Raw genomic sequence first — 57,671 nt, forward strand, 5'->3', positions numbered from 1 at the left:
GCGGCTTGTCGACAATCGGAAGCATCTCTTTCGGGCTAGCCTTCGTGGCAGGGAGGAACCGGGTGCCAAGACCTGCTACCGGAAAAACCGCCTTTGTAACTTTTAGCATGTGATTACCCTGAATCCTCTGAATTAGCGATCGATCCTTGGCCGCCTCTTGGGGCGGACACGGAGCGTGATCAGACCGGCAAGCGCGCCAGCTGGGCTTTCAGCTTGCCCACCGTCGCTTCGAACTCTGCCAGTCTTTTCTGCTCCTGCTCAACGACTGCCGGCGGTGCCTTTGCAACGAAACTTTCATTCTGCAATTTGCCGTTGCACTTGATGATTTCCGTGCTCAACCGTGCAATCTCCTTCGACAACCGCTCGCGCTCGACTGCCACATCGATCTCCACCTTCAGCACGAGCTTATCATTTCCTACGATAGCAATTGGCGCGCCATCTGCCTGCGCATCCAGGCTCGCCTCGTCGGCAATGATCTGCACTTCGGACAAACGGGCCAAGGCCTGTGCGTACGGAGCAAAAGTGCGCAGGCGCTCCGCGTTGCCGGTAGCGAGCAACGGCACCTTGACCGCCGGCGACAGATTCATTTCGCCGCGCAGATTCCGGCACGCATCGATCACTGCTTTCAGGTCGGCTGCCCACTGCTCCGCGTCTTCATCGATTTTTGACGGTTCGGCAACGGGGTAAGGCTGCACCATGATGGACGCTTCGCCCTCGGCTTTGCCCTCGGGATAACGTCCGGCCAACGGGGCCACTTTTTGCCACAGCGCCTCGGTGATGAACGGAATCACCGGATGCGCCAGGCGCAGCACCGTCTCGAGCACGCGCAGCAGCGTGCGGCGTGTTGCGCGCTGCTGGTTCGGCTGACCCGTCTGGATCTGAACTTTGGCGAGTTCGAGATACCAATCACAGTATTCGTCCCATACGAACTTGTATAGGGCGTTGGCCACATTGTCAAAACGATAGTCGGCGAAACCCTTGGCGATTTCCACTTCCACGCGTTGCAGACGCGAGACGATCCAGCGGTCGGCCGACGAGAAATTCAAGTGTCCGTCCGGCCCGCATTCGCCACATTGTTCCGGCTTGCCGAAGCCGCAATCGTGGCCTTCGCAGTTCATCAGCACGAAACGGGTGGCATTCCACAGCTTGTTGCAGAAGTTGCGATAGCCTTCGCAGCGCGCCAGATCGAAGTTGACGTTGCGCCCGAGCGTGGCCATCGACGCCATCGTGAAGCGCAGCGCGTCGGTGCCGAAGGCCGGGATGCCGTCGGGGAATTCCTTACGGGTTTTCTTTTCGATCGATGCGGCCTGTTTCGGGTTCATCAGGCCGGTGGTGCGCTTGGCGACCAGCGCGTCGAGGTCGATGCCGTCGACGATATCGATCGGATCGAGCGTATTGCCCTTGCTCTTCGACATCTTCTGGCCTTCGGCGTCGCGCACGAGACCGTGCACGTACACCGTGTCGAACGGCACCTGGCCGGTGAAGTGCGTGGTCATCATGACCATGCGCGCGACCCAGAAGAAGATGATGTCGAAGCCGGTAACCAGCACCGACGACGGCAGGAAATGCTTCAGTTCCTGCGTTTCGTTCGGCCAACCGAGCGACGAGAACGGCACCAGAGCAGACGAGAACCACGTGTCGAGCACGTCTTCGTCGCGCTTGAGCGCGCCCGCGTAGCCGGCCGCCGCGGCCTTGGCGCGCGCGTCTTCTTCGGTCTTCGCCACGAAGATTTCGCCGTTTTCGCCGTACCACGCCGGGATCTGATGACCCCACCAGAGCTGGCGCGAGATGCACCAGTCCTGAATGTTCTCGAGCCACTGGTAGTACGTAGTGGTCCAGTTTTCCGGCACGAACTTGATTTCGCCGCTGCGAACCACGTCCAGCGCCGTTTCGGCGATCGATTTGCCCGGATTGAAGGTGCCTTCCGGCGCCGGCTTGCTCATGGCGACGAACCATTGGTCTGTCAGCATCGGCTCGATCACGACGCCGGTACGGTCGCCGCGCGGCACCATCAGCTTGTGCGGCTTGACCGATTCGAGCACGCCCAGCGCTTCGAGGTCGGCCACCACCTGCTTGCGGGCTTCGAAGCGGTCGAGGCCGCGGTATTTTTCCGGCGCGTTCTCGTTGATCTTCGCGTCGAGCGTGAGGATTTCGATCATCGGCAGCTTGTGGCGCAGGCCGACCTGATAGTCGTTGAAATCGTGCGCGGGCGTGACTTTGACGACGCCGGTGCCGAATTCGCGATCGACGTAATCGTCGGCGATGATCGGCACTTCGCGGCCCGACAGCGGCAGCGTGATCGTCCTGCCGATCAGGTGCGCGTAGCGCTCGTCTTCCGGGTGGACCATCACGGCGGTGTCGCCGAGCATGGTTTCCGGTCGCGTGGTGGCGACCGTCAGATGGCCCGAGCCGTCCGTGAGCGGGTACTGGATGTGCCAGAGCGAGCCGTTTTCTTCTTCGCTGACCACTTCCAGGTCGGAGACGGCGGTCAGCAGCACCGGGTCCCAGTTCACGAGGCGCTTGCCGCGATAGATCAGGCCCTGTTCATACAGGCGTACGAAGACGTCGCGCACGGCGGCCGACATCTTGTCGTCCATCGTGAAGTATTCGCGCGACCAGTCGATCGAGGCGCCGAGGCGCCGCACCTGGTTCGTGATGGTCGAGCCAGATTCCTGTTTCCATTCCCACACGCGTTCGACGAACTTTTCGCGGCCGAGATCGTGGCGCGAGACGCCTTGCGCGTCCAGTTGCCGCTCGACGACGATCTGCGTGGCGATGCCCGCGTGGTCGGTGCCCGGCACCCACAGGGTGTTTTCACCGAGCATGCGGTGATAGCGGGTGAGGCCGTCCATGATCGTCTGGTTGAAGGCATGGCCCATGTGCAGGGTGCCCGTGACGTTCGGCGGCGGCAGCTGGATCGAGAAATCTTTCCGGTTTTCCTCGATGGAGGGCGTCGCGTAGGCGCGCTTTTCCCATTCGGGGCCCCAGTGGGCTTCGATGGTGTGGGGCTCGAAGCTTTTGGCAAGCGTGGAGGTGGTATCGCTCGGGGTCTCGCTCATTGTGTCGGTTCGGCTGGTGAATGCTAGGAATGGTCGATTATAAGCGGCGCCTGGCGGTGGGGGATTTTTGGGGGATGGGAGCCGGAGTTTTTTCAAGCGCCGTGGGGTCCCACACGCATTTCGGGACGACAGCTGGCACGAACTGCCGCGCCGCCAATTCGTGCTGGTGGCATTCGGCGCAGGTTCCCTCGCCAAATTGAGACGCGTCTGATCGTGTTGCGTTAGTCCATCTGCGATCGTTGTCGCATCCTCAATTGATGCGAGAGAGCCATGAAGACGTTTGCAATTCTGACGGTGGTGGTGGCGTGCCTGAGCGGCTGCGCCGCACCCACGTACACCTATGACCAGATCCATTCACGCGGCTGGACACGCGAGAGCATTGACCAGCGGTTTCCGGCCGGGACGCCCGAGGCAAAGGTATTGGACATACTCGGGGGTCCGTTCGCGGCGAAATCGGCCGGAGATCTTTCCCGATGGGATTACGTCGGCGGCGTATCGGGTCAACAGCATGTTGTGTTTATTTTCCGCAACGGCTTGCTTGCCGGGAAGCGGTTCGAGAATTTCTGACACGCTGCTATTGCAGCCGAAAAAGTTCATTACCGCCTGCGAGCCGGCGGCAAAAATCCTTAACAGTTGGAAAAATAGTCGAATATCCGAAAAATCTGTCACTTGCGAAGCATGCCACGTCGAGAACCCAAAATTACAAAATCACAGCCTCCCCGCTCTCCAACGACTGCCTCATCGCCAACCCGATCCGCGTCGCCTCGAGAGCATCGGCAAGCGTGGCCCCCGCACTTGCACCAGCATGCGCATCACCACCTCCGCGCACCGCCGCCACAAACGCCCGCGCCTCATACAAAAACGCCTCTTCAAACCGCTCAAAAAAATTCGCCGTACATTCGTTCCGAATCCCCGAGGCATCGTAAATCTCAACCCGATTCGCCCGCGGATTACGGCCAATAGCGAGCGCTCCGGCCGTGCCGATCACTTCGCTATGCGTGTCATTCCCATGCGCCTGCGTCCGCGACGCGTAAAACATGGCCAGCTTGCCGTCCTCGAACTCGCAGATCGCCACACCGTTATCGACATCGCCGAATTCACGCAGCCCTTCATGCATCGCGGCAACACCCGCGGCGAACACGCGTTTGGCGCGCGGCCGACCCAGCAGCCACCGCGCCACATCGATATCGTGCACGGTGCAATCGAGAAAAATCCCACCGGAGGTCGCCGCAAAGCGCACGAAAAACCCATCGCTATCGTTCTGATCCGCCGTCTGCGATCGCACAAGAAACGGTCGGCCGATCTTGCCCGCTTCGATCTTGCCGAACGCGTCCTTATAACTCGGATCGAAGCGCCGCATGAAGCCAATGGTGGCCTGCAAATGCGGATAGCGCGCGGCCTCGGCCAGCACCCTCTCACACTCCGCGAGATCCAGCGACAAAGGTTTCTCGCAAAACACATGCTTGCCGGCCTGCAATGCGTCGACGATCTGCTGCGCGTGCAATGAAGACGGCGTGACAAGCCAGACCGCATCCACCTCGCGATCAGCCAGCAGCTCCGCGTAATCCTCGTACAACCGCGGCGCGGGCAACGCTTCACGCGCCCACGCCCGCTCCTCCTCCACCGGACTGCAGGCCGCCACGAGCGACGCGCCCGGCACGCGATACGCCAGATTCTCCGCGTGCCGTTTGCCGAGACGCCCGAGGCCGACTACGCCCACACGAACCCGCGCCGCGGCGGCCGTCATCACGAGGCCTCGCCTAGTTTGACCGCGCGGCCCTCCCGCCACGACCGCGTCGCGGCGTCGGCGAGTTCGAGCGCTTTCAACCCGTCGTCGACGGTGGTGCGCACCGGCTTGCCATGTGTCACCGCATCGAAAAAATGCGCGATTTCATGCGCGTAAGCCGCGCGGTAACGTTCCAGGAAAAACGCCTCCGGCACGTCGCTCGACACTTCGGTTTTCGAATACGCCGTGACTTCCGTGGGCCGCACATTACCCGCCTGCAGCATGCCGGTGCTGCCCAGCACTTCAAAGCGCTGGTCGTAGCCATACGCGGCGCGGCGCGCTGTATTGATCTGGCACAGGCGGCCCCGCTTCGTGCGGATCGTCACCGCGGTCGAATCGATATCGCCTGCCTCCGCGATCGCGGGGTCGCTCAGACAACTGCCGGTAGCGTGCAGCGTGTCGGCCTCGTCGTCGAGAATCCAGCGAAAAATGTCGAAGTCGTGAATCAGCATGTCCTTGAAAATGCCGCCGGAATGCTTGATGTACTCCACTGGCGGCGCCCCCGGATCGCGGCTCGTCACCACCAGCATTTCCGGCGTGCCGATCTCACCGGCATCGAGCCGCGCTTTCAATGCCGAGAACGTCGGATCGAAGCGGCGCTGAAAACCGATCATGCACACCACGCCCGCACGCTCCACCGCATCCGCACAAGCCCGCGCACGCTCCAGCGTCAGATCGACCGGCTTCTCGCAGAACACGTGCTTCTTCTGCGCGGCGGATTGCATGATCAGCTCCGCATGCGTGTCCGTGCTCGAACAGATCACCGTCGCGCCGATCGAGGCATCGCCCATCGCGCCGTCGATATCCGCGACCTGCGCGCCGTGCTCCGCAGCGAGCGCCGCAGCGGCCTCGCGATTCACGTCGACCACATACTTGAGCCGCACGCCCGGCTGCCGCGCGAGATTCGCCGCATGAATCTTGCCGATGCGCCCCGCGCCGAAAACCGCCACGTCGATCGTCTTTGCCGCCTGATTTGCCCCATCAGTCATCGTATCCTCCAGTGTCTTTGGATTCTTCAACATTCAATTCGAGCTTGTACGCGAGCGCGATGAACAACGCCTGGCACAAACAGATCGTGCTGGTCAGCGAGCGGAACGCGAACGCGCTGCCCTCTTTCACATACAGTTGCGTGCTGGCATAACGCGCGAGCGGAGATAGTTGGCTATCCGTAATAACCAGCGTTTTGGCCTGGTGATGATGCGCGACCCGCAAGCAGTACTGCGTCTCTTTGCCGTAGGGCGCGAAGCTGATGGCGATCACCACGTCGCCCTTTTTCACACTACGAATCTGTTCGCGGTACATGCCGCCGAAACCGGACACCAGGTGCACGCGCTTGGGCGTGTGCTGTAGCGCGTAGACGATATAGCTCGCCACCGGAAACGAGCGCCGCACGCCGATCACGTAAATGTTGTCGGCCTGCTGCAGCATCTTCACCGCGGCGTCGAACTCCTTGTCGTCGAGCCCCGCTTCGAGTTCTTCCAGACCGCCGCGCGAAGCCGCGATGAATTCGCGCGCCACCGAGCCGCCGGACAGCGCGCCCGGCTTCTCGTCGATCAGCTTGCGAATGCGCTGCTGATAACTCGGCGACGAACTGCCCTGCCCTGTGTATGCCTGCCGAAAAACCGCCTGCAGATCAGAGAAGCCGGAAAAGCCGAAGCGCTGCGCAAAACGCACCACGGCGGACGGATGCACGCCGCAACTCGCGGCGATGTCGCTGGTGCGATCCACCATCACGCTGGAGCGGTGCTGCTCGATATAGGTCGCGACATTTTTCAACTGACGCGGCAACGCGTCGTAGTTTTCCGCGATGCGCTGCATCAATTCTTCGACGCTGGGCAATTCCTCGGTGCTCTCTTCCGCCATAGCTCTCTCTCGCGTGCTTTATTGCAGTGCCGCAGACGCTCCGAACGCCCGTCGCACGGCCTCCTGACGCTGCCGATTATAGGCAGGCGCCATGTCAAATGGAACGTATTTTCTATTTTTATTTGTAATGAAATTTTCATTGCAACGCCTTGGAAGATCGCCTAATCTTGGTCGTGAGCGATGGTGCTTTGGTGGAAACACCCGGGTTGGCCAGACGCTCCCTTCAAAAACGACATACCGAGAAAGGTGGAGACAATGAGACTTTGCAAGGGCAAGGCTACGCTCAGGATTCTGGTGACGGCATTGACGTTGGCGACGGGATTCGGCGCGGCCTCGGCCGCCCGCGCGGCAGACGCTCACTTCGTGCTGATCAGCCACGCGCCGGATTCGGATTCGTGGTGGAACACCATCAAGAACGCCATCAAACAGGCCGACGAGGACTTCAACGTCGAGACCGACTACCGCAACCCGCCGAACGGCGACATCGCCGACATGGCGCGTCTGGTCGAACAGGCCGCCGCGCGCAACTACGACGGCGTGATCGTCACCATCGCCGATTTCGACGTGCTGAAAAGCTCGATCAACAAGGTGACCGCGAAGAAGATTCCGCTCGTCACGATCAATTCCGGCACGGAGGAACAGAGCGCGCAGCTCGGCGCGATCATGCATGTGGGTCAACCCGAATATGTCGCGGGCAGAGCGGCCGGCGAGAAAGCCAAGGCCGCGGGCGTGAAGTCGTTCCTGTGCGTGAACCACATCGCCACCAATACGGTGTCATTCGACCGTTGCCGTGGTTTCGCCGAAGCGCTCGGCGTCGACTACAAGAGTTCGACGATCGACTCCGGCCAGGATCCGACCGAAATTCAGTCGAAGGTCAGCGCGTATCTGCGCAACCACCCGAACACCGGCGCGATCCTGACACTCGGACCGACCCCGGCTTCGGCCACGCTGAAAGCGGTCACGCAAATGGGTCTCGCGGGCAAGATCTACTTCTGCACGTTCGACTTCTCCGACGACATCGCCAAGGCAATCCAGAACGGCACGATCCAGTTCGCCATTGACCAGCAACCGTACCTGCAAGGCTATATCCCCGTGGCCGTGCTGGCGATCGTGAAGAAAGAGCACACCACCGATCCCGCGAAGATCCGCCAGATTCTCGAGGCGAATCCGAAGTTCAAGGAACGGCTGGCCACTTACGGCCTCGCGCCGTCCTATGGGCCGAAGAACATTCGCTCGGGCCCGGGTTTCATCACCAAGGAAAACCTCGACAAGGTTATCAAGTACGCAGGTCAGTACCGCTGATTCTTTACTCTAGCTAGTCACGCGCACGGCGGGCACCGCTTCGATTCCGGGCGGGCCGCCCGCCGCCACCGCGCATTTCACCGGCTGTCGTTCTCGCAACGCATCCTCGCGCGCGAGCCGGACACAGCCGGGCTCCAAGGAGACATCATGGGTGTAGCCGGCAAACACTTCCCACCGCACGTCAAGACGAATTCCGGCGAGGCAGCGCCCGCGCTGCCCGATTCGGATGAACGGCTGCGCAAGGAATCCCGATTCGGCCATGTGCTGAACCGCCCCGAATTCGCCGCGATTTCCGGCGCGGTGCTGGTGTTTCTCGTTTTCGCGCTGACGGCCGGCAACTCCGGCATGTTCAATCTCGACGGCGTGATGAACTGGTCGCAGGTATCGGCGTATCTCGGCATTCTCGCCGTGGGCGCGTGTCTGCTGATGATCGCCGGCGAGTTCGATCTGTCTATCGGCTCGATGATCGGTTTCGCCGGCATGATGGTCGCGATTCCCTCGGTCTATTTTCACTGGCCGATTTCTCTCGCGATTCTCTTTGCGTTCGCCGGCTCCATGCTGCTCGGCGCGCTGAACGGCTATCTGGTGATGCGTACGCGCCTGCCCTCGTTCATCGTCACGCTCGCGTTTCTGTTCATCTTGCGCGGCCTCACGCTCGCGCTCTCGATCATGTTCGCGGACCGCACGATCGTCTCCGGCGTCGGCGACCTCGCGCAGCAGGACTGGCTCGCGAATACGCTGTTTCACGGCGTCGCGCTGAACGGTCTCTTCACGATGCTCGCGCGTCACGGCATCGGCACCATGCTCGATAACGGGCACGCGCTCGTGCCGGGCATTCCCAAGGTGATTCTGTGGTGGCTCGGACTCGCCGCGATCTGCGCATTCGTGCTGGCGAAAACGCGGGCCGGCAACTGGATTCTCGCCGTCGGTGGCGATGCCAACGCGGCCAAGAACGTCGGCGTGCCGGTGCGTCGCGTGAAGATTTCGCTGTTCGTGCTGACCGCGTTCTGCTCGTGCCTGTTCGCGGTGCTGCAAGTGTGCGACATCGGCTCGGCCGCGGCCGACCGCGGCCTGCAAAAGGAATTCGAAGCGATCATCGCCGCGGTGATCGGCGGCACCTTGCTGACGGGTGGTTACGGTTCGGTGATCGGCGCGTGTTTCGGCGCGTTGATCTTCGGCGTCGTGCAGATCGGCATTACCTACACGAACGTCAGTTCCGACTGGTTCCGCGTGTTCCTCGGCGTGATGCTGCTGATCGCCGTGCTGTTCAATCACTATGTGCGCCGCCGCGTCGCGCAATCGTAACGAGGAGACGACCATGTCCGATACGAATACCGCAGGGAACGGCGTGAACGGCTCGAACACCAACGCGAGCGCCCCGCAAGAAGACGTCATCCTCGCTCTCGAGAACGTCAACAAATACTTCGGCAAGGTAATTGCGCTAAGTGGCGTGACCTTGCGTCTGAGACGCGGCGAAGTGCATTGCCTGCTCGGCGACAACGGCGCGGGCAAGTCGACGCTGATCAAGACCCTTGCCGGCGTGCATCAACCCTCTTCCGGTCAGTATCTGGTGGACCGCAAACCGGTGCTGTTCGAGTCGCCGAAAGACGCGCTCGATCTCGGCATCGCCACCGTGTATCAGGATCTTGCACTGGTGCCGCTGCTCTCCGTGGCGCGCAACTTCTTCATGGGACGCGAGCCGCAAAAGAAGCTGTTCGGCTTCCTGAGCGTGATGGACCTCGAAACCAGCGCCACCACCGCGCGCGACAAGCTCGCCGAAATGGGCATCAACGTGCGCGACGCGCATCAGCCGATCGGCACCATGTCCGGCGGCGAGAAGCAATGTCTGGCGATTGCGCGGGCGATTCACTTCGGCGCACGCGTGCTGATTCTCGACGAACCGACTGCCGCGCTCGGCGTCAAGCAGAGCTTCAACGTGCTGAAGCTGATTCACAAGGCGCGCGCCAAAGGCATCTCGGTGATCTTCATCACGCACAACGTGCACCACGCGTATCCGATCGGCGATTCGTTCACGGTGCTCAATCGCGGCAAATCGCTTGGCACCTTCACCAAGGAAACCATCAGCAAGGACGAGGTGCTCGACATGATGGCCGGCGGCGCCGAGATGCAGAAGATGATCGGCGAACTCGAAGGCGCGACGATCTGATTCATTCGCGCGGCGGCCGGGCGTCGATGCGCCGCCGCCGCGCCCAGCTATTCAGGAAACTTCATGAATCACTCCAGCACATCCAGCGGGACCACGTCCGCTTCGGCGCCCGCCGGCAGCCGATTCGCACCGGGCCGCAGCCGCGACATCGTCTGCCTCGGCCGCCTCGCCGTCGATCTGTACGCGCAGCAGGTCGGCGCGCGGCTCGAAGACGTGTCGAGCTTCGCGAAGTATCTCGGCGGGTCGTCGGCGAATATCGCGTTCGGCTGCGCGCGGCTCGGCCTCGCGTCGTCGATGCTGGCGCGCGTCGGCAACGATCACATGGGCCGCTTTCTCACCGAGACGCTCACTAAAGAGGGCTGCGACGTCAGCCACGTGCGCATCGATCAGGAACGCCTCACCGCCCTCGTGCTGCTAGGCCTGAAAGACCGCGATACTTTTCCGCTGATCTTCTATCGCGAGAACTGCGCGGATATGGCGGTCGATGAAGCGGATTTCGACGAGGCCTTCATTGCGTCGTCGAAAGCGCTGCTGATCACCGGCACGCACTTTTCCACTGAACAGGTAAACCGCACGAGCCGCCGCGCGCTGGATTACGCGCGCCGCAACCAGGTGCGCACCGTGCTCGATATCGACTATCGACCGGTGCTGTGGGGTCTCACTGGCAAAGCGGACGGCGAAACGCGCTTCGTCGCGAGCGAAGGCGTCACCGCGCATTTGCAGCGCATTCTGCCGCTGTTCGATCTGGTGATCGGCACGGAAGAGGAATTCCGCATTGCCGGCGGCAAGACCGAACTGGTCGACGCGCTCGCCATGGTGCGCACCGTCACGCCGGCCACGCTGGTGCTCAAGCGCGGACCGCTGGGCTGCCAGATCATCGACGGCCAGGTGCCCGCCTCGCTCGACGACGTGCCGATTCACGGCGGCGTGGAAGTCGAAGTGCTGAACGTGCTCGGCGCGGGCGATGCGTTCGCCTCGGGCTTTCTCTCAGGATGGCTGCGCGATCAACCGCTCGAAGCGTGCGCGCGCGCCGCGAACGCGAGCGGCGCGCTGGTCGTCTCGCGTCACGGCTGCGCGCCGGCCATGCCGACGCCCGCCGAACTCGACTACTTCCTGCGCGAAGCGAAAGCCGATCCGCAGCGCATGCGCCGCCCGGATCGCGACGCGACGCTCGCGCGTTTGCATCGTGTCTCGCCGGCCCGCAAACAATGGGACGAAGTACTCGGCTTTGCCTTCGACCATCGCAACCAGTTCTTCGAACTCGCACAGCAAACCGGTGCCGACGAAGCGCGCATCGCGCGTCTGAAGGGCTTGTTTGTCGAAGCCGTCGCGCAGACTGAAAGCGCGTTGGGTTTGCAGAACCGCATCGGCGTGCTGATCGACGACCGGTACGGCCAGGACGCGCTGAACGCGGCCACCGGGCGCGGCTGGTGGATTGGCCGGCCGGTTGAACTGCCGGGCTCCGTGCCGCTCGTGTTCGATCATGGCCGTTCGATCGGCACCACGCTGATCCCGTGGCCGCAGGAGCATATCGTCAAGTGCCTCGTGCAGTTCCATCCGGACGAACCCATCGAGCAACGCCTCGAACAGGAAGCGCAACTGCGCGCGCTCTACGACGCGACACAAGCGAGCGGCCATGAATTGCTGCTTGAAGTGATTCCGCCGAAACACGCGCATCTGCCGCAGGCGCCGGACACCGTGTATCGCGCGTTGAAGCGCCTGTACAACATCGGCATCTATCCCGAGTGGTGGAAACTCGAACCGATGGACGCCGCGCAATGGCGCAACGTCGACGCGCTGATCGCCGAGCGCGACCCTTATTGCCGGGGCGTGGTGCTGCTCGGTTTGTCGGCGGCCGTCGAGCAACTGGACGAAGGCTTCCGCGCGGCGGCGCAATCGGCGACGTGCCGCGGCTTCACGGTCGGGCGCACGATCTTCCACGAGCCAAGTCATGCATGGCTCGCCGGAGAAATCGGCGACGACGAGTTGATCGCCCGCGTGCGCCGCACCTTCGAAACACTGATCGCTTCGTGGCGTGCAACCCGTGGCGCGAGCGCCGCGCCAGCCGGCGCGCCGAACCATGTCCATCAGGAGCAAGCCGCATGAATCAGCGCGTATTGCATCACGACGCCGCGTCTGCCAACGACGCCAGCCACGCTCGCACGGGCACGGGCGGCACGGTGCGCCTGACGACCGCGCAGGCGCTGGTGCGCTATCTCGCCGCGCAACGCGTCGCGACCGAGGACGGCGAGAGCACCGAGCCGCTATTCGGCGGCGTGTTCGCGATCTTCGGCCACGGCAACGTCGCTGGGATGGGCGAGGCGCTCTATCAGCATCGCGAAGAGTTGCCCACCCTGCGCGCCCACAACGAACAGGCGATGGCGCACAGTGCTATCGCCTATGCAAAGGCGCATTTTCGCCGCCGCATGATGGCCGTCACGACGTCGATCGGACCGGGCGCCACCAACCTCGTGACCGCAGCGGCGCTCGCTCATGTGAACCGGTTGCCGGTGCTGCTGTTGCCCGGCGACATCTTCGTCTCGCGCGCGCCCGATCCCGTGTTGCAGCAGCTCGAAGACTTCCATGACGGCGGCGTCTCCGCCAACGACGCGCTCAAACCGGTGTCGCGTTACTTCGACCGCATCATGCATCCGGCGCAATTGCTCAATGCGCTGCCGCGCGCCGTGCGCGTGCTGACCGATGCCGCGTTGTGCGGTCCCGTCACGCTCGCGTTGCCGCAAGACGTGCAGGCGCAGGCCTGGGACTTCCCCGTCGACTTCTTCAAGCCGCGCGTCGTCACATTTCATTCGCCCGCGCCGCGCGTGGACGACATCGAGGCCGCTATCGCGCGTCTGCGCCATGCGAAGCGGCCGTTGATCGTCGCGGGCGGCGGCGTGCTCTACGGCCGCGCCACCGATGCGCTGCACCGTTTCTCGACCACGCACGGTATTCCGGTTGCGGAAACGCAGGCCGGCAAAGGCGCGCTTGCCTGGAACGATCCGTTGAACACGGGCGCGCTCGGCGTGACCGGCTCGCCCGCCGCGAACGCGCTCGCGCACGACGCCGACTGCGTGCTGGCCATCGGCACCCGCCTGCAGGACTTCACGACCGGCTCGAACACCTTGTTCACGCAAGCGGACGTGATCGCGATCAACGCCAATGCCTTCGACGGTCTCAAGCATCGCGCGCTGGTGGTCGAAGCCGACGCGCGTCTCGCGCTCGACGCGCTCGCCGAACCCCTGCAAGGCTGGCACGCGGACCGCACGTGGACTGCGCGCGCGCACAAACTCGCGGCGAGCTGGCGCGACACGGTGAGCACGCTCACGCATGCGCCACAACGCGACACCGTGCTGCCATACGAGGGCGATGTGATCGGCGCCGTGCAGCGTTCAAGCACCGGTTCGCCTGCGAACGACATCGTCGTCTGCGCGGCCGGCACGCTGCCCGCCGAATTGCACAAGCTGTGGCGCGCCGGCAAACCGGGCGCGTACCACGTCGAGTACGGCTATTCGTGCATGGGCTACGAGATTGCCGGCGGACTCGGCGTGAAGCTCGCGCGGCCCGCGCGTGAAGTAATCGTGATGGTCGGCGACGGCAGCTATCTGATGATGAACAGTGAGATCGCCACCTCGGTGATGATCGGCGCGAAGCTGATCGTCGTGGTGCTCGACAATCGCGGCTATGGCTGCATCAACCGCTTGCAGCAGGCGTGCGGCGGTGCGCCGTTCAACAACCTGCTTGAAAACTGCGTGCAAGGGCCGCTCGGCGCGCCGAAGATCGATTTCGCCGCGCATGCGCGTGCCCTCGGCGCGCAGGCCGAACATGTCGCGAATATCGCGGAACTCGAGACTGCTCTGGAACGCGCTCGCGCAGCAGATCGCACTTACGTCATCAGCATCGATACCGATGCCGCCCGCACCACCGACGACGGCGGCTGGTGGTGGGAAGTCGCGGTGCCGGAAGTGTCGTCGCGCCCCGCTGTGCGCGACGCGCGTGCAAAATACGAAACGCAACTCGCGGCACGCGCCGAACCGACTGGTTCCGCACAAAACATCGCCCCCACCGACAACGAATGAGGACGCCCGCATGACTGCTTTCGACGTACGTATCGGCATCAATCCGTTATCGTGGATGAACGACGATCTGCCTTCGCTCGGCGGCGAGACGCCGCTCGAGGTGGCGCTGACGGAAGGCCGCGAGATCGGCTATCAAGGCTTCGAACTCGGCAACAAGTTTCCGCGCGAACCCCAGGCATTGAAGACGCTGCTCGCGCAATACGATCTCGCGCTGGTCTCCGGCTGGTATTCCGGACGCCTCGCGCGACGCAGCGTGGAAGAGGAAATCGCTTCAGTCGGCCCGCATCTCGAGTTGCTCGCGCAAAACGGCGCGACGGCGATGGTGTACGGCGAGGTTGCCGATTCGATTCAGGGCGCGTCGCAGCCGCTGTATCAACGCCCGCGTTTTTTCAGCGACGCGCAATGGGCCGAGTATGCGGCACGCGTCGACGAATTCGCGCGTTATACGTTAAGCCGCGGCGTGCGGCTCGCCTATCATCATCATATGGGCGCTTATGTCGAGACACCCACCGACGTGGATCAACTGATGGCGCGCACCAGCGACGCCGTCGGCCTGCTGTTCGACGCGGGACACATCACGTTTGCCGGCGGCGATCCGCTCGCCGTGCTCGACAAACATATCGGGCGCGTTTGCCACGTGCATTGCAAGGACGTGCGCCCCGCCGTGATGAAGCTCGCGCGCAATCGCAACTGGAGTTTTCTCGACGCGGTCATCGCCGGCGCCTTCACGGTGCCGGGCGACGGCGCGGTAAATTTCCCCGCGATCATCGAGCGCTTGAAGCGGCACGGTTATTGCGGCTGGCTGGTGGTGGAAGCCGAACAGGATCCGGTCGTGGCGCCGTCGTTCGAGTATGCGCAGAAAGGCTACAAGACATTACGCGTGCTGGTCGATGCGCCGCTCGGCGCCGCCGGCGGCACTGAGCAGGAGGCAGCATGAGTTTATTGGTGAAGGCGCAGCGCGAAGGCCAGACAATCGCGCGAGTAACACCGGAGTCGGCGTGCTGGCGGTACGTCGGGTTTGCCGCTTACCGGCTGGGCGCGAGCGAAGTCGTGCACGTATTCGAACCGTCGCGCGAAGTGTGCATTGTCGTGCTCACGGGTGCAGTCGATATCGAAACCGCGGACACTCAATGGAGTTCGCTGGGCTCGCGCGACAGCGTGTTCGAAGACGCCGCGCCGTATGCGGTGTATCTGCCGCCGAACGTGCGGGCGACGGTTCGCGCTTGCCGCGACGCCGAAATCGGCGTGGCGAGCGCACCGGCCAAAGGCGAATTCCCGGCGAGGTTGATCGAACCCGGTTCGATGAAGCGCTCGACACGCGGCAAAGGGCTGAATACGCGATATGTATGCGATATTCTTCCGCAGACCGAGCCCGCGGAGTCTCTGTTGGTGGTGGAAGTCAGGACGCCTGGCGGACACGCTTCGAGCTACCCGCCGCACAAGCACGACACGGACAACGTCCCGCACGAGAGTTCGCTCGAGGAGACCTACTATCACCGGCTCGATCCGCCGCAAGGGTTCGCGTTTCAACGCGTATACACCGATATGCGCGACATCGACGAGTCGATGGCCGTCGAGAATCACGACGTCGTGATGGTGCCACGTGGCTATCATCCGGTGATCGTGCCGTACGGGTACGACTCGTATTATCTGAACGTGATGGCGGGTGGACAGCGGGTCTGGCATTTCCGCAATGATCCGGCGCACGAGTGGATCATCAATAAGGACGCTTGATGTTGCGACCCGCGCGGCGCTTTCGAAAACGCCGCGCAGGCTTCGCAAAAACTCAGGCTACTTTCTGACGGCCAGATCGACATCCAGGCCGCCGTCCTCGCCCATCTTTACCGTTCCCTTCGACACGTCCTTGCGATAACCGTACAAATCGAACTTCATCACGCCGGGGTTCGAAGTGTCCTTGATGAACGTGCGCGTATTGGTCACCAGCGAGTTGAACATCTTGACGTCCCCGGACTCGATCCAGACGAAGCTCTTGCCCGCGCCCGCAGGCGGCTTCGCTGCAGCGACGTTGCCGTCGCGCTTGAACTTCAGCACGAGACCCTCGTCAGTGACCGCCGCGCTCGCGAGACGCCCTTGCAAAACCGGCGGCGGAAACACCGTGTACTGATCGAACACCAGCTCATTGCCCTTGAGCGCCACGCCCTTGCGCGTGAACGGCGTGAGCGAAGCGAGCGGAATATCTAGCGCGCGTAACAGCCCGGCCTGCGGCACACCCAGCACTTTCACCGACGTCGGTTCATACACGAGATGCCGCTCATCTTTGGCGACGATCGTGCCGCTCATCGTGGTCGGCAGCCACAAGCCGGGAAAGTGATTCCACAACTTGATGCCGCCCGTGACTTCCAACTTGCCGTCCACCGGCTTCAATTGCAGGTCGTTGAGCGAGCGCGGCTCGTAGTCGAGCAGATAGTCGTTGAAGAGCGCCGCCATCGCGGACCAGGGCTCCACGACTTCGCCGCCGATGATGCGGATATCGTACTGCTCAGGATCGTCCAGATCGACCGGTTGCCCCGGTTTTTTCGGCACCATCTGCGCGTCCAGCGAGCGCACGTGAAAACCGATGCGCCCCGCCACGTAGAAGTCGACGTTCTCGACGTGAATCAACGGCGCGGGTCCGGACGAGCGACGCTCGTCGCTTAGCGCCGAACGCGGTGTCGCCATGCTTTGCCCGGAAAACGCCGCGCGCGTGCCGACCGGAATCGCGCGCGCCACCGAGGCGGTTCGCACTGTCTGCGGCACGTGTTGCCACACGAGACGCGCCTGCGCGAGCGAGGCCTGCTGCGCGTGAATGAAGCTGTCGTTAAAGCGCGCACTCGCGCTGCCTGTTTGTATCGGCGTGTCTTTGTCCGCGCCGGCTAGCGTCGTATATGACGGCAGATGAACGTCCAGCGCGCCCGCTTCATCGAAGGTGAAATAGCCGGCCGCCATCTGCTCGCGGTAGTGATACAGGTCCAGCACGAACGGCGCTTTGCCGTCGATCGGCGTGAGCGCCATGTCGATGTTCATCGGCATCGAACGCATGAATTTGACGTCGCCGCCCTGCACCAGCATGCCGCGCGCGGGCATCGTCGCGGGCCAGACGATGTTCGGCACAGTACGGTCGTCGAGTCTGAAGCGTACGCCAGCGGCGCTCGTCTCGATCTGCGTGATCGTCATCTTCAATGCAGGCGGCGGTGTCAGCCTGGCCACCTGCATCACAACGTCGTCGCCGTCCAGACGCGCGATCGGCGTGTCCACTTTCAGCAGGTCGGCCATCTTCACGTGCGCCGCCTGCATCAGCTTGTCGGCGCCGACGCCGGCCACTTCGACATGGTCCGCATGAAAGACGAGTTCGTCGGCGTTGCGCATCGACAGCGATCCAATGAGCACGATCGGCACCCACGTCTCGCGATGCATCTCGCCGGTAATGCGCAGGTTGCCACCGTCCTGCGGCACGACGCGCATATTGCGCAGCGGCGAGCCCTGATACTGGAACAGGTAACGGTTGAAGATTGCCGTGAGCTTCGCACTGTCGAGCGTGACCTCGCCGCGGTGGACGTTGATCGTCACGCTGGTCGGGTCGTCGAACACGATCGGCTGGCCGCGACGCGCCGGACTCAATGTCGCCGCCATGTCGTGAATCATGAAGCCGATCTCGCCAGTCACGCGGAAGTCGACGTCGCGCGCGAACATCAGCGAACCGTCGATGCCGGAATCTCGCAGCGTCAGCGGACGGACGCGCTTTTCGGCCATGCCGCTCGCCGACGGCACGCGCGCGGCGACGCTTTGCTCCGCGGCGAGTTGTTTGGCCTTGGCGAGTTCGAGTGTGGGACGCGTCGACGAAGCGGGTTGCGCGGCGAGCGCGGCGTCCGACGATGTGGCGGCGTTCGCGCGACTGTCGGTGGCGCTGGCCTTGTTGCCCTCCGCGGTGGCTGTCGTGTTCGCGGGGTTTGACGGCGTGGACGATGCATCGCCGGTTGTCGAACTCGCGTCGGCGCAGGCGCACATCAGCAGTGCGGCCGTCAACAGCGCAGCGCCCGCGCAGATCGGCGAATGCCAGGCGTGCTTCAGCTTCCGATCTTGCAGCGAGTGCGTTTTCGCTTTGTTTGCCGACGCCTCACACAATGCGCGCCTCTGTCTCATGATGTCTCCTCCTGAAGCCGCGGCGCGTCTTTCGCGCGCCCGGCACGACATGGTTCGTCGCGCATACGATGGCTTTAAACAGCAAGCCGTCGTCACGCGCCTTTTACCCGATTGTCTTTATTTGTCAGCGCGCTGCCGACAAGATTTCTGGAGGACGCTCACCAAACGATCAAGCGTTTGAATCGCTGCCGCGAGTGAGTGGAAAGCCGCGTGCACGGGGCGTGAGCGGCGTGTCGACAAATGGGATTCAAACGCCATGATTGGGGCGATTTGGGCGCAGTGCACGGAACACGCGATTCGTCCCACGCGTGAGAGATTCACCAAACAGCAAATCGATCACCAAGCCGCCATGTCGCACCGCAATAGAACGCCGTGGTTCGCTCAACCAACGCCGAGCCATTCCCGCATCACGTCGGTCCGCTGCAAGAACGACGCGAGCGCACCATCGAACACGATTTCGCCGTGCCCCATCACGGCAACGCGGCTGGCGATGTCCTGCGCAATCACGAGACGCTGCTCGATCAGCAGCATGGCCACGCCGCGATCGCGCAGCGTCCGCAAGCATCGGGCGACCTGCTCCATCACCAGACTCGCGAGCCCCTCGCCGGGTTCGTCGATGACGAGCAGATCGGGGTCGCCGAGCAGCGCGCGGGCGAGCGTCAGCATCTGCTGCTCGCCGCCCGACAGCGCGCCCGCACGCATGCGCTTTCGTTCGCGCAGCACGGGAAAAAGCGCGTAGGCGTCGTCGATGGTGAAGCGCGGCGCGCGGCCGCGGTCCTGAGGCGCGACACCGAGTTGCAGATTCTCGTGCACGCTCAGCGTAGGAAAAACGTCACGATGTTCAGGCACGTAGCCGAGCCCGAGACGCGCGATCTCAAAGGTCCGCAGACCGCCGAGCGCGCGGCCCGCGAAACGCAACTCGCCTTCGCTGCGCACGAGGCCCATGATCGCGCGCGCGAGCGTCGAGCGGCCCGAACCGTTACGGCCGACCAGCGCCAGCACTTCGCCGGGCTCGATGCTCAGCGTGACGCCGTGCAACGCCTGGCTCGCGCCGTACCACGCGTTCAGCGCGCGAATCTCGAGCAAGGCGCTCATGAGCCGAACCCTTCGCCGAGGTACGCAGCACGCACCGCCGCGTTTGCGCGGATCGCCGCCGGCGTGCCGCTCGCGATGATGCGACCTTGCACGAGCACCGAAATGCGATCGGCGATCGCGAAGACCGCGTCCATGTCGTGCTCGACCATCAGCAGCGTGCGGCCCGCCGTGGTCTCGCGAATCAGTTCGATGGCGCGCGCCGCTTCCGCGCGATTCATGCCGGCCGTCGGCTCGTCGAGCAGCAAGGTATGCGCGCCACCCGCGAGCGCGATGCCGAGATCGAGCGCGCGCTGCTCGGCATAGCTGAGCGTACCGGCCTCAACGTGACGGCGCTCGCTCAAGCCGACTGCTTCGAGCACTTGTGAGGCGCGCGCGTCGACCGTGCGCGAGCCGCTGAAACGCTGCCACCAGCGCGTGCGGTCACGCTCCGCCAGCATTGCCGCGCAGCGCAGGTTGTCGAACACGCTGAGGCGCATGAACACGCTGGTGCTCTGGAAGCTGCGCGCCAGCCCACGACGCGTGATCGCGGCCGGCGCGAGGCGCGTGATCTCGGCACCGAACAGGTCGATGCGCCCCGCGTTCGGCCGCGCGCCACCGGCGATCAGATTGAAGAGCGTCGACTTGCCCGCGCCGTTCGGACCGATCAGCGCGTGACGCTCGCCCGGTTGAATCGCAAGATCGACGCCGCGCAGAATCTGCGTGGAGCCGAAGCGTTTTTCGATGCCGTAGAGCGCGAGCGCGGGGATCATTGCGAGGCTCCGGCGGTGTGCGTCGTGTTCGAGCGCATGGCTGTGAGAAGCGCTTGCGCGCGAATTGCGAAATGCGCGGACAGTCCTCCCAGCGCGGCCAACACAAAGACTGTGGCGCCTAAGTAAAGCGGAGACGCATTGATCCACGACGGCATACCGGGGACGTTGAAAACCTCGCCATCCTCCGCGCCGAATTGCGCCGCGTAGGCCCATTGCACGGCGAGCACGGTGGCCACGGTCCAGAGCAATGCGGCAGCCGTGCCCCACAAATATACCGCGCGGCATCGGCGCCAGCCGTGCGCGGCCACACGCGCCACAAAACGCTGCATGAAGCCCGCCAATCCATCCGGTGAAATCACCACGACCACGATGAAGAACAGCCCCAGATAAAACAGCCACGCCCGCGTCACGCTAGCCACCACAACGCTGAAAAACGTCAGCACGACCGCACCCGCGACCGGCCCGAAAAACGCCGTCGTCCCGCCGATCACCGTGGCGATCAGCACCGCGCCCGAGCGCATCATGCCGACGCTTTCGGTTGATACCAGTTCCACATTGATCAGCGCCAACGTCCCCGCGATACCCGCGAAAAACGCCGACATCACCACTACGCCATAGCGAATGCGACGCGGGTAACAACCGATCGCTGCGGCCCGCACCGGGTTGTCGCGCACGGCGTTGGCAAGGCGCATGAAAGGCGTACGCGAAAGCGCGAACATCGCCGCGCACGCGAGCAGGCACCACCCGGCGATCAGCGCATAAGCCTCGCGCGCCGGGCCGAAGGTCCAGCTTGCCAGCAACGGTCCGCTCGCGCGATCGATCGCCACGCCCGCCTCGCCGCCGAACCAGTCAGGCAGCGTCCACGCGGCGGCCGCCACGAGTTCGCCGAGACCGAGCGTGATCATCGCGAAGGCCGTGCCGGCGCGCCGCGTCGAGATGAAACCGAACAGCACGCCGCACAGCGCGCCGCCGATCCCGCCGACCAGCGGCAGCATCACGAGCGGCACGCCGATCCGGTTGAACACCTGCGCGGCCACCAGCGCGCCGAGGCCGGAGTAAGCGGCATGACCGAACGACAGCAGCCCCGTCTCGCCGAGGAGCAGGTTGTATGAAAGCGCGAACACGATCATCGTCGCGGTCTGCGCGAGATAGGCGAGCAACCAGCTTTGCGGCCAGATGAACGGCGGCACGGTGAGCAACAGGATGAGCGCAAGCCACGGCGCAAGCATGCGCCACAGCGCGCGCGGCGCGGTCACGGACCGCGCTGACGATTCGGTGGCCTCACGCATGATCGTCGCGCCGCCCGAAAAGCCCGCGCGGGCGCAGCGCCAGCATCGCCACCAGCAGCAGATAGGGAATCAGCGGCGCGAGTTGCGCGAGCGTCAGCGCGTCCCATTCGGCGGGGAGCGTGGCGTCGAAGATCGACAGCACGTCGCCCAGCGACACGTTGCTCGCCACCGCCAGCGTCTGCACGCAACCGACCAGCAGCGACGCCGCCAGCGCTCCAGTCAGCGAACCCAGCCCGCCGATCACGACCACCACGAACACGATCGAGCCGAGCGACTCCGCCATCCCCGGTTCGATCACGAAGAGCGGCGCGCCGATCACGCCGGCCAGCGCGGCGAGCGCCGTGCCGGCCGCGAACACACCGGTGAACACGCGCGGCACGTTGTGGCCGAGCGCTTCGACGGCGCTCGCATGCGTAAGCGCGGCGCGCACGATCAAACCCGCCTTCGACACGCGCAACACCGCGAACAACACGGCCAGCATGGCGAGCGACACCGCCATCATGAACGCGCGGTAGCGCGCGAAGGCCGCGCCATAGACGGTGAAGAGCGGCCCGTCGAGCACGGCGGGCACAGTCGCGGACAGCGGGCTCAAGCCCCAACCGAGCTTGACCAGTTCGCCGAGCAGATACGCGGCGCCGAACGTCAGCAGCAACTCGGCAAGATGGCCGTGCCCACGCACGCGCCTCAACAGCCACCGCTCCAGGGCCGCACCGATCAGTCCGACGACAAGTGGCGCCACGACCAGCGCGCTCCAGAATCCCGCGCGCGCCGCCACCGAAAACCCGATGTAAGCACCGAGCATGTAGAAGCTCGCGTGCGCGAAATTCAGCACGCCGAGCATGCTGAAAATCAGCGTCAGGCCCGCCGACAGCATGAACAGCAGCAGGCCGTAACTGACGCCGTTCAGCAGGTTGATGACGAACGACTGCACGCGCCTAGTCCGGCTGTTCCGCGACGCTCAGCGGGTCGAGCGCCGCGCGCAATTCGGCGGGCAAATTCACCGGGCGCCTTGTGACACGATTCACATACACATGCACGAAGTGTCCTTGCGCGGCGGGTTGATCGTCGCCTTCCTTGAAGAGACCGACCTGATAGCGCACGCTCGACGTGCCGAGCCGTATGACGCGCAGGCCCGCGTCGATCCGGTCGGGAAACACCAGCGGCGCGAAGTAGTTGCAATGCGTCTCGACCACGAGGCCGATCGTCTCGCCCTGCTCGAAATCGAGCACGCCGGTGCGGATCAGATACTCGTTCACCACGGTGTCGAAGTAGCTGTAGTAGACGACGTTGTTCACGTGACCGTAGACGTCGTTATCCATCCAGCGGGTGGGGATCGTCAGGAAATGCCGGTAGGCGCTGCGTGGGGCGGATGCGGGTTTGTTCATGCTGGCGTGGTTGTCTCGGGCGTTATCGTGAACGTTGTGCGGCCGTTGGTTTCGTCGAAGCGACTCGGTCAGCATGCGGCGCGAGCGCCTTCGCTAGCGGCGCATGGTCAGACAGGAAATATAAGCTATGCGGTGCTCCTCACTGAGCGGGAGTCCATCGCACGGCTCAGCGACATGTTTGTCGGCCGGCTCACTGCCCCGGTCTTTCGACAAACTCGAACGGCAGGCCACGCCGCCGCATCCATTCGCCGAGCGCCTGGCCGGTGCCCGCGCGCCATGGCCGCAACTTGGCCGGCTCGACCAGCCGGTACTCCAGCAATTCCGGCGACAACGCAATCGTGCCGTACGCCTTCACGTGATACGCGATGATCAGTTCGTTCTTGCGGATGAATTCGTACACGCCGACCAACTCGACCGTCTCCGCGTGCAACGAGGTTTCCTCGAGCACTTCACGGGCAATGCCCTCTTCCGGCGTCTCGCCGTTTTCGAGGAAGCCCGTGATCAGAGCGAACATGCCCTCCGCCCAAGCGGCATTGCGCGCCAGCAGAATCTTGCCTTCGTACTCGACGATCGCCGCCACCACCGGCAGCGGGTTGTTCCAGTGGACGTAACCGCACGTCGGATCCGCGCAGGTCTGGCGGATGCGGCCGCCTTCATGTTCGGCGTCGGCGCGCTCGGTCAAAAGCGTGGCGCAGCGTGGGCAAAATCGGTATTCGGTCATGGCGAAGGGGACGTCCCGTTTGTCTTGTGTGATGGCTTGCAGCTTGTGGGTGTGACGCTCGGTTTGCGGTTGCCGTTCTGCTCGGGGCACGCAATGGTGCTCGGACTCGCGCTCTGGCCGGTGTGTGAGATCGTGCTCAGGTTCATGCTCCGGCCGGTGTGCGGGTTGGCGCTCGGGTTAGCGCGCGATCTCGACGCGATCACGGCCCGGCGCTTCAGCGCCCTGGGTCGAACACGGCCTCACGCCGCGCACAACTCGCGCACCTCGGCGGCGAACCGCTCAACCGTTTCCGGCTGCGTGTCCCACGCGCACATCAGCCGGCATCCGCCCGCGCCGATGAATTCGTAAAACTTCCAGCCGCGCGCGCGCATGGCTTTGGCGGCTGGCGCGGGCAATTGCGCAAAGACCGCGTTCGATTCCCCGGGAAACATGATGCTCACGCCCGGAATTTCCTGCAACCGCGTTTGCAGCAGCTGCGCCATCGCGTTCGCGTGACGCGCGTTGCGCAACCACACGTCGTTATCGAGCAAACCGAGCCACGGCGCGGAAATGAAGCGCATCTTCGAGGCCAGTTGGCCGGCCTGCTTCAGGCGGTAGGCGAAATCGTCGGCGAGCGCGCGATCGAAGAACACAACCGCTTCACCGACCGGCAAGCCGTTCTTGGTGCCGCCGAAGCACAGCACGTCGACACCCGCGCGCCACGTGATCTCCGACGGATGCACGTCCAGCGCGGCGACCGCATTGGCGAAACGCGCGCCGTCCATATGGACTTTCAGATGACGTCGTTTGGCGATCGCCGCGATCGCCCGCACTTCCTCGACGCTGTAGACCGTGCCGACTTCGGTCGATTGGGTCAGCGTGACGACTTTCGGCTTCGGATAGTGGATATCGGCGCGGCGCGTGACCACCGCCTCGATTGCATCCGGCGTGAGCTTGCCGCCGATGCCCGGCGCCGTCAGCAGCTTCGAGCCGTTCGAGAAGAATTCCGGTCCGCCGCATTCATCGGTTTCGATGTGCGCGAGTTCGTGGCAGATCACCGAGTGATACGACTGGCACAGCGACGCGAGCGCCAGCGAATTGGCCGCCGTGCCGTTGAACACGAAGAACACTTCACAGTCGGTCTGGAACAGTTCGCGTAGACGGTCGCACACCTGGTTGGTCCAGGAATCGTCGCCGTAGGCCGGCTCGTGGCCGCTGTTGTTGGCGGCGATCAGCGCGTCGAGCGCCTCGGGACAGATGCCGGCGTAGTTGTCGGACGCGAAATGTTGCATGGCTGGCGGCGCGTCCGGGGATGGGCGCGCTGGGATGACGGGAAAGCGCTCATTTTAGTGCGGTCGCCGGTTATTTGTTTTTCGGGCCGCGACACCTTTGTCGATGCGCGCTCAGTTGCAGCCGCAATCGGGCATGCGGCCCCGGCCACGCGGCATGCGCGCGACGACGATCAGCCCGGCCGCGCCCAGCAGCAACGCGCCCGCGGCCAGCCACAACGCCGGCGAAAACGAGCCGGTCTGCTCGGCGATCGGCGCGGCAACGAGTGGGCCGACGATCTGACCGACGCCATAGGCCGCCGTCGCGTAGCCCATCAGACCGGCCGCGTCGTCGCCACGCAGACGCCGGGCCTCGCGCATCGCGAACAGGGTGATCGCGGTGAACGGCAAGCCGATCAGGATGCTGCCGAATGAGAAGCCGCCCGCCGTCGGCCAGACGATGCCGAGGGCGATGCCACACGCCTGCAGGACATAGCAGCCGGCGAGCAGCGTGCGGTTGTCCCAATGCACCGGCAAACGCGCCGCCACCAGTGCGCCGACGATCAGCGCCGCGCCGAACATCGGCCAGAACAGGTCGGGCCATGATGAGCCGGGCAATGCGTGACGTGCGATGACGGGCAGGAACGTCGCGGTGATGATGTAGCCGAAGCCGGGGACGCCGTAGAGAAGGATGAGCCAGAGGGCGTCGGCGTGGTGGGGGGCGAAATGGTGGCCGGCGCGGGTCGAGGTGGGTTGGCTGGCGGGGTGTTGGATTGGTGCGGCTTGGGTTGCTGCGCTTTGGGTTGCTGCGCTTTGGGTTGCTGCGCTTTGGTTTGCTGCGCCCCGAGTTTCAGCGCCTTGGAATTCAGCGCCGAAGGTTCCGGCGCCTTGAGCCACTGCGTGTTGAGTTCCAACACCTTGGAATTGAGCGCCACAGGTTCCAACGCCGTCGGTTCCCGCGCGTTGAGCTGCGGCGCGTTCCGTCGCGCCGAACTGGTCGGCGACACGTTGGCTCGTCAGGCCAACACTCGTCTGATCACCGCTGCCAGAACCGACCATGCGCGCGCGCCGACTTTTTTCTCCACTGCCGGACGCCGCACCAAACACCGGCCAAACCACTACCGCCAGAATCGCGGCAATTAGCCCGAACCCAAGCCACCCCACGGTGGCCCCATACCCACCCGCCACGCTGACCAGCAGGCCCGTGCCGACGATGCCCACGCCGGGTCCCGTGTAAATCACCCCACCCCACCCATGCGCACCGAGCTCGGCGAGCCGCCGCAAGCCCCACTGGGACGCGAATACGAACGTCCAGGCGCTAACCGCACCCGCGATGAACCGTACCGCCGCCCATATCCAGAACAGGCTCGTCACGCCCATCATCAGCGTCAGCAGCACCGTCGCGGCGAGCCCCGCGCGCACCATGCGTGCCGGCTCGATCCGCAGCGCCGCGCACGTGACCGCGCCGACGAAATACCCCGCGTAATTGAACGACGCCAGCCAGCCGCCATGCTGAATATTGAGCTGCGGCTGACCGAACGCGCTGCCGTGAAGCATCAGCGGCAACAGCGGCGTGAATGCAAACCGCCCGATACCCAGGGCAACGGCCAGCGTCACCATGCAGGCAAGCGCCGCGCGGCGGGCAGCGTGGCGTCCAGCGAAGCTGCCGTGCGCGGTGGAGGCGAGGTCGTTCATAAGCTGGCGGCAATACGTGCAGTCAAGGAATCAGATGGCTTATATCCATAGTAGCTTGACCTTTCAATCACGAAAAATGAATAATTCGGATATCACCCATCGCCTAGAGAGAATCATGGATCTGGCCGCTTTGACCATTTTTCGCGCCGTCGTGCGGGAAAACGGCGTGACGCGCGCCGCTGCCAAGCTCAACCGCGTGCAATCGAACGTCACCACGCGCATCAAGCAGCTTGAAGAACAACTGGGCACCGACCTCTTCATCCGCGACGGCCGCCGTCTCGTGCTGACACCCGCCGGCGAGACGCTGTTGCCCTACGCCGAACGCCTGCTCGCGCTCGCCGACGAGGCGCGGCACGCGGTGCGCGAGGACCGTCCGAGCGGGCGGCTGCGTTTGGGCACGATGGAAAGCGTCGCCGCAACGCGTCTTCCCGCACTGCTCGCGCGTTATCACCAGCAGTGGCCCGCCGTCGCGCTGGAACTCGAGATCGGCACGACCGGCAAGCTGATCGAGCGAGTGCGTGAATTCGAAGTGGATGCCGCGTTGGTGGCGACGCCGTTGGACCGGGCTGCGCTCGGCGAATTATTCGAGTCGGTGCCGGTGTTCAGGGAAGAACTGGTGATGCTGACGCCGCGCGGGCATCGGCCGATTCGCGACGTTCGGGACATTGCGCTGTCGACGCTGATCGCGTTCGAGCGTGGCTGTGCTTACCGGTCTTATATCGAGAAGTGGTATCTGGAGCACGGCGTGAGGCCAGCGCGCGTGCTGGAGCTGGGCTCCTACCACGCGATCGTGGCTTGCGTGGCCGCTGGCGCGGGGGTGGCGGTGGCGCCACGTTCGGTGCTGAATTTGCAGACCGATGCCAGCAATATCGCGGTGCACGAGCTGCCCGATATCGGAGTGATCGAGACGCTGCTCGTGTGGCGACGCGGGCATTTTTCGTCCGCGCTGAATGCGTTGAAGCAGGCGCTGGTGATGCGGCAGGATGCCGTGGTTTCGCCCGAGGCCGCGACGGCTGCGGAAGGGGCGTCCTGATTTTTTGACTGCACGGGCGCGGTGTGGCGCGGCTCCACGCCAATCCCCGAACCCTCGTGCCAGATCCTCAAAAAAACTTAGGCCACGCGACACGCCCAACCTCCCGGCGCCCCGCGTGGCCCAATCACATCAGAATCAAAGCTGGCCTTCGACCCAACCCTTGACGCCAGCCAGTGCCGCCGGCAGATTCGCCGGCTCGGTGCCGCCAGCCTGCGCCATGTCCGGACGGCCGCCGCCCTTGCCGCCGACTTGCTGCGCCACGAAATTGACCAGCTCGCCCGCCTTGACCTTCTTGCTGGCGTCCGCCGTGACGCCGGCGATCAGGCTCACCTTGCCGCCTTCGACCGACGCCAGCACGATTGCCGCGCTCTTCAGCTTGTCCTTCAGCTTGTCGACGGTTTCGCGCAGCGTCTTGACGTCCGCGCCTTCGAGCGTGGCTGCCAGCACATGCACGCCGCCGACTTCGATAGCCTGACCGGCCAGCTCGTCGCCTTGGCTCGACGCCATCTTCGACTTCAGCGCGCTCAGTTCCTTCTCCAGCGACTTCACCTGATCCTGCACCTGCGTGATCCGCTGCGTCAGTTCCGACGGTTGCGCCTTCAACACAGCCGCGGCCGCATTGATGCGCGCGTCGAGGTCCTGCACGAAGCGCACGGCGTTGTCGCCCGTAATCGCTTCCACACGACGGATGCCCGCCGCCACGCCGCCTTCCATGACGATCTTGAAGAAGCCGATGTCGCCGGTGCGATGCACGTGCGTGCCGCCGCACAATTCACGCGAGAAGCCCAGGTCGAGCACGCGCACTTCGTCGCCGTACTTTTCGCCGAACAGCGCCATCGCGCCGCCCTTCACCGCTTCGTCGAACGGCATGACGCGCACGATGCCAGGCGCGTTCGCCAGTACTTCGGCGTTGACGATTTCCTCGACACGGCGGATTTGCTCGTCCGTCATCGGCGCGTTGTGCGCGAAGTCGAAACGGGTCTTGTCCGCGTCGACGAGCGAACCCTTCTGCTGCACGTGCGAACCCAGCACTTCGCGCAGCGCCTTGTGCATCAGATGCGTGGCCGAGTGGTTGCGGGCCGTGCGGGCGCGGCGCACCGCGTCGATTTCCGCCTTGACGACGTCGCCCACCTTCAGCGTGCCCTGCTCGAGCGTGCCGTGATGACCGACCACGTCGGCCTGCACCTTCAGCGTATCGCTCACCGCGAAGCGCAGACTCGCGTTGGCCAGCACGCCCTGGTCGCCGACCTGGCCGCCCGACTCCGCGTAGAACGGCGTGTGGTCCAGCACGACGACAGCCTGCTGGCCTTGGCTGACTTGCTGCACCGAGGCGCCGTCCACATACAACGCGACGACCTTCGCGTCGTCGAAGACGATTTCTTCGTAACCGTGGAACGTGGTCTTCGCGCCCGAGTATTCAAGGCCTTGCGCCATCTTGAACTTGCCCGCCGCGCGAGCCTGTTCGCGCTGACGCGCCATGGCTTCGTCGAAGGCGGCTTCGTCGACCGTTATTTCGCGCTCGCGGCACACGTCCGCCGTCAGATCCAGCGGGAATCCATACGTGTCGTGTAGCTTGAATGCGAGTTCGCCGTCGAGCGTCTTGCCGCCCTTGGCTTCGAGGTCGGCCAGCGCGCCCTCGAGAATCGACATGCCATGCTCGATGGTCTCGAAGAAGCGCTCCTCTTCCTGACGCAGCACGTCGGTCACGCGTTGTTCGGCTTCCTTCAGTTCCGGGTACGCGCCGCCCATCTGCGCGACGAGGTCCGCCACCATGCGATGGAAGAACGAACCCTTCTTGCCCAGCTTGTAGCCATGACGGATCGCACGGCGCACGATCCGGCGCAGCACGTAGCCGCGGCCTTCGTTGCCCGGAATCACACCGTCGACGATCAGGAACGAGCACGCGCGGATGTGGTCGGCGATCACCTTCAGCGAGTTGTTGGTCAGATCGCTCACGCCGGTTTCGCGGCCCGCGGCCTTGATGAGCGCCTGGAACAGATCGATCTCGTAGTTGCTGTGCACGTGCTGCAGAACCGCGGCAATACGCTCGAGACCCATGCCCGTGTCGACGCACTGCTTGGGCAGCGGCGTCATATTGCCTTGGGCGTCGCGGCTGAATTGCATGAACACGAGATTCCAGATCTCGATGTAGCGGTCGCCGTCTTCCTCTGCCGACCCCGGCGGCCCGCCCCAGACCTCCGGGCCGTGGTCGTAGAAAATTTCCGAGCACGGGCCGCACGGCCCGACGTCGGCCATCTGCCAGAAGTTGTCCGACGCGTAGCGCGCGCCCTTGTTGTCGCCGATGCGGATAATGCGCTCGACCGGCACGCCGACTTCCTTCGCCCAGATGTCGTGCGCTTCGTCGTCTTCGTGATAGACGGTGACCCACAGCTTGTCTTTGGGCAACTGGTACACGCCCGTCAGCAGTTCCCACGCGTAGTGGATCGCGTCGCGCTTGAAATAGTCGCCGAACGAGAAGTTGCCCAGCATTTCGAAGAACGTGTGGTGACGCGCGGTGTAGCCGACGTTTTCCAGATCGTTATGCTTGCCGCCGGCGCGCACGCTGCGCTGCGCGGTCGTGGCGCGCGAATACGGGCGCGATTCCGCGCCGAGGAACACATCTTTGAACTGCACCATTCCCGAATTGGTAAAGAGCAGTGTCGGGTCGTTGCCGGGCACAAGGCTCGACGAGCGAACGATCGTATGGCCCTTCGATTCGAAGAACTTGAGGAATTTCTCGCGGATTTCGGCGGCTTTCATAGCGGGCGGGGGACGGTCCTGGCTGTTACCGGCGGCATCGTGGGATGCGCCAACTGTTTGTTTCTTAAACGACTGATTATACGGGATCGGCGCCCGTGCGCGGCAGCGCGACCCGCATGGTTGGCCGTTCGGCCAGGTTTGAGCGGGCGGCGTGGGACATGGCGGGACTTTGCGGGACGCGTCATTCGTCCTATGCCGTTCGGCCGACTGCGCCTGCGCGCTGGAATCGCTTAAGATTGCCTCCATTCGCGGCGCCTTGCGCGTCGCCTGGCTAATCGCAACTACGTGCATGGGACCAGAGCGCGCTGCGTGGAACTGGAGTAAGTGCTGAAGCACTGACTCCGGATCGACATAAGCGCTAAAGCGCTAACTCTGGTCGACACAGGAGACATTGACAAATATGGGCGCTCTCAGTCATATCCGCGTGCTGGATCTCACACGCGTGCTCGCCGGACCCTGGTGTGCGCAGACTCTCGCCGATTTCGGCGCCGACGTAATCAAGATCGAACGCCCCGAAGTCGGCGACGACACCCGCCACTGGGGGCCGCCGTACCTCAAGACGCCTGACGGCGAAGACACGCGCGAGGCCGCGTATTACCTCGCGGCGAACCGCAACAAGCGCTCGGTCACCGTCGACATCGCCTCGCCCGAAGGCCAGCGGATCATCCGCGAGCTGGCCGCGCAGAGCGACGTGGTGCTGGAGAACTACAAGGTCGGCCAGTTGAAGAAGTATGGTCTGGACTACGCGTCACTCAAGGAAGTGAAGCCCGACCTCATCTACTGCTCGGTGACAGGCTTCGGGCAGACCGGGCCGTATGCGCAGCGCGCCGGGTACGACTTCATCGTGCAAGGCATCGGCGGCTTCATGAGCATTACCGGCGAACGCGACGGCCAGCCGGGCGGCGGCCCGCAGAAGGCCGGCGTCGCGATCGCCGACCTCATGACCGGCATGTACGCGACCATTGCCGTGCTCACCGCCCTCACCCACCGTGACCGGACGGGCGAAGGCCAGTACATCGACATGGCGCTGCTCGACGTGCAGGTGGCGATGCTCGCCAACATGAATTCGAACTACCTGGCAAGCGGCCAGCCGCCGCTGCGCTGGGGCAATGCGCATCCGAACATCGTGCCGTACCAGACCTTCCAGACGAGCGACGGCTGGATCATCGTCGCGGTCGGCAACGACGGGCAGTTCCGCAAGTTCGTCGAAGCGGGCGGCCAGCCGGAACTGGCGGAAGACGAGCGCTTCGCCACCAACCCGGCGCGCGTGCGCAACCGCGAGATCCTCGTGCCGATTCTCGCGGACATGGTCCGCCTGCAAGGCAAGCAGCAATGGATCGCCGCGCTCGAAGCCGCTGGTGTGCCATGTGGGCCCATCAACGATCTTGGCGAGGTGTTCGAGAATGAGCAGGTGGTGGCGCGCGGGCTACAGGTGGATCTGCCGCATCCGTCGGGCGGCACGGTCAAGCTGGTGCGCAATCCGATCAATATGACCGGCACGCCGCCTGAAGCGCTTGCGCATCCGCCCACGCTCGGGGAGCACACGGAGGGCATCTTGCGTGACGTGCTCGGCTATGACGAAGCGAGGATCGCGGCGTTGCGGCGGCAGTCGGTGATTTGAATCCGGCGGGGGCGCGGTGGTCGCGTTCAGCGCGGGCGTTGCTCAGCGACAGTTTGACGCGCCGTAGAACGACTCCAGCCACTCGCGCCCTTCGTCCCAATCGCCGAGCCCGCTGTCCGCGTTGATATGGCCGCGCGGTCCGATGTCGATCCAGCGGCTGCCCCACGCGTTCGCACAGGTCCGTGAAAACGGCACGCCGCCGTAGGGATCATCGCTGCTGGCCACGACAATGGACGGAAATGGCAGCTGCGTGAGCGGCACAGGCGCAAACCCGCTCGCTTCCTGTGGAAAATGCGCCTCCGCAGGATCGGGCAGTGCGACCAGCAACGCGCCCGCCACCTTTGCAAGCTGCACGGCGCTTGCATATTGCGACGCCCAGAAAGCCGTGGTCAGGCAGCCAAGGCTATGCGCGGCGACCACCACGGGCGCATCGGCGGCGGCCACGGCGGCATCGAGCGTGCGGCACCAGGCGTCACGCGCAGGGTGGTCCCAGTCCGGCATCTGCACGCGGACGAACGCCCGATCAAGTGCTTCCCAGCGCGTCTGCCAGTGGCCCGCGCCGGAGTTTTGGTAGCCCGGCAGCACCAGCGTGCTGGATTGTTTTCGTACGCTCATCGCGTTCCCCGTCGTTGATTGTTATTCGCAGTTTATTGTTTTTGCCGATGGTTTTTACCCGCGCCGCCGTGAGTCCGCATCAGCGCTTCAATGCATCACGCGTCCCACGCCCACGCCGCGTGGATCCGCCGCCGGTTCAGGCGACGTGCCCTCGATGCGGATCAGCTGCACGTCGCCGTTGAACGACTGCCCCTCGAGCGTGTAGCCCTTGGCTTGCAGCTGCTCGGCCAGTTCACCCGTGACCGGACGATACGGCTCGAAATAGATCGTCTTCTGCGGCAGCAACTGATGGTGGAAACGCATGGCGGCGAGCGCGTCGGTGGGCGACATGTTGAAGTCGTACAGATCGGTCATCACCTGGAAAATCGACGTCAGGATGCGCGAGCCGCCGGGCGTGCCGATCACGAGCGACACCTTGTTGTCCTTCAGCAGAATGGTCGGCGTCATCGACGACAGCGGGCGGCGTCCGGGCGCCACCGTATTGAGCTCGGCGCTGCTTGCGCTCGCCGGCTTGGTGACGAAATCATCCATCGCGTCGTTCAGCAAAAACCCGCCGCCGTCCACCACCACGCCCGAACCGAAGTCTCCGTTGAGCGTGTAGGTGTTCGACACGGCATTGCCCCACTTGTCGACCACCGAGAAATGCGTGGTTTGCGCTTTCTCCGGCGCCGCGTCGCCGAGGCCCGGCTTCACCGGCGCCGCGCCTGGCACTTCGTCGGGTTTGACTTCGTCGGCGCGCTGCGCGAGGTAGGCGTCGTCGATCAGTTTGCCGACCGGCAGCTTGTTCGCATCCGGATCGCCAAGATATTGCTGTCGATCAGCGAACACGCGGTCTTCGATCTGCGCGATCAAATGGATGTACGGCACGGAGTTCAGTTCGAGGCCGTCGAACGCCGGCTTCAAATCGGCTTTCATCTTCAGCATCTGGATCAGCCCGACCCCGCCCGAGCTCGGCGGCGGCGCCGTGACGACCTGATAGCCGTTCCACTCGGCGGTAAGCGGCTGACGCCACACGGCCTTGTATTGAATCAGATCCTGCTTGGTGACCAGACCGTGCCCGTACATCTGCTGGGCGATCAGATCCGCGGTACGGCCCTCGTAGAACTCGCGCCCACCGTCGCTCGCAATGCGCGACAACGTCTGCGCAAGTTCCGGCTGGCGATAGGTCACGCCCGCCTTCAGATTGGAGAAGTAGGCGTCAAAGTTGGTCTTGCCGGCGAAGCTCTTTGCCGCCACGTCGTGGCGTTGCTGCAACCACGGTTCGACCTGGAAACCGTCGGTGGCATAGCGGATCGCGGGCGCGAGCACCTGCTTCCACTTCAGTTTGCCGAAACGCTGCTGCGCCTCCCACATGCCCTCGACCGTGCCCGGCACGCCCACCGCGCGATGCCCGACGGCGCTCATGCCCGGCAGCAGGTTGCCCTTGTCGTCGAGATACATCTCGCGAGTCGCCTGTTGTGGCGCGCGCTCGCGATAGTCGAGAAAGTACGGCTTGCCGTCCATGAACACGGTCATGAATCCGCCGCCGCCCAGGTTGCCCGCATCCGGCGCGGTCACGGCAAGAGTGAAGGCGATGGCGACGGCGGCATCCACCGCGTTGCCGCCGGCGGCGAAGATCTGTTGCGCCGTGTCCGCGCTGTAGCGGTCCGGCACGGCCACCGCCGATGCGTCGAACACGGCCTTCGGCGGCGGCGTTTTCGCCAGCGCGGGCATGGGCGCGACGACGCCGCCGGTGAACGCGGCGAGCATGGCGGATACCGTCAGGATCCGGGCCATGGAAAGAGAGGTGAAAGGCGCGCGAGGCGCGCCGTGCGTCGGGACAGACATCCGAGAAACTCCGGCAACGAAGGGCGCCATGGTGCACGAACGGCAGGAATTCGTGCAAGGCGACAAAGGGCGGTGCGGCCTGCGTGGACGGCTGCGACGAGTGCACGCGCTGCGCGTCGTGGCGCAAGCTGCACTGCCCCGGGAAATTATCGGGCGACGGGCATGTGACGCGCGGCGAGACGGCCGATGCGCCGCCCCATGCGCGGTGATTTCTCGCTCGATGCGGGTTCATGTTCCGCGATAGACGGCCTGGCGCTGCGCGGCACGCCTGAAGGCGGGCGCATACGGCCCATTGCAGCGTCCGGAAACCCCGCGCGGATATGCCACGCAGCCCTCGCGGACGAACCCGCGCCGCTCGCATCCTAAGTCGCCGGCGGGAGTGTGAACAAACCGTTTTACCTCCTGTTACAGCGCCGGCCTGCCCCCCGAATTGCCGTCAAAACCGCTCAAACGTTGGCTGCACGCCGCACTCGCCTGCCGCGACGGGACGCGTCAGGTAGAATTGTCGGATAAGAGGACGCATTGCGCGCCCCCGACAGACTCTCACCTTCTCGCATGAATACCGAACGCAACGACGCGCCAGCGGCATCCAATTTCATCCGCAACATCATTGACGACGACAACCGTACCGGCAAGTGGGGCCAGCGCGTCGAAACGCGCTTTCCACCCGAGCCGAACGGCTATCTGCATATCGGTCACGCCAAGAGCATCTGCCTGAACTTCGGCGTGGCGCGCAGCTACGGCGGCGTGTGCCATCTGCGCTTTGACGACACCAACCCGGAAAAGGAAAGCGTCGAATACGTCGACTCGATCATCGACGCCGTGCGCTGGCTCGGCTTCGAGTGGGAAAAAGGCGGCAAGGAAGAGCTCTACTACGCGAGCGACTACTACGACAAGCTGTACGAATTCGCCGAACTGCTGATCGAACGCGGCAAGGCCTACGTGGACAGCCAGTCGGCCGAAGAAATGCGCGCGAACCGCGGCTCGGCCACGGAAGTCGGCACGCCGTCGCCCTTCCGCGAGCGGTCGGTGCAGGAGAACCTCGACCTGTTCCGCCGCATGAAGGCCGGCGAGTTCCAGGAAGGCCAGCACGTGCTACGCGCCAAGATCGACATGTCGTCGCCGAACTTCAATATGCGCGATCCGGTGATCTACCGGATCCGCTTCGCGCACCACTACCGTACCGGCGACAAGTGGTGCGTGTATCCGATGTACGACTACACGCACTGCATCTCGGACGCGTTGGAAAACATCACGCATTCGCTGTGCACGCTGGAGTTCGAGGACCATCGTCCGCTGTACGACTGGATTCTGAACGAGCTCGCCGAGGCCGGCATTTTCACCCGCCCGCTGCCGCAACAAATCGAGTTCTCGCGTCTGAACCTGACCTACGCGATCACCAGCAAGCGCAAGCTGCTGCAACTCGTGACCGAAGGCCATGTGGACGGCTGGGACGATCCGCGTATGCCGACCATCGTCGGCGTGCGGCGGCGCGGTTTCACGCCGGAAGCGATCCAGTTGTTCTGCGAGCGCATCGGCGTGACCAAGGTCGATTCGTGGATCGACATGAGCGTGTTCGAAGGCGCGCTGCGCGACGATCTGGACGATAAGGCGCCGCGCACCGCCGCCGTGCTCGATCCGGTCAAGCTGATCATCGACAACTTCCCCGAAGGCGTGACCGAGCCATGCAATGCGCCGGTCCACCCGCATCATCCGGAAATGGGCGTGCGCGAGTTTCCGATTTCGCGCGAACTGTGGATCGAACGCGACGACTACAACGAAACGCCGCCGAAGGGCTATTTCCGCCTGTTCCCGGGCAACAAGGTGCGCCTGCGCTACGGCTACGTGATCGAATGCGTCCGCGCGGACAAGGACGAGAACGGCAAGATCGTCGCCGTCCATTGCAACTACTTCCCGGACAGCAAATCGGGCACCGAAGGCGCGAACAACTACAAGGTCAAGGGCAACATTCACTGGGTCAGCGCGGCAGACGCCTGCCCGGCCGAAGTGCGTATCTACGACCGTCTGTTCAAGGAACCGCAACCGGACGCCGGCGGCCGCGATTTCCTCGACGCGCTGAATCCGGATTCGAAGCGCGTGGTCAACGCCTACCTGGAACCGGGCGCGCGCGAAGCACTGCCGGAACAACGCTATCAGTTCGAGCGTCACGGCTATTTCGTTGCCGACCGCGTCGATTCGAAGCCGGGTAAGCCCGTATTCAATCGCATCGTCAGCCTGCGCGACAGTTGGGGCAAGCCGGCGTAAGCTGGAACGCACCCTCTTGCAGCGCATCTGAAGTTGACCACGGCGTGCGTCTTGAACGAAAGATGCACGCCGTTTTGTTGCATCATGTTTCCATCGACAGTGACGGCGCGGCATCCGCCAACGCCAGTCCGGGAGGTCCGATGAAAGTTGCAGCCCGTCGCAGGGCGAGTACGCGGGGCGTTGCGGGAAGGACGGGGCGCGCCGCGCGTTTCGTCCATGGCGCGCGTTGCGCGCTGATGGCGCTGACCACATTTGGCGCGGCGTCGCTCGCCTGCTCCGCTCAAACGGATGAACTCACCGGCACGCTGAAAAAAATTCACGACGACGGCGTGGTCGTGCTCGGCGTGCGTGAAGCGTCGATTCCTTTCTCCTACTTCGACGGCAAGGGCACGGTCGGCTACTCGCAGACCATCGCGCTGCAGATCGTCGACGAGATCAAGAAGACGTTGGGCATGCCGCAACTGAAGGTGCACGAGATCACCGTGACCTCGTCGAACCGTACGCCGATGCTGCTGAACAACCAGATCGATCTGGAATGCGGCTCGACCACCCACACTGTGGAACGCGAAAACGTGGCCGCGTTCTCGAACAGTTTCTTCCAGTACGCCGTGCGCATGATCGCGCGCAAGAACAGCGGCATCACGGATTTTCCGGACCTCGCCGGCAAAGCGGTCGTGACGACGGCGGGCACCTCGGATGAACGCCTGCTGCGCCGCCTGAATACCGACAAGCACCTGAACATGCGCATCACCAGCGCGCGGGATCATTCCGAGGCCTTTTCCGCGCTCAAGGACGACCACGCGGTGGCCTTCGTGATGGACGAGCCGATCGTGTACGGTTTCAAATCGACCGATCCGCGTCCGGACGATTTCGTGGTGACCGGCACGCCGCTTGGCTATGAAGTCTACGCGTGCATGTTCCGCAAAGGCGATGAACCGTTCCGCACCCTGGTTAATGGGGTGATCACTCGTGGCCAGACTTCCGGCGAAGCGGAGCGTCTGTACAAGCAGTGGTTCACGCAACCCATTCCGCCACGCGGCATCAATCTGAATTTTCCGCTGTCGGAGCAGAACCGCGCGCTGTTCGCACATCCGAACGACCGCGCGCTCGACTGAACGGTCGGACGGTTCACGCAGTCGCCAGACAGCTATAACGACCGATGCAGTTCCGCGAGCGACAGCGTGGTCTGAAAGAGCCGCGTGAGACTGCGGCTCGCATACTTGTCCACTTCGTCGGGCGCGGCCCAGCGGTAGGCATCCATTTCGGGAATCAGCGTGCCGTCGGAGCGGCGCGGAAAGAGCGACGTGCAGGTACACACGCTCAGATCGAGTTCGTCGACGGTGGCACGCGAGCCGAACAGATGCAAGTCCTTGTCGCGACGGTAAACGAATAGGCCGAGGTCCTTCAGACGCGCGGGCTCGATGGCGATACCAGTCTCCTCGACCATCTCGCGCAGCGCCGTGACGTGGGGCGCCTCGCCTTCTTCGCCGTGTCCTTTTGGAATGTCCCAGTGCGACGTTTCGGTAGCGTGCGCGAGCAGTACGCGGCCGTCCGGGTCGAGCAAGACGATGCCGCACGAGATAATCCGTGTGCTCATCGCCGCACCATTTCAAGCAAACGCACAGATCCGCCGACACGCACGCGCACGGCTTCGAGCCGCGCCGGCTGCAAACCGGCGTGCGCCACCACCAAGGCCTGCATGCTCAGTGCTTTTTCTGCAATTGCCAGGTGCCGCTACCCTGCCTGCAGAACTGCGGGCGCAGGTTCATCGATTGCCCCTTGGCGCTCAGCACGACGCCAACGTCGCGGCAGGTGCGATCGCCGTCCTTGGCCGTGCTGGCCATTGTGATCGCAGCGTCGATCTTCACGCTGTTGCCCGTGCCTTCGTTGACCCAGTTCGCGGTTTCGCCGTCCTGCTTGTCATTCAGTGCGGAGAAGACCGCCTTTTTGACGGACTCGATGTCGCGTTGCTTCATGTAGCTGATCGGCGTGTCGTTCAGAAAACCGAGGTTCGCAGCTTGCGCGCCGATCGCACCACCCAGCAACAGGCTACCGGCGGTCAGTTGAGACAGGACACGAGTTCGCATCGACATGAAGAATTCTCCTCGAAAGTGTTCGGCGGTCTCGAGCGCGCATGGCGTCTCGTGATCTGGACCCCAAAAGCATAGCATGTCCCCCTCGAAGGGACCGTGAGAAACGGCCGGGCCGTCGGCCGGAACAGGCCGCAACCAACGGGCACGCGGCGCGCGCAATTTCCTGAAGCATGCGTCGTCGGGCAAAGTAAGCGCCCCTAATTTTAGGACAGGTCCCATTCCTAGCATTAGGACGCTTTCTTAAGATTGATGGGTTGCGCCTCCGCGCCAATCAGACTCTGAAGACGCCCCGCCATGCACACCCTCTCCGCCCTCGAAACCTTTGCTGTCGCACTTGCGCTGCTGTGCGTCGCGCTCGTGCCGTTTGCGATCAGCCGCGATCCCGGACTCGCGCGGCGCGTCGTGCGGATGGACGCGTTGCCTCGCGCTCGCTGGCCCAATCTGCTGACGCGCGTTGGCGTCGCCTGCTTGTTGCTGTCCTTCGCGCTGCTGCTTGTCGGCTGCTATTACATGCTGGCGAGCGCCAACCACTAATCCTGGCCCGAGCGACCGGCTGCGCCAGCAGCCGACGCGTCACCCGCCTCACTTCGCGGCCACCGAATCGCCCGCTCCGCTTCCCGCCTTATATCCGTCCGTCAGCGTATTCAAAAACGCGACCACGTCCTTGATTTCAGCCTCGTCTAGCGCCGGTTTGTCACCCGGCTTGCGGTCGAACGGCGGGTCAGTATTCAGATTGGCCCAGTACTGCTGAGGCAGATCGTCGAACTTCCGCACTTTGCCTTTCGCAACCGGATAGAACTTCTCCGGGTTGGTGTCGCGCTCGGCATAGAAGCGCACCACCTGGTCGAGCGAATGATAGATGCCGTTGTGGAAGAAGCTCTTCTTCAGCGCCACATTGCGCAGCGTCGGCGTGCGGAAGATCCCGCAAAACTCGGCGCGCCCCTTCAGATCGGTGCGCTCCGGGCCGCAGGCGCCGAGGTCGTAGAAATGCGGATCGCGATTCACCGACAGCGCGCGATTGCGCGGCACGCCGATCGCGATCAGACCGAAATCGCTGAACTGCGGCGGCGCGCCGTCCATGGTGCGCTGGCTGATGTGGCAGCTCGCGCAATTGCCCTTTTTCTCGTCGTTGAAAAGTTGCAGGCCGCGCAGTTCGGCTTGCGTCAACTGTGCCTTGCCCGCCAGATACGCGTCGTACTTGCTGGTGTACGGATAGAACGTTTCCGGCGTCTGCTCGAAGGTTTCGAGCGCTTGCAGCACCGCTTTGAAGGCGGCGTCGTCGCTATCGAAAATATGCTCGCCGAAGGCCGCGCGGAAAGCGTCGGCGTAGGGCGCAGCCTTGACCGCCGCAGTGACCTTGGCCGGCGTGCTGCCCATTTCAAACGACGACAGCAGCGGAATGCGCGCCTGGTCGCCACCACGGTCGACGCGGCCATCCCAGGTCAGGCCGCCGGTCGGTCCTGCATCGACGCTTTCGTCGCCTTCGTCATCCGACTCGTGATAGTGCTCGGCGAATGCGGGCACCGATTGCAGATACTTCAGCGTTGGCGCGGCGCGCATGCCGGTGCGATGCATATCGTTGCCGCCGAGTTGCACCGACAACGCATTGGCCGGCGAAAACCCGTGGTCCGGACTGTGGCACGACGCGCAAGCGAGCTTGCCCGAGCCGGAGAGCGACGCGTCGAAAAATAGTTGCTTGCCGAGCGCCGTCATCTGCCGCACGGACTCGTAGACTTGCGCGCGAGACTGGCCCGCTTCATGGGCGGCCACCTGCACGGCCGATGCCGCCACCAGCGCGGACGAAGCCGATACGCCAGCGCCCGTGCTCGCCGCGGCACTCGCGACGGCTGCCGTCCCCGGCGCACCCGCATCGCACGCGGCAAGCGCCAAGGTCATCGCTGTGAGCGCGAACGCCGTCGCTTGCCGCGCGCGCATCGTCGCGAGCCCGGCGCCATGCCGTGCCTCGAACCGAGCCAATATTTTCCGAATCCCCGTCAGACCTGGCCGCATATGAAAGATGTGAGTTTGCGATAGTGAAGTCCGCGAGCGTATTTCATTCCCATGTCTTTTAAATGACATGCAGCCGACGGTATTTGCCAATCAGAAGCGACTCGTAAGCAATTACATCTTTCTGTCAAATTGCCTTGCCAAACTTTCGCCCGCGGTCATCCGTGTAAGGAGTGCAGGTGACCCGTCCCCAACGCGAGAGAGAGAAACCACATCAAATGAACAAGAAACTGATCTGCGCGACGCCTATCGCGATCGCAGCAGCATTGAGCCTGTATGCATGCGGCGGCGATGAAGTCACGCAGCCGGACATCACCTCGATCAAGAATGTCGTGGTGATCTACGCGGAAAACCGCAGCTTCGACAACCTGTACGGCAACTTTCCGGGCGCCAACGGTCTGCAGAACGTGACGGCGGCGAGCGCCACCCAGGTGGACCGCAACGGCACGCCGCTCGCGACGCTGCCGCAAGTGTGGAACGGCCTGACGCAAACCGGCGTGACGCCGGTGGTCACGCAGGCCATGACGGCGAATCTGCCGAACAGCCCGTTCGCCATCGACGACCCGAAGGGTTTCAACACGCCGATCACAGCCACGACGCGCGACCTGTATCACCGCTTCTACGAGAACCAGATGCAGATCAACGGCGGCAAGAACGACAGGTTCGCCGCGTGGGCGGATTCGGGCGGCCTCGTGATGGGCCACTACACGCTCGACGCCGACAAGCTTCCGCTGTGGAAGATCGCCCAGCAGTACACGCTCGCCGACAACTTCTTCATGGGCGCATTCGGCGGTTCGTTCCTGAACCACCAATGGCTGATCTGCGCGTGCACGCCGACCTATCCGAATGCGGATAAGAGCGTGGCGGCCAGTTCGATCTCGTCGGTGGAAAGCGACGGCGTCACGCTGAAGCTCGCGTCCAACTCGCCCGCTTCGGCGTTGAGCGGGCCGCCTAAGTACGTGAACTCGGGCAACCTCACGCCTGACTTCTACGCGATCAACACGATGCAGCCGCCGTATCAGCCGAGCGGCAACAAGGCGGCGACGGGCGGCGACGCGAATTTCGCCGATCCGACCCAGGCCACCACCCTGCCGGCGCAGTCGCAGCAGCACATCGGCGATCTGCTGAACAGCGCGAAGGTTTCGTGGGCATGGTACGGCGGCGCGTGGGGCGCGGCGGTGTCGGCGGCGCAAAACGGCACGTCGAACGTGATTTACGGCGCGAATCTGACGGCGCCGAACTTCCAGCCGCATCATCAGCCGTTCAACTACTTCGCCGACCTCGCACCGGGCACGGCGAACCGTTCGCAGCATCTGCTCGACGGCGGTCTGGCCGGCTCGGAGTTCATCAAGGCGATCGACAACGGCACGCTGCCGCAAGTGTCGTTCTACAAGCCGCAGGGCAACCTGAACGAGCACGCGGGCTACACCGACGTGGCGTCGGGCGACCAGCACATCGCGGACGTGATCTCGCATCTGCAGAAGAGCCCGCAGTGGAACAACATGGTGGTGGTCGTGACATACGACGAAAACGGCGGCTTCTGGGATCACGTGTCGCCGCCGAAGGCCGACCGTTGGGGTCCGGGCACGCGTATTCCGGCGCTGATCATCTCGCCGTACGCGAAGAAGGGTTTTGTCGATCACACGCAGTACGACACCACGTCGATCCTGCGCTTCATCACCCACCGCTTCTCGCTGCCGACGCTGCCGGGTATCGCGGCGCGCGACGCGGCGTTGGTGAGCAACGGCAGCAAGCCGATGGGCGATCTCACGGCCGCGCTGAACATCAAGCCATGAGAGCGAAGGGCGAAAAGCGTTCGATTTCAGGCGGACGACGTTAAGCGGTAAGCAACAGTCCGCCTGAGGGTGAGACTTTGACAGGGCAGCTTCGGCTGCCCTTTTTTATGGCCGTGGCGCGGCCGCGGCGTCCGACGCGTTTTCATGAGCGGCGTATGCTTCGACCCAGGACGCGAGCGTCTCATCGATGGCGGCTCGATACGCTCCACAACACATTGCAGGCTTGCCCACTCATTCAGGAGTTCGACAGCATGACTGAAAAAACCATCAAGGTGCCCGGTCCCGATCATCCGATCACGGTCGAGCCGGCCAAAGCGCGCGTGGTCGTGACCGTCGCCGGCAAGGTGATCGCGGATACCGTGAAGGCACTCGTGCTGCGCGAGGCGTCGTATCCGCCGGTGTATTACATTCCGCGCAACGACGTCGAGATGTCGCTGCTGCAACGCACCGATCACGCGACCTACTGTCCGTACAAGGGCGATTGCGCGTACTACAGCATTCCCTCGGGAGGCGAAAAGACTGTCAACGCAGTGTGGACTTATGAGTCGCCGTATGCGGCGGTGAAGGAGATCGCGCAACATCTGGCGTTCTATCCGAATCGCGTGGACTCGATTGATGTAAAGCCGGCGGAGTGACCATTGCGCGTGGCACGGCGGAGGCAATGCGCGACGCTCGCCGCGTTGTGCGGCGAGCGCGCTCGCAAACATGTGAGAAGTACGGCAGGAGGGACTCGAACCCCCCACCCTCGGCTTAGAAGGCCGATGCTCTATCCAGCTGAGCTACTGCCGTATTGAAGTGAGGCGATGCAACCCTGCACGACGTGCATCGCCCGCAATGAGAACCCGCTTTCGGGCATTGGAACCTGTGCACCTGCAAGCCACAGGGTTCGTCGAATACCGAAATTCTAACTGACCGTGCCGCAGACGGGAAATCCACTCTGGCGCCTGGCAGACAATCCGCGCGCCACACCGGCCGTCGCCAGTCACAAAACAAACGGGCCCGGCGGGTTGAGCCGGGCCCGGATTATAACCGATCGTTCCCTGCCCGCCAGCACGCGCTGACGGACATGGAGAACGCATCAGACCGGTTGTGGATGCAGCATGAACCAGCCGAGGAACACGATCCCCGCGATCACGCAATACACGCCGAACGACGCCAGCCGTCCACGGCCTTCGAAATAGCGCATCAGGAAACGCACGCTGAGATACGCGGCGATCGCGGTCAGCACGCCGCCGAGCAACGCGTCGGCGAGTTGGCCCGGCGCATGGAACAGCTTCGGCAACTCGAGCACGCCGGCCGCGAAGATGATCGGCGTGCCGAGCAGAAATGAAAATTCCGCCGACTTCTCCGCCGTCAGGCCGGCCGCATTGCCGGCGATCATCGTCAGACCGCTGCGCGAGAAACCCGGAATCAACGCGCCGATCTGCGCGAGGCCGACAAAAAACGCCTGACCGAAACTCAGTTTTTCCGGCGCCTGATGCGCGCGCGAACGCTGCAGGCGATCACCGAACCACAGCAGCACGCCGTTGACGATCAGCGCGATCGCGACGATCCGCAAGTCGTGAAAAAGCCGCTCGAGCCGTTTTTCCAGCAGCAGCCCAACCAGACCCGCCGGAATCGTGCCGATGATGAGCGCCCACATCATGTGCGCGTCGTCGTTGCGGCGGCCGCCGAACGAAGCGAAGAACCCGCGCACCAGCGCGCACCAGCGCTTACGGAAGTACCACAGCAGCGCGAGCGCCGTGCCGAGATGCAACGCGACGAGGAACGGCAGCAATTGCGGCGCGTGTTTGTCGATATGCATACCGAACAGTGCGGGCACGAGCAACGTATGGCCGAGGCTGCTCACCGGAAACAGTTCGGTGACGCCTTGCAGCACGCTCAGGAAAATGAGAAACGACAGGTTCACGCGGGGCGTCCTTGTAAGGAAAATGTCGGGGACTGGCGCGCCGGATAAGGAATCCACGGCCGCCTCAAAGCGCACCGATTATGCCTGGCTGCAATGTCAGCGCCAAGCGTTTGGACCGCATTCGGGGAAATATTGTGCGTTGCGTCACAACTCGAAACCGTTGTTACGGCGCAGAAAAAGAAACGGGCCGCCGTGAATGGCCGCCCCGTGGGATCAGCAGATGACGTGAAGCGAACTACGTGGCGCGGCAGAAAAATCATCTACCGGACCGAACGCCCTTTGACGGGCTCAGCAAGACGATGCGGGATACCCGGATCAGCGTTCGAGCTTGTAAAAGAAGTAGACCGTGCTTGCCGCAAACATGCCGAACAAAGTCACAGCCATTGCCATTGCGAGATCCATGCAGCCTCCTGAGGCAGTCTCGCCCGGTCGTCGAGGTTACCGGGCAGTCAGACGAATTATCAGCAAGGATGGCCTTGCGGCGACACCCGCAATTTCCCCAGAAGGGTTTCCCCGTAGCGGAAAGCAGCGCAAAATCATTCTCTCGCGTGGCGCCGCGCGGCAAATTCCGTCGCTCGCATGCCAGGATGGCGCTGCCTCCGGGCTACCTTGCATTTGCCTTCAACCTCTTACTCATCAGTCCATCGACCATGCCCCTCTCCCCGCAACAGGACATTCTCGAGATCGCCCAGGATGCCTCCGTGCTCCGTTTCGCGCCGCAAGCCGGCGGCCGCCTGATGTCGTGGACGATCGACGGCGAAGAAGTTATCCATTGGCCGGAGCATGCCGACTGGAGCCAGCCTGCACGGATTCGCGGCGGCAATCCGTTGCTGTTTCCGTTTCTCGGCCGGCATCGCGTCGACGGCAAGATCGGTTACTGGCGTGACGCAGAAGGCACGGTGCGCGAACTGCCGATGCACGGCTTCGCCCGCGACCTGCCGTTCGAAGCCCACGCCGACGTGCACGGCGCCGGCCTGCGCATGGTCCTGACCGACAGCGAGGCGACCCGCGGCGGCTATCCGTTCGGCTTCCGTTTCGAGGCCGCCTACGACCTCGTGGATGCGCACACGCTCGACGTCACGTTCACCACCACCAATACCCGCGACACGCGCCTGCCTTATTACGCCGGCCATCACTTCTACTTCACGCTGCCGCACACGCAGCGCGGCGAGACTTCGCTGGAGTTGCCGCGCACGCAGCGGTGCTATCAGCAGGAGGACGGCTCGATCAGCGCCGCCGAACCGGGCGAAGCGCGCTACACGCTCGACGAGGCGCGCATCCATGATCGCTTCCATTGCCTCGTCGGCACGCCGGATCAACCGGTGCGGCTCGTCGCGCCGGGTCTCGACCGGCTCATCACGATCGACCTGCAACGGCCGGGCTCGGTGCCCTGGTACGCCGTGACCACGTGGACCGAAGCCGCGGAGTCGGACTTCTACTGCGTCGAACCGTGGCTCGGACTGCCGGACGCGATTCACAACGGCATGGGTCTGCGCTGGCTCGAACCGGGGCAAACCGAGGTCGCCGCGCTGCGTATCAAAGTCGCCAGGCTGGGTTGATTGCAGGGGTTCCCAACCGAGTCGCGCGGTCGGCTTTGAGGTGGGATTTGAAGCGGGGTTTCGCCAAAAATTTCGCTGCATTTCGCCGCAGGCCGCACCGCGCGAGCCTGCCCCGCTGCCCGCTTTTCGCGTGTTGCAGCGCAAAACCGTTAGAATCGAGCGCTTTGTATCCACCTGCCGCGTGATCGGGATCGGCGCGCGGCAGCGCTTTGCGAGGTCCAATGCGTAACACAACAAGAATGATGAAACGGCTCGCCTGCTCGTCGTTGGTGGCACTGCTCGCCGCGTGCGGGTCGGCGCCGGTGGGGCCGGGTTTTTATCGGGTGGAACGGGGCGATACGCTGTCGAAGATCGCGCGCAGTAGCCGGCAATCGGTGCAAAGCATCGTGCGCTGGAACAATCTGACCAACCCGGACAGCATCGAGGTCGGCCAGGTGCTGCGCGTCGCGCCGCCGGGCGGCACGGCTTCGACCAGTGGCGCGGTACGCAGCAGCGGAAGCGGCAGCGCTTCGGCCACGCCGCGTCCGGCGCCCGCCGATAGCGCGCCGGCCGCCGCGCCCGCTTCGACGATCTCGCTGGTATGGCCGGCCGACGGCACGGTCATCCGGCGTTTCGACGGCGGCAATTCGAAGGGCATCGATATTTCGTCGGCAGCGGGCACGCCCGTCATCGCTGCGGCGCCCGGCACGGTGGTGTACGCCGGCAACGGCTTGCGCGGCTACGGCAATCTGCTGATTCTCAAGCACAACGCTGAGTATCTGACCGCCTATGCCCACAACCGCGTGCTGCTGGTGAAGGAAGGCCAGTCGGTCACGCGCGGCGAGAAAATCGCCGAGATGGGCGACACGGATACCGACCGCGTCATGCTGCACTTCGAACTGCGCTATCAGGGCCGTTCAATCGATCCGTCGCGGGCGCTGCCGCCCCGCTAGAGGCCGGCTGAGGCACGGCACTGGCGGCGGCACCGGCTGCCCCGCCGGCGGGCGCCTTCGGTCCACCCTGTGCCGTCCGTGTGCTTTCCCGCCGCTCGCGCCGTCCGTTGTCGGGCACGCGCCCCTGCAACTGCGGTCGAGGGAACCCGGCGTGTTATAAAACGCTCAATCAGGACACGACGTGGCTTCGCGTCACGTCTTCCACCGTCTATCTGTAAGGAATTTGTATGAAGAGCGCATTTGCGTCCGTCGCGACGGCCGCGGCGATCGGTCTCGGCCTGTTGACCCTCGGCAGCCTCGGCGGCTGCTCCAGCACCACCACCATGACCTACCTGCCGAACGGCGACACCGGCTTTGCGATCAACTGCAGCGGCAGCGACGCAAGTTCGAGCTGGGCCGAGTGCTACAAACGCGCGGGCGAAGTCTGCGGCAACTACGGCTACGACGTGGTGTCGAAAGACGTCGACAACGGTGCGACCTCGGGTGGATCGGTCGGCGGTATTTTCGGCGCGAACGTCAAAAACCGGTCGATGGTGGTTCGCTGCAAGCAATAACGACGACGCCACGCGCGCCGTCGCTCGGACTAGCGGCGGCGCCAGCGTCCTGAGCGCGGATCGATGCGCGCGGCGAAGGCGATCAGCACGCCGAGCGCAACCGGGCAGATGCCGAGGAAAATGATTAACGCGCTCATGCTCGGGAAAGGGGAGTAAGTTTTCATCATCCACTGCCCATGTGAATCCGCAGTGACTCGCACGTGACTCGACCATGAGCGCGGCGAAAAAAAAGCCCGGCACGAGGCCGGGCTAACGGGGGTTCGGCGCATATCGGCAAAGGACCGGTTCACCATGCGCCAGAACGAAATCTAACAATCCCCTTTTACAAGCGCAATATATTAATTTCGCGGTCAATGTGATGCGGCGTACCGATTCCGCGTTATGTGAACCGGAAAAGTCGGAAACAAACAGGCTAAATACGCCCACCGCGTTACATTAAACGCTTCAAATGGCGAGACTCGAAACTCAGGCATTGGCCGCCGGACCGCGCAAAGCAGGCATGCGGCTGAAATCGGCCGCAAAAGGCCTGAGGAAAGGCCATTGGCCGATTTCGGCTAAACCATCCAGCATGATTCGGACGGTTTACGTCCTGCGTAGCTTTAGTGCGCCACCGCACTCTTTCGCATTATTAACCGATATTGACCAACTCAATTAAAGCGGTGATTTCTTCACAAGAAAATTCGCGAATAGCGAAAATATTAAAAAGATTCAAAATCCACCGACAAATTGCACCGCTGAAAATCGCGCGGCTTATTGATTCGACCAATCGAATGATAAGCGTCGGCATCCAAACGTTCAAGCTGGCCGAATGGCTAATATCGGCAGCTAACACACGCGCTCACATGACACGCAAACCCAGTTCGGTGACGAGCACGGCCGCCTGGGCATGCGAGATCGTCGCGCCTTTGAAGAGCGCCGCGTCCACGAGCCGCACGCCGCTCAGGTCGGTTTCGCGCAGGTCCGCGCCGTCGAAACGCGCGCCCTTCAGATGGGCGTCCTTCAGGCTGCCGCCGTCGAAGATGGCTTCGCGAAAATCGACACCGGCGAGATCGGCATCGGAAAAATCCAGTTGTTGCAACGTGGCTTTGCGAAACGACAGGCCGCGCAAGTGCGCGCCGACCAGCAGGGTTTCGACGAAGCTCAAACCCAGCGCCGTGCATGCTTCGAAATTGGCGCCGGTCAGCTTGCAGCTATGAAACGACGCCGAAGCCAGCTTGGCGCGCCGCCAACTGGTGTTGTTCAGATCGCTCGACTGAAACGCCGCGTCGACCAGATCGGCTGACGTGAAATCCGCCTCCCGGCCACGGCAACGGACCCAGCGGGTATGCGAGAGCGCCGCGCCGAAAAACGAGGTCTCGACAATCGTGCAGCGATGAAACTCGGCGCCGCGCAGATCGAGTCGCGACAGATCGACGCCTTCGAAATCGCAGTCGGTGAAATGAAGCGGAGTTTTATTGCCGGCAAGGCTCGCCGCGATGAGCCGCTCCACCTCGGCGCGCGTGAGCGCGGCGTCGGTCACGACGTGAGCTTGCGCGCCCGAAGCCGGCGGCGTTGAATCCAGTGACATGAAGGTTCAGAATGAATTTCGAAGGACCCATAGCCTACCGGAACGCGCGCCGCGCTGGCGGCCCGCGCCGATGGTTTATAGTAACGGCCCCGTCAGAACCCGCTTACGATGACTTCCAACGACGCCACCCATAGCCCGCTGTACGCCAAGCTGCTCGCCGAAACCGCCAGGATCGGCTGGCCCGAACTCGAACGCTTCTTCGCACGCGGCATGCTGCTGCGCGTCGCGCGCGACCTCGATCTGGTGAGCGTTGCCGAAGCCATCGCCAGCGACGACGCTACGCAGGTCACGCAATGGCTGTCCTCCGGCCTCGTCGAGCGCGTGCAGGCGGAAACCGCCGCCGATTTCGCCGAGCGCGACCCGGACCTCTGGGCCGTCGTCGTCTCGCCCTGGGTGTGCGTGCAGGAACGCAATTGAGCGAACCCGCGCGCGACGCGGACACGTCGGCAGCGGCACCCGCCGTCCCTGTGCACTGGCACCGCCGGGTGCTGGCGCTGGCGTTTCCCATCGTTCTCGCCAATCTGACACAGCCGATTCTCGGCGCGGTCGACACCGCGGTCGCCGGCCATCTGGACGGCGCTTCATATCTCGGCGGCGTGGCGCTCGGCGGCCTGTTCTTCAACTTCGTGTTCTGGGGCTTCGGCTTCCTGCGCATGGGCACGACGGGTCTGGTCGCGCAATCGCACGGCGCAGACGACCACGCCGAGTTGCGCAACAACGTCGTGCGCGCGCTGTTGCTGGCGGCCGCGATCGGCGCCGTGGTGCTGGCGCTGCAAATGCCGCTGATCGATTACGCATTGCGCGTAATCGGCGGCAGCGACGCGGTGCAACGCAACGCGCGGCTCTACTGTCACGCGCGCATCTGGGCCGCCCCGCTCGCCCTCGGCAATTATGTCGTGCTCGGCTGGCTGCTCGGCACGCAGCAGGTGCGGCTCGCGCTGCTCTCGCAGGTGTTCATCAACAGCGTGAACGTCGTGGCCGTGCTGCTGTATGTGTACGGATTCGAGTGGGGCGTGGCCGGCATCGGCGCGGCCACGGCCACCGCTGATGCGCTCGGCTTCGTGCTCGGCGCCGCCCTGCTATGGCACGGCAGGCCGCGTGGCCTGCCCGCGCTGAACCGAGCCGCCCTGTTCGACGCTGCGGCGATCAAGCGGCTGGTGGTGCTCAATCGCGACATCTTCGTACGGACCTTGTGCCTGCTCTCGTCGTTCGGCTGGTTTGCGCATCTGGGCGCGAAACAAGGCGACGCCACGCTCGCCGCCAACGCGCTGCTGCTCAATTTTCAGACCTTCATGGCCTACGGACTCGACGGCTTCGCGCACGCCGCCGAAGCGCTGGTCGGCGCGGCGATCGGCGCGCGCGACCGCCACGCGTTCACGCAGGCGATCAAGGTGACGGCGTTGTGGTCCACGCTCGGCGCGCTGGGGTTCTCGCTGGTGTATTGGGGCGCGGGCTCCTGGATCGTCGAACGTCTGACGGATCAGGCCGCCGTGCGCGCCACCGCTGAAATGTATCTGCCGTGGGCCGCGCTCTCGCCAGTGGTTTCCGTGTGGGGCTTTCTGCTCGACGGCGTCTTCATTGGCGCGACGCGCACGCGCGAACTCATGATGTCGATGGTGGTGTCGTTCGCGCTGTTCGTGGCGGCGTCGTGGGCCTTGCTGGCGCTGTACGGCAATCACGGCTTGTGGGCCGCGATGCTGCTCTTCATGGCGTTGCGCGGTCTCACGCTCGTGCGCTATATGCCGGGCGTCGTGCGCGGCACGGCGGGGGCGGCGGCTTGAGTGCTTTGGCGTCGCCCATCTCGCATCGCGGCACCCGGTTACGGCTTGAAACAAGCGCACACATATCGCGCGCGACGCTCGCCCTAGAATGATCTCAGCCCGCGCTCTCCGCGCTAAAAGTCTGCGCGGGTCAGAAGCGCCGGCGTGCCCGCGCCGGCGCTTCGCTCAAGCTATTCGTCCCAGTTGCCGGGTCCGTTATCAGCCGATGGTCAAGGTGTAACCGGCGCAGGCACCATCGTGGGCGGACGGCTGTCGGTGGGCACGCCGTGATAGTCGGCGGGATCTTGCGGCGGCGGGCCACCATGATGGCCGGACGGACCATTTGCACAACCGGCGACACTGGCAAGCAGCAGCAACGCAATCATCGAAACGCGGATCATAAACAGGAGTCTCTCGAAGCAGAATGAAAGAGCGGCTGCCCGGCGCTGACCGGGCAAGCGCGAGCGCCGAGAGTCTACCCGCAAAGTGCATTCCACGAAGCCGCGGCGAGCAGCCCTGCCCCTCCTATTTCGTTACGTGTGAGCTACTATAAAGTCACGGTCGCATCTCATAGGAGACTGCCATGGACGCTGAAACGATCGCGGGTCTGGTCGGACTCGGAATAGGTCTGCTCGTGCTGCTCGTGTTGTCGATTTACGAATCGAGAACCTATCGGCGCGAACACGACGGCGAAGGCATGGTGCATCACTGGCTGACTCATCAGCACATGCCGCACTGGATGCGTCGCCGGCACTGAACGGAAAACCGGCCGGCTACGTTCGCGGCGACTCCGGATGATTGAACGGTTGATACGCTGCAGCGCACGTGCGAGCCCGCGCTCGCACGTCGGCTGCTTGCGTCGTCACGGCAGCCCCGCACCCACGCTCGGCGCGCAAGTTTTTCCTGCCTGCCATTTCTCCTGACGCTTCGCCTCGCCACGACTGAAGCACCCAGCCGCCCGCCGTCTCCCCTCCGACCTTAGTTCCCGGTTAGGCACATGCCTTGCTGCGTGTAAGCCTGCAAGGAGCGCGCAGCTTGCGCGTCGAGCGTCCCGGCGTGAATGCGCCGAACCAACAGACCAAATGGCTCAGGCCAGACAGGGAGAATTCGAATGACCATCGGAACCATACTGCTTATCGTGCTCATTCTTCTGCTGATCGGCGCGTTGCCGAGCTGGCCGTACAGCAGTGGCTGGGGCTATCGGCCGACCGGCGTGCTGGGCGTCGTGCTGATCATCGTGATCGTGTTGCTGCTGATGGGACGCATATAACGCGGTCGAATCGCGCATTCGAGCCTCCGTTTCGCACCGGCGCAATTCGTGATTGACTCTGGCACCCAATGCCACGTAGAATCTCGGATTCGTCGGAGCGTAGCGCAGCCTGGTAGCGCATCTGATTTGGGATCAGAGGGTCGAAGGTTCGAATCCTTTCGCTCCGACCACGAAAAGCAACACGAAACCCGCGTAGCCTCCGGCTTCGCGGGTTTTTTGCTTTTTGGGCTTTCAGGCTCGCGCTTGCGATATACCAGAGCGCTTATACGATCCGCCCGAGCCATCGCCTTGCGGCCTCACGAGCCCGCGTGCGACAGTGAATGAAACCTGGCGCACGCCTGATCAGGCTCAAGCGCCGCAACCAGAGTCAAGGAGACACCCATGGATCTGATTCTCTGGCGTCACGCCGAAGCCGAAGACATCGCCAGCACCGACCTCGCGCGAGCGCTCACCACGCGAGGCCGCAAGCAGGCGCAAAACGTCGCCAAATGGCTGCGCACCCGGCTGCCCGACGACGCTGTGGTGCTCGCGAGCCCTGCAGTGCGCACCATCCAGACCGCCGAGACCCTGAGCGATCAATATCGCGTGGTGCGTGAACTCGCGCCCAACGCGAGCGCGGACGACGTGCTCAACGCCGCCGGCTGGCCCAAGGGCATCGCGCAGACAGTGGTGATCGTCGGCCATCAACCGACGCTCGGTCACGTCGCCGCGCGGCTGCTCGGCAATAGCGCCGCGAGCTGGCCGCTGAAGAAAGCCGGCGTGTGGTGGATCGCGAGCCGTGAGCGCGACGGCGACGACCAGGCCGTGCTGCGCGCCGCCATGAGTCCCGATCTGGTCTGATTCGGATTCGGATTCGGATTCGGATTCGGATTCGGATTCGCTTCAACCAGGCCGGCGGCCCATAAAATCCCACGCGGCGCACGAACACCGCCGGGCCGCTCGCATCGATCACATGCTTTACCCACATCGCCGGGATCGGACCGTCCCGGCGCTCGAATCGCTCCCACCCGCTCCGCCACGCCCCCACAGTTCGCGCGGAAACAACACTCGCCGACTTGGCTCCGGACATTACAAGCCGCGGGCACGCAGCTTACGGGCAGTCATCCAATCGTCATGGGCTTGCCATGCGAGCGTCACCAGGCGTTACTACATTGGCGAAAAAAGAAATCTCCCTTTTTTCGACCAGGACCCCCCATGCGAGAACTGCCGACGCCTACCCTGCCCCTCGCTTCGATCTTCGAGTCGCGCCGTCTGCCGCGCGCCGAGGAAGCGGTCACCGCCCAACATCGCCTGCAAGTTACGTGGGCACGCACCGACGAAGAACTGCGCGAAGCCCAGCGTCTGCGCTACCGCATATTCGCCGACGAAATGGGCGCACGTCTGACGGGCCCCGCGGGTCTCGACGTCGATTCGTTTGACTCCTACTGCGATCACCTGCTGGTGCGCGATCTCGACACGTTGAAAGTGGTCGGCACGTATCGCGCGTTGCCGCCGCATCAGGCCGCGCGTATCGGCCGCCTGTATGCGGAAAGCGAATTCGACGTATCGCGCTTGACGCACCTGCGCGCCAAGATGGTCGAAGTGGGCCGTTCGTGCGTACATCCCGACTATCGCAGCGGCTCGGTGATCATGTCGCTGTGGGCGGGCCTTGCCGCCTACATGAAGCACAACGGCTACGAGACGATGCTCGGCTGCGCGAGCGTGGCGATGGTCGACGGCGGTCACTACGCGGCGAATCTGTACTGCTCGTTGCGCGACAACGCGCTGACCGCGCCGGAATATCGCGCGTTTCCGCACACGCCGCTGCCGGTCGATGAATTGCAAACCGGCGCCGAGGTGGCGCCGCCGCCGCTGGTGAAGGGTTATCTGCGCCTCGGCGCGAAGATTTGCGGCGCGCCGGCATGGGATCCCGACTTCAATACCGCGGACTTTCTCACGCTGTTGCGTTTGTCCGATATCAACGCACGCTACGCTCGCCACTTCCTCGGCGATGCGTTGCCGCGCTGAGCGGATTCGTTCGCGTGACGCGCTTTGATGCGCGTCAGCGATAAGGCCATGGATGAGAAAAGCCCGGCAACATGCCGGGCTTTTCTCATCCATACGCGCGCCGAGCGCAATGCCTCAATCTTCCGTATAGACCACTCGATACGGAATGCCGACCTTCTCCCACTCCGCGGCTTCCTGAATCAGGCTGTAGTCGGTCAGCGGATTGTTCGCCACCCACTCGTTCGGCAAACGCACCTCGTAACCACCATTGACCTGCGCCACCGAGATGCCAGGCAAGCCGACATCCGCACGGCGACGACACAGCAGCGCCGCGAGCCGCAGACAGAACAGCAGCGGCCACTCCACCTCGCGCGTTTGCGACAGCTTGCCGAGCTTGCCCGCGTGACCGAGCACCAGCGCGGCAAGCCGTGCCTGGTCGGTGCGCGAAAAGCCCGGCATGTCCGCGTTGCTCGCGATATAGGCCGAATGCTTGTGATACGCGCTGTGCGAGATCGACAGACCGATTTCGTGCAGCGCCGCCGCCCAACCGAGGAACATGCGGTTTTCCGCGCGGCGTTCTTCGTCAGGTTCCGCGAACTGATCGTAGAAGCGCACCGCGAGTTCGCCGATGCGCCCCGCCTGCGCGCGATCCACACCATAGCGGCGCATGAAGCCTTCCACCGTCACCGTGCGCATGTCTTCGTGCTGCGAACGGCCGAGCAGGTCGTAAAGCACGCCGAGGCGCAGCGCGCCGTCCGTGGTATCGACGTAGTCGACGCCGAGTTCGTCGAACACCGCGATCATGATCGACAGACCGCCGGCCAGCACCGGAATGCGATCGCCCTTCAACGCGACGAGCTTCAGCCGATTGACGTTCTCCGCCTTGATCAGCGCGCGCTTGAGCCGTTCGAGTCCGCCGCGCGAGATGCCGTGCGTGATGCCCGGATCGTTGAAGTTATTAGCCTCCACCAATTCGGCCAACGCGCGCGCGGTGCCCGATGAACCGATCGCCTGCTCCCAGCCGGTTTTCTTGTACTCGGCGGAAATGATCTGGATTTCGCGGCCCGCGGCGAGTTCGGCCTGACGCATCGTATATTCGTCGACGTTGCCGGCCGGGAAAAACGCACGGCTATGGCTCACGCAACCGATATACAGGCTCTCCATCTTGATCGGCGTGTAATGCGAGCCGATGATGAATTCCGTCGAGCCACCGCCGATATCGACCACGAGGCGCTTTCCCGGGCTCGCGGGCACGGAGTGTGCTGCCCCTGCATAGATCAGCCGCGCTTCTTCGCGCCCGGCAATCACTTCGATCGGGAAACCGAGCGCGGCTTGCGCCTCGCCGAGAAATTCGCCGGCATTCTTGGCGATGCGCAATGTATTGGTTGCGACCGCGCGAACGTGATCGGGGTGGAAGTCGCGAAGACGCTCGCCGAAACGCTTGAGCGCGTCCCAGCCGCGCACCTGCGAAGCACGGTCGAGCATCTTGTCGCGCGACAGACCGGCAGCAAGACGCACCGGTTCGCGCAAGGCGTCGACCTGATAAATCTGGCTGCCCGCGTCGGTTTCCTCGACCCGGCCCACAATCAGCCGGAAGCTGTTCGAGCCGAGATCGACGGCAGCGAGGAGTTGCGGAGTATTGACCATCGGGTTAGCGTGCTCCATGCGCGCGAGCGCGGCGGCGTTGGATGCGGAGGGCGCCGCGTACCCACTCGGTGCCTTGGGCGCCTTATGGCCGGCCGCGCTGTTCAAAGACGCCATTCTAAGCGTACCGGGCCTCACGATGTCACCTCGCAGCAATGGGGGTACCCATGGTCCCATATGCACTGCGTCATATTGACGACACGCGGCGAATACGGCGTAGAATTTAAAACATCGAGAATGTCATAACAACGTCATCATACTGTGAGAATTTCCGAGCGTCTTTCCGCCTCTCTTCCTGACATTCCTTTCTCGCTGCCGATGTCCATCCGCTACCCCTTATTGAATCGCGAGCTGGGCATTCTGGGTTTCAACGAGCGTGTGTTGGCACAAGCTGCCGACCCAGCCGTCCCTTTGCTCGAACGCCTGCGTTTCATCTGCATCACCAGTAGCAATCTCGACGAATTCTTCGAAGTCCGCATGGCCGGACTGCAGGAACAGATGCGCGACAATCCCGGCGCACTGTCGCCGGACGGCATGTCGTTGCAGCACGTGTACGACCTCGTGGTCGAACGCGCGCAGAAGCTCGTGCATCGCCAATACACCATGCTGCACGACACGGTGCTCACCGCGCTCGAAGCAGAAGGCATCTATTTTCACGGCACGGAAGCGTGGAACGAAGCGCAGACCGAATGGGCGCGCAACTACTTCTTCGACGAACTGTTGCCGGTGCTCACGCCGATCGGCCTCGATCCGGCGCATCCGTTTCCACGCGTGCTCAACAAGAGCCTGAACTTCGTCGTCGAACTGGAAGGCAAGGACGCGTTCGGCCGCCAGGCGATGATGGGCATCGTGCAGGCGCCGCGCGCGCTGCCGCGGCTCGTGCGCATGCCGCAAGACCTGTCAGGCTATCCGCATGGCTTCGTGCTGCTGAGCTCGCTGTTGCAGCGCTTTGTCGGCGAACTGTTTCCGAACCTCGTGGTGCGCAGTTGCAATCAGTTTCGCATCACGCGCAATAGCGAACTGTTCGTCGACGAAGACGAAATCACCAATCTGCGTGTCGCGTTGCAGGGCGAATTGCCGGCGCGGCATCTGGGCAACGCGGTGCGGCTCGAGGTGTCGGCGGAAACGCCCACGCATGTCGTGCGGCGCCTGCTCGACGAAAGTGGCCTCTCCAACAAGGATTGCTATTACGCAGACGGCCCCGTAAATCTGGTGCGGCTGATGCAATTGCCGGAGATGGTGGATCGTCCCGACCTGAAGTTCGTGCCGCACATTCCCGCGATTCCGCCGCAGATCGCCAACAGCGCCAGCATGTTCGACGTGGTCGATCAGGGCGACGTGTTGCTGCATCATCCGTACGAGAGTTTTCAGCCGGTGCTCGAACTGTTGCTGCAGGCGGCCAAAGATCCGAACGTGGTCGCGATCAAGCAGACCATCTATCGCACCGGCACCGATTCGCCGCTGATGGACGCGCTGATGCAAGCCGCGCGCAACGGTAAGGAAGTCACGGTGGTGGTCGAACTGCTCGCGCGCTTCGACGAGGAAACCAACATCAACTGGGCCTCGCAGCTCGAAGCAGTCGGCGCGCACGTGGTGTACGGCGTGGTGGGCCACAAGTGCCATGCGAAGATGATGCTGATCGTGCGGCGCGTGTCGGTGGGCGGCAAGACTACGCTCAAGCGCTATGTGCACCTCGGCACCGGCAACTACCATCCGCGCACGGCGCGTCTTTACACCGACTTCGGCCTGATGACCGCCGACCAGAAGATCTGCGAAGACGTGCATCACGTGTTCCAGCAGTTGACCGGCATCGGCGGAGAACTGAAGCTGCACGAATTGTGGCAATCGCCGTTCACGCTGCATCCGAAACTGGTCGAAGCGATTCGCGCCGAAGCCGAA

Annotated in this window: 48 protein-coding genes, 2 tRNA genes and 1 pseudogene (1 of these 51 running past the window's edge); 26 read left to right on the forward strand and 25 right to left on the reverse strand. The window is 63.7% G+C overall.

Going from position 1 to position 57,671, the window contains the following annotated elements; translation table 11 throughout:
* Both PQR32_RS26005 and PQR32_RS26010 read right to left on the reverse strand, forming a co-directional pair.
* Positions 1-109 (reverse strand): annotated as a pseudogene (locus tag PQR32_RS26005) (UTP--glucose-1-phosphate uridylyltransferase); the annotation flags it as partial.
* Positions 110-179: 70 nt separating this feature from the next.
* The gene (locus PQR32_RS26010; RefSeq protein WP_408233560.1) at positions 180-3,059 is read right to left on the reverse strand and encodes a valine--tRNA ligase; all 2,880 of its coding nucleotides are present in this window, start codon (positions 3,057-3,059) and stop codon (positions 180-182) included.
* Between the two features lie 270 nt (positions 3,060-3,329).
* On the opposite strand from PQR32_RS26010, the gene PQR32_RS26015 reads away from it, so the two are divergent.
* Positions 3,330-3,626, forward strand: a complete 297-nt coding sequence (locus PQR32_RS26015) for a hypothetical protein (protein WP_408233563.1) — start codon at positions 3,330-3,332, stop codon at positions 3,624-3,626.
* Positions 3,627-3,759: 133 nt separating this feature from the next.
* On the opposite strand, the gene PQR32_RS26020 is transcribed toward PQR32_RS26015, so the two are convergent.
* Genes PQR32_RS26020 through PQR32_RS26030 form a run of 3 tightly spaced genes read right to left on the reverse strand, consistent with a single transcriptional unit; the run spans position 3,760 to position 6,708 of the window.
* Positions 3,760-4,806 (reverse strand): Gfo/Idh/MocA family oxidoreductase, encoded by a 1,047-nt coding sequence (locus tag PQR32_RS26020; protein WP_408233817.1) that lies wholly within the window; start codon positions 4,804-4,806, stop codon positions 3,760-3,762.
* Positions 4,806-5,834: an inositol 2-dehydrogenase gene (gene iolG / locus PQR32_RS26025; protein ID WP_408233566.1), complete on the reverse strand. Its 1,029-nt coding sequence runs from the start codon at positions 5,832-5,834 to the stop codon at positions 4,806-4,808. The genes PQR32_RS26020 and iolG overlap by 1 nt, the downstream gene beginning before the upstream one ends.
* Complete coding sequence (locus tag PQR32_RS26030; RefSeq protein WP_106283662.1) at positions 5,827-6,708, reverse strand: MurR/RpiR family transcriptional regulator; 882 nt, start codon at positions 6,706-6,708, stop codon at positions 5,827-5,829. The genes iolG and PQR32_RS26030 overlap by 8 nt, the downstream gene beginning before the upstream one ends.
* 255 nt (positions 6,709-6,963) lie before the next feature.
* Here PQR32_RS26030 and PQR32_RS26035 point away from each other — a divergent pair, with 255 nt between their 5' ends.
* The 7 genes from PQR32_RS26035 (at position 6,964) to iolB (ending at position 15,987) form a co-directional block, all read left to right on the forward strand.
* Positions 6,964-8,010 (forward strand): sugar ABC transporter substrate-binding protein, encoded by a 1,047-nt coding sequence (locus PQR32_RS26035; RefSeq protein ID WP_408233569.1) that lies wholly within the window; start codon positions 6,964-6,966, stop codon positions 8,008-8,010.
* A gap of 147 nt (positions 8,011-8,157) precedes the next feature.
* On the forward strand, positions 8,158-9,315 hold the full coding sequence (locus tag PQR32_RS26040; protein WP_408233572.1) for an ABC transporter permease: 1,158 nt from the start codon (positions 8,158-8,160) through the stop codon (positions 9,313-9,315).
* 13 nt (positions 9,316-9,328) lie between these two features.
* Positions 9,329-10,177 carry an ATP-binding cassette domain-containing protein gene (locus PQR32_RS26045; RefSeq protein WP_408233575.1) on the forward strand — a complete coding sequence of 283 codons (849 nt, stop codon included), beginning with the start codon at positions 9,329-9,331 and terminating at the stop codon, positions 10,175-10,177.
* Positions 10,178-10,240: 63 nt separating this feature from the next.
* A complete protein-coding gene (locus PQR32_RS26050) occupies positions 10,241-12,283 on the forward strand; it encodes a bifunctional 5-dehydro-2-deoxygluconokinase/5-dehydro-2-deoxyphosphogluconate aldolase (RefSeq protein WP_408233578.1) in 2,043 nt (680 codons plus the stop codon).
* On the forward strand, positions 12,280-14,253 hold the full coding sequence (gene iolD, locus PQR32_RS26055; protein WP_408233581.1) for a 3D-(3,5/4)-trihydroxycyclohexane-1,2-dione acylhydrolase (decyclizing): 1,974 nt from the start codon (positions 12,280-12,282) through the stop codon (positions 14,251-14,253). The genes PQR32_RS26050 and iolD overlap by 4 nt, the downstream gene beginning before the upstream one ends.
* A 10-nt stretch (positions 14,254-14,263) precedes the next feature.
* Entirely contained in the window at positions 14,264-15,190 is a 927-nt protein-coding gene (gene iolE, locus PQR32_RS26060) for a myo-inosose-2 dehydratase (protein WP_408233584.1), read from the forward strand.
* Complete coding sequence (gene iolB / locus PQR32_RS26065; protein WP_408233587.1) at positions 15,187-15,987, forward strand: 5-deoxy-glucuronate isomerase; 801 nt, start codon at positions 15,187-15,189, stop codon at positions 15,985-15,987. Before iolE ends, iolB begins: the two co-directional genes overlap by 4 nt.
* Before the next feature lie 57 nt (positions 15,988-16,044).
* Here iolB and PQR32_RS26070 read toward each other — a convergent pair whose 3' ends face one another.
* From PQR32_RS26070 to PQR32_RS26110, 9 genes are all read right to left on the reverse strand, one after another.
* A complete protein-coding gene (locus tag PQR32_RS26070) occupies positions 16,045-18,393 on the reverse strand; it encodes a hypothetical protein (protein WP_408233590.1) in 2,349 nt (782 codons plus the stop codon).
* 381 nt (positions 18,394-18,774) lie between these two features.
* Positions 18,775-19,488 carry an ABC transporter ATP-binding protein gene (locus PQR32_RS26075; protein WP_408233592.1) on the reverse strand — a complete coding sequence of 238 codons (714 nt, stop codon included), beginning with the start codon at positions 19,486-19,488 and terminating at the stop codon, positions 18,775-18,777.
* On the reverse strand, positions 19,485-20,237 hold the full coding sequence (locus PQR32_RS26080; RefSeq protein ID WP_408233595.1) for an ABC transporter ATP-binding protein: 753 nt from the start codon (positions 20,235-20,237) through the stop codon (positions 19,485-19,487). Before PQR32_RS26080 ends, PQR32_RS26075 begins: the two co-directional genes overlap by 4 nt.
* A complete protein-coding gene (locus PQR32_RS26085) occupies positions 20,234-21,526 on the reverse strand; it encodes a branched-chain amino acid ABC transporter permease (protein ID WP_408233598.1) in 1,293 nt (430 codons plus the stop codon). The genes PQR32_RS26080 and PQR32_RS26085 overlap by 4 nt, the downstream gene beginning before the upstream one ends.
* Positions 21,519-22,457: a branched-chain amino acid ABC transporter permease gene (locus PQR32_RS26090; RefSeq protein ID WP_408233601.1), complete on the reverse strand. Its 939-nt coding sequence runs from the start codon at positions 22,455-22,457 to the stop codon at positions 21,519-21,521. The genes PQR32_RS26085 and PQR32_RS26090 overlap by 8 nt, the downstream gene beginning before the upstream one ends.
* Positions 22,458-22,461: 4 nt before the next feature.
* The gene (locus tag PQR32_RS26095) at positions 22,462-22,911 is read right to left on the reverse strand and encodes an acyl-CoA thioesterase (protein WP_408233604.1); all 450 of its coding nucleotides are present in this window, start codon (positions 22,909-22,911) and stop codon (positions 22,462-22,464) included.
* A 190-nt stretch (positions 22,912-23,101) separates the two neighbouring features.
* On the reverse strand, positions 23,102-23,632 hold the full coding sequence (locus PQR32_RS26100) for an NUDIX domain-containing protein (RefSeq protein WP_408233820.1): 531 nt from the start codon (positions 23,630-23,632) through the stop codon (positions 23,102-23,104).
* A 239-nt stretch (positions 23,633-23,871) separates the two neighbouring features.
* On the reverse strand, positions 23,872-24,903 hold the full coding sequence (locus PQR32_RS26105) for a threonine aldolase family protein (RefSeq protein WP_408233607.1): 1,032 nt from the start codon (positions 24,901-24,903) through the stop codon (positions 23,872-23,874).
* Between the two features lie 111 nt (positions 24,904-25,014).
* On the reverse strand, positions 25,015-26,574 hold the full coding sequence (locus PQR32_RS26110) for a YbfB/YjiJ family MFS transporter (protein WP_408233610.1): 1,560 nt from the start codon (positions 26,572-26,574) through the stop codon (positions 25,015-25,017).
* Positions 26,575-26,689: 115 nt separating this feature from the next.
* On the opposite strand from PQR32_RS26110, the gene PQR32_RS26115 reads away from it, so the two are divergent.
* Positions 26,690-27,607, forward strand: coding sequence for a LysR family transcriptional regulator (locus tag PQR32_RS26115; protein WP_408233613.1), 918 nt, complete (start codon positions 26,690-26,692; stop codon positions 27,605-27,607).
* Between the two features lie 135 nt (positions 27,608-27,742).
* Here PQR32_RS26115 and alaS read toward each other — a convergent pair whose 3' ends face one another.
* Complete coding sequence (gene alaS / locus PQR32_RS26120) at positions 27,743-30,367, reverse strand: alanine--tRNA ligase (RefSeq protein WP_408233616.1); 2,625 nt, start codon at positions 30,365-30,367, stop codon at positions 27,743-27,745.
* A gap of 400 nt (positions 30,368-30,767) precedes the next feature.
* Here alaS and PQR32_RS26125 point away from each other — a divergent pair, with 400 nt between their 5' ends.
* The gene (locus PQR32_RS26125; protein ID WP_408233619.1) at positions 30,768-31,988 is read left to right on the forward strand and encodes a CaiB/BaiF CoA transferase family protein; all 1,221 of its coding nucleotides are present in this window, start codon (positions 30,768-30,770) and stop codon (positions 31,986-31,988) included.
* A gap of 42 nt (positions 31,989-32,030) precedes the next feature.
* On the opposite strand, the gene PQR32_RS26130 is transcribed toward PQR32_RS26125, so the two are convergent.
* The gene (locus PQR32_RS26130) at positions 32,031-32,603 is read right to left on the reverse strand and encodes an RBBP9/YdeN family alpha/beta hydrolase (protein ID WP_408233622.1); all 573 of its coding nucleotides are present in this window, start codon (positions 32,601-32,603) and stop codon (positions 32,031-32,033) included.
* An 87-nt stretch (positions 32,604-32,690) separates the two neighbouring features.
* Positions 32,691-34,430: a gamma-glutamyltransferase gene (ggt, locus tag PQR32_RS26135; RefSeq protein ID WP_408233625.1), complete on the reverse strand. Its 1,740-nt coding sequence runs from the start codon at positions 34,428-34,430 to the stop codon at positions 32,691-32,693.
* 555 nt (positions 34,431-34,985) lie between these two features.
* Here ggt and PQR32_RS26140 point away from each other — a divergent pair.
* Complete coding sequence (locus PQR32_RS26140) at positions 34,986-36,695, forward strand: glutamine--tRNA ligase/YqeY domain fusion protein (protein ID WP_408233628.1); 1,710 nt, start codon at positions 34,986-34,988, stop codon at positions 36,693-36,695.
* A 140-nt stretch (positions 36,696-36,835) separates the two neighbouring features.
* Positions 36,836-37,810, forward strand: coding sequence for a transporter substrate-binding domain-containing protein (locus PQR32_RS26145; RefSeq protein ID WP_408233631.1), 975 nt, complete (start codon positions 36,836-36,838; stop codon positions 37,808-37,810).
* Between the two features lie 32 nt (positions 37,811-37,842).
* Here the strand turns inward: PQR32_RS26145 and PQR32_RS26150 are convergent, their stop codons facing one another.
* Together PQR32_RS26150 and PQR32_RS26155 are read right to left on the reverse strand one after the other, a co-directional pair.
* A complete protein-coding gene (locus PQR32_RS26150) occupies positions 37,843-38,292 on the reverse strand; it encodes an NUDIX hydrolase (protein WP_408233634.1) in 450 nt (149 codons plus the stop codon).
* Between the two features lie 106 nt (positions 38,293-38,398).
* Positions 38,399-38,788, reverse strand: coding sequence for an RT0821/Lpp0805 family surface protein (locus PQR32_RS26155; protein WP_408233823.1), 390 nt, complete (start codon positions 38,786-38,788; stop codon positions 38,399-38,401).
* A 294-nt stretch (positions 38,789-39,082) separates the two neighbouring features.
* On the opposite strand from PQR32_RS26155, the gene PQR32_RS26160 reads away from it, so the two are divergent.
* Entirely contained in the window at positions 39,083-39,322 is a 240-nt protein-coding gene (locus PQR32_RS26160) for a hypothetical protein (protein WP_408233637.1), read from the forward strand.
* A gap of 48 nt (positions 39,323-39,370) precedes the next feature.
* Here PQR32_RS26160 and PQR32_RS26165 read toward each other — a convergent pair whose 3' ends face one another.
* On the reverse strand, positions 39,371-40,798 hold the full coding sequence (locus PQR32_RS26165) for a cytochrome-c peroxidase (RefSeq protein WP_408233640.1): 1,428 nt from the start codon (positions 40,796-40,798) through the stop codon (positions 39,371-39,373).
* Positions 40,799-41,013: 215 nt separating this feature from the next.
* On the opposite strand from PQR32_RS26165, the gene PQR32_RS26170 reads away from it, so the two are divergent.
* Positions 41,014-42,591: an acid phosphatase gene (locus tag PQR32_RS26170; RefSeq protein WP_408233643.1), complete on the forward strand. Its 1,578-nt coding sequence runs from the start codon at positions 41,014-41,016 to the stop codon at positions 42,589-42,591.
* A 251-nt stretch (positions 42,592-42,842) separates the two neighbouring features.
* Positions 42,843-43,226 carry a DUF427 domain-containing protein gene (locus PQR32_RS26175; protein WP_408233646.1) on the forward strand — a complete coding sequence of 128 codons (384 nt, stop codon included), beginning with the start codon at positions 42,843-42,845 and terminating at the stop codon, positions 43,224-43,226.
* Positions 43,227-43,306: 80 nt separating this feature from the next.
* Here the strand turns inward: PQR32_RS26175 and PQR32_RS26180 are convergent.
* Both PQR32_RS26180 and PQR32_RS26185 read right to left on the reverse strand, forming a co-directional pair.
* Positions 43,307-43,380 (reverse strand) — tRNA-Arg (locus PQR32_RS26180).
* A 289-nt stretch (positions 43,381-43,669) separates the two neighbouring features.
* Positions 43,670-44,500: an undecaprenyl-diphosphate phosphatase gene (locus PQR32_RS26185; RefSeq protein ID WP_134458330.1), complete on the reverse strand. Its 831-nt coding sequence runs from the start codon at positions 44,498-44,500 to the stop codon at positions 43,670-43,672.
* A gap of 650 nt (positions 44,501-45,150) precedes the next feature.
* On the opposite strand from PQR32_RS26185, the gene PQR32_RS26190 reads away from it, so the two are divergent.
* From PQR32_RS26190 to PQR32_RS26200, 3 genes are all read left to right on the forward strand, one after another.
* On the forward strand, positions 45,151-46,059 hold the full coding sequence (locus PQR32_RS26190) for an aldose epimerase family protein (RefSeq protein ID WP_408233649.1): 909 nt from the start codon (positions 45,151-45,153) through the stop codon (positions 46,057-46,059).
* A gap of 221 nt (positions 46,060-46,280) precedes the next feature.
* Positions 46,281-46,991, forward strand: a complete 711-nt coding sequence (locus PQR32_RS26195; RefSeq protein ID WP_408233652.1) for a peptidoglycan DD-metalloendopeptidase family protein — start codon at positions 46,281-46,283, stop codon at positions 46,989-46,991.
* A 227-nt stretch (positions 46,992-47,218) separates the two neighbouring features.
* Positions 47,219-47,545: a hypothetical protein gene (locus tag PQR32_RS26200; RefSeq protein WP_408233655.1), complete on the forward strand. Its 327-nt coding sequence runs from the start codon at positions 47,219-47,221 to the stop codon at positions 47,543-47,545.
* Positions 47,546-48,383: 838 nt separating this feature from the next.
* Here the strand turns inward: PQR32_RS26200 and PQR32_RS26205 are convergent.
* A complete protein-coding gene (locus tag PQR32_RS26205; RefSeq protein ID WP_408233658.1) occupies positions 48,384-49,112 on the reverse strand; it encodes a pentapeptide repeat-containing protein in 729 nt (242 codons plus the stop codon).
* Between the two features lie 108 nt (positions 49,113-49,220).
* Here PQR32_RS26205 and PQR32_RS26210 point away from each other — a divergent pair, with 108 nt between their 5' ends.
* Together PQR32_RS26210 and PQR32_RS26215 are read left to right on the forward strand one after the other, a co-directional pair.
* The gene (locus tag PQR32_RS26210; protein ID WP_408233661.1) at positions 49,221-49,529 is read left to right on the forward strand and encodes a DUF2288 domain-containing protein; all 309 of its coding nucleotides are present in this window, start codon (positions 49,221-49,223) and stop codon (positions 49,527-49,529) included.
* Entirely contained in the window at positions 49,526-50,893 is a 1,368-nt protein-coding gene (locus PQR32_RS26215; RefSeq protein WP_408233664.1) for an MATE family efflux transporter, read from the forward strand. The genes PQR32_RS26210 and PQR32_RS26215 overlap by 4 nt, the downstream gene beginning before the upstream one ends.
* A gap of 209 nt (positions 50,894-51,102) precedes the next feature.
* Here PQR32_RS26215 and PQR32_RS26220 read toward each other — a convergent pair whose 3' ends face one another.
* Entirely contained in the window at positions 51,103-51,273 is a 171-nt protein-coding gene (locus tag PQR32_RS26220; protein ID WP_408233667.1) for a hypothetical protein, read from the reverse strand.
* Positions 51,274-51,455: 182 nt separating this feature from the next.
* Here PQR32_RS26220 and PQR32_RS26225 point away from each other — a divergent pair, with 182 nt between their 5' ends.
* The 5 genes from PQR32_RS26225 (at position 51,456) to PQR32_RS26245 (ending at position 54,149) form a co-directional block, all read left to right on the forward strand.
* The gene (locus PQR32_RS26225) at positions 51,456-51,629 is read left to right on the forward strand and encodes a hypothetical protein (RefSeq protein ID WP_408233670.1); all 174 of its coding nucleotides are present in this window, start codon (positions 51,456-51,458) and stop codon (positions 51,627-51,629) included.
* A gap of 354 nt (positions 51,630-51,983) precedes the next feature.
* Entirely contained in the window at positions 51,984-52,142 is a 159-nt protein-coding gene (locus PQR32_RS26230; RefSeq protein WP_007181032.1) for a DUF3309 family protein, read from the forward strand.
* A 93-nt stretch (positions 52,143-52,235) separates the two neighbouring features.
* A tRNA-Pro gene (locus PQR32_RS26235) sits at positions 52,236-52,312 on the forward strand.
* A gap of 211 nt (positions 52,313-52,523) precedes the next feature.
* Entirely contained in the window at positions 52,524-52,982 is a 459-nt protein-coding gene (gene sixA / locus PQR32_RS26240; protein WP_132373622.1) for a phosphohistidine phosphatase SixA, read from the forward strand.
* A 354-nt stretch (positions 52,983-53,336) separates the two neighbouring features.
* Complete coding sequence (locus tag PQR32_RS26245) at positions 53,337-54,149, forward strand: GNAT family N-acetyltransferase (RefSeq protein WP_408233673.1); 813 nt, start codon at positions 53,337-53,339, stop codon at positions 54,147-54,149.
* Between the two features lie 114 nt (positions 54,150-54,263).
* Here PQR32_RS26245 and ppx read toward each other — a convergent pair whose 3' ends face one another.
* Positions 54,264-55,889 carry an exopolyphosphatase gene (ppx, locus tag PQR32_RS26250; protein WP_408233676.1) on the reverse strand — a complete coding sequence of 542 codons (1,626 nt, stop codon included), beginning with the start codon at positions 55,887-55,889 and terminating at the stop codon, positions 54,264-54,266.
* Between the two features lie 201 nt (positions 55,890-56,090).
* Between ppx and ppk1 the strand changes: the two genes are divergently transcribed.
* A protein-coding gene (gene ppk1 / locus PQR32_RS26255) for a polyphosphate kinase 1 (protein ID WP_408233679.1) crosses the window boundary here: on the forward strand, positions 56,091-57,671 show its 5' portion. The gene runs 483 nt beyond the window's last position; the window shows 1,581 of its 2,064 coding nt (coding positions 1-1,581); it begins with the start codon at positions 56,091-56,093; the stop codon falls past the right edge of the window.

Origin of the sequence: Paraburkholderia dipogonis, from assembly GCF_046027395.1 — a bacterium.
GTDB classification, from domain to species: Bacteria; Pseudomonadota; Gammaproteobacteria; order Burkholderiales; family Burkholderiaceae; genus Paraburkholderia; species Paraburkholderia dipogonis_A.

Bases quoted from the DNA above. Each gene is read 5' to 3' on its own strand.
- PQR32_RS26010 (WP_408233560.1), bottom strand. From the start codon at position 3,059: ATGAGCGAGACCCCGAGCGATACCACCTCCACGCTTGCCAAAAGCTTC.
- PQR32_RS26015 (WP_408233563.1), top strand. From the start codon at position 3,330: ATGAAGACGTTTGCAATTCTGACGGTGGTGGTGGCGTGCCTGAGCGGC.
- PQR32_RS26020 (WP_408233817.1), bottom strand. From the start codon at position 4,806: ATGACGGCCGCCGCGGCGCGGGTTCGTGTGGGCGTAGTCGGCCTCGGG.
- iolG (WP_408233566.1), bottom strand. From the start codon at position 5,834: ATGACTGATGGGGCAAATCAGGCGGCAAAGACGATCGACGTGGCGGTT.
- PQR32_RS26030 (WP_106283662.1), bottom strand. From the start codon at position 6,708: ATGGCGGAAGAGAGCACCGAGGAATTGCCCAGCGTCGAAGAATTGATG.
- PQR32_RS26035 (WP_408233569.1), top strand. From the start codon at position 6,964: ATGAGACTTTGCAAGGGCAAGGCTACGCTCAGGATTCTGGTGACGGCA.
- PQR32_RS26040 (WP_408233572.1), top strand. From the start codon at position 8,158: ATGGGTGTAGCCGGCAAACACTTCCCACCGCACGTCAAGACGAATTCC.
- PQR32_RS26045 (WP_408233575.1), top strand. From the start codon at position 9,329: ATGTCCGATACGAATACCGCAGGGAACGGCGTGAACGGCTCGAACACC.
- PQR32_RS26050 (WP_408233578.1), top strand. From the start codon at position 10,241: ATGAATCACTCCAGCACATCCAGCGGGACCACGTCCGCTTCGGCGCCC.
- iolD (WP_408233581.1), top strand. From the start codon at position 12,280: ATGAATCAGCGCGTATTGCATCACGACGCCGCGTCTGCCAACGACGCC.
- iolE (WP_408233584.1), top strand. From the start codon at position 14,264: ATGACTGCTTTCGACGTACGTATCGGCATCAATCCGTTATCGTGGATG.
- iolB (WP_408233587.1), top strand. From the start codon at position 15,187: ATGAGTTTATTGGTGAAGGCGCAGCGCGAAGGCCAGACAATCGCGCGA.
- PQR32_RS26070 (WP_408233590.1), bottom strand. From the start codon at position 18,393: ATGAGACAGAGGCGCGCATTGTGTGAGGCGTCGGCAAACAAAGCGAAA.
- PQR32_RS26075 (WP_408233592.1), bottom strand. From the start codon at position 19,488: ATGAGCGCCTTGCTCGAGATTCGCGCGCTGAACGCGTGGTACGGCGCG.
- PQR32_RS26080 (WP_408233595.1), bottom strand. From the start codon at position 20,237: ATGATCCCCGCGCTCGCGCTCTACGGCATCGAAAAACGCTTCGGCTCC.
- PQR32_RS26085 (WP_408233598.1), bottom strand. From the start codon at position 21,526: ATGCGTGAGGCCACCGAATCGTCAGCGCGGTCCGTGACCGCGCCGCGC.
- PQR32_RS26095 (WP_408233604.1), bottom strand. From the start codon at position 22,911: ATGAACAAACCCGCATCCGCCCCACGCAGCGCCTACCGGCATTTCCTG.
- PQR32_RS26100 (WP_408233820.1), bottom strand. From the start codon at position 23,632: ATGACCGAATACCGATTTTGCCCACGCTGCGCCACGCTTTTGACCGAG.
- PQR32_RS26105 (WP_408233607.1), bottom strand. From the start codon at position 24,903: ATGCAACATTTCGCGTCCGACAACTACGCCGGCATCTGTCCCGAGGCG.
- PQR32_RS26110 (WP_408233610.1), bottom strand. From the start codon at position 26,574: ATGAACGACCTCGCCTCCACCGCGCACGGCAGCTTCGCTGGACGCCAC.
- PQR32_RS26115 (WP_408233613.1), top strand. From the start codon at position 26,690: ATGGATCTGGCCGCTTTGACCATTTTTCGCGCCGTCGTGCGGGAAAAC.
- alaS (WP_408233616.1), bottom strand. From the start codon at position 30,367: ATGAAAGCCGCCGAAATCCGCGAGAAATTCCTCAAGTTCTTCGAATCG.
- PQR32_RS26125 (WP_408233619.1), top strand. From the start codon at position 30,768: ATGGGCGCTCTCAGTCATATCCGCGTGCTGGATCTCACACGCGTGCTC.
- PQR32_RS26130 (WP_408233622.1), bottom strand. From the start codon at position 32,603: ATGAGCGTACGAAAACAATCCAGCACGCTGGTGCTGCCGGGCTACCAA.
- ggt (WP_408233625.1), bottom strand. From the start codon at position 34,430: ATGTCTGTCCCGACGCACGGCGCGCCTCGCGCGCCTTTCACCTCTCTT.
- PQR32_RS26140 (WP_408233628.1), top strand. From the start codon at position 34,986: ATGAATACCGAACGCAACGACGCGCCAGCGGCATCCAATTTCATCCGC.
- PQR32_RS26145 (WP_408233631.1), top strand. From the start codon at position 36,836: ATGAAAGTTGCAGCCCGTCGCAGGGCGAGTACGCGGGGCGTTGCGGGA.
- PQR32_RS26150 (WP_408233634.1), bottom strand. From the start codon at position 38,292: ATGAGCACACGGATTATCTCGTGCGGCATCGTCTTGCTCGACCCGGAC.
- PQR32_RS26155 (WP_408233823.1), bottom strand. From the start codon at position 38,788: ATGTCGATGCGAACTCGTGTCCTGTCTCAACTGACCGCCGGTAGCCTG.
- PQR32_RS26160 (WP_408233637.1), top strand. From the start codon at position 39,083: ATGCACACCCTCTCCGCCCTCGAAACCTTTGCTGTCGCACTTGCGCTG.
- PQR32_RS26165 (WP_408233640.1), bottom strand. From the start codon at position 40,798: ATGCGGCCAGGTCTGACGGGGATTCGGAAAATATTGGCTCGGTTCGAG.
- PQR32_RS26170 (WP_408233643.1), top strand. From the start codon at position 41,014: ATGAACAAGAAACTGATCTGCGCGACGCCTATCGCGATCGCAGCAGCA.
- PQR32_RS26175 (WP_408233646.1), top strand. From the start codon at position 42,843: ATGACTGAAAAAACCATCAAGGTGCCCGGTCCCGATCATCCGATCACG.
- PQR32_RS26190 (WP_408233649.1), top strand. From the start codon at position 45,151: ATGCCCCTCTCCCCGCAACAGGACATTCTCGAGATCGCCCAGGATGCC.
- PQR32_RS26195 (WP_408233652.1), top strand. From the start codon at position 46,281: ATGCGTAACACAACAAGAATGATGAAACGGCTCGCCTGCTCGTCGTTG.
- PQR32_RS26200 (WP_408233655.1), top strand. From the start codon at position 47,219: ATGAAGAGCGCATTTGCGTCCGTCGCGACGGCCGCGGCGATCGGTCTC.
- PQR32_RS26205 (WP_408233658.1), bottom strand. From the start codon at position 49,112: ATGTCACTGGATTCAACGCCGCCGGCTTCGGGCGCGCAAGCTCACGTC.
- PQR32_RS26210 (WP_408233661.1), top strand. From the start codon at position 49,221: ATGACTTCCAACGACGCCACCCATAGCCCGCTGTACGCCAAGCTGCTC.
- PQR32_RS26220 (WP_408233667.1), bottom strand. From the start codon at position 51,273: ATGATCCGCGTTTCGATGATTGCGTTGCTGCTGCTTGCCAGTGTCGCC.
- PQR32_RS26225 (WP_408233670.1), top strand. From the start codon at position 51,456: ATGGACGCTGAAACGATCGCGGGTCTGGTCGGACTCGGAATAGGTCTG.
- PQR32_RS26230 (WP_007181032.1), top strand. From the start codon at position 51,984: ATGACCATCGGAACCATACTGCTTATCGTGCTCATTCTTCTGCTGATC.
- sixA (WP_132373622.1), top strand. From the start codon at position 52,524: ATGGATCTGATTCTCTGGCGTCACGCCGAAGCCGAAGACATCGCCAGC.
- PQR32_RS26245 (WP_408233673.1), top strand. From the start codon at position 53,337: ATGCGAGAACTGCCGACGCCTACCCTGCCCCTCGCTTCGATCTTCGAG.
- ppx (WP_408233676.1), bottom strand. From the start codon at position 55,889: ATGGCGTCTTTGAACAGCGCGGCCGGCCATAAGGCGCCCAAGGCACCG.